Below are 55411 nucleotides of genomic sequence, written 5' to 3'. Positions count from 1 at the left end.
CTTGTTTTTTACATTTTTGAATGCAAAATTTACGATTATCAAGCTGGAACTTCCAGATTTCGACGCATAATTGCATTTTTGCATTCAAACCGTGGAGCAGGTGCCATGCTGCATGAGGAGGTTGTCGGCCGCATCCGCGCCATCCTGCTCGATGGCGAGATCCCGCCGGGCGCGCGGATCCCGGAGCGCGAGCTGTGCGAACGGCTCCAGATCTCGCGCACGCCGCTGCGCGAAGCGCTCAAGGTGCTGGCCGCAGAGGGGCTGGTGCAGCTGCTGCCGCATCGCGGTTCGCGCGCGGCAAAACTGACCGACAAGGACATGCGCGATCTGTTCGAGGTCTGCCAAGGCCTGGAGGCCCTTGCCGGCGAGCTCGCCTGCGAGCGCATCAGCGATGCCGGGATCGGTGAGATCGCTGCCGCGCATGAGGAGATGGTGCGGCATTATCGCGAGGGCGATCTGATCCAGTACTATCGCGGCAACCGGGCCATTCACGAAGCCATCGTCACCGCGGCGGGAAATCCCGCGCTTGCGGCGGTCTATGCCTCCGTGACCGCGCGCATCCGCCGCGCGCGCTACGTCACGCCGACACCGCAGCGCTGGGCGCTGGCGGTGAAGGAGCATGAGGCGATCCTGAACGCGCTGCAGCGGCGCGACGGCGCCGGCCTCGCCCACATCCTGCGCGCCCATCTGCGGCACAAGCGCGAGGAGGTCTTGCAAGCCGGCTTTGCCGAAACCGACGCAAGCGAGCCCACGCTGAAGATCGCGTGAGGCAAAGGCTTGAGCATCAGCCTGACCTGCGCCGAACGCGCCGGCAAACAGCGGTTCAATCAGCCGACGAATGGATCACGACGCCATGCTGCTCGGCGATTGGCGCGACGCTCTGGATCGGCGGCATCCGTCCGTTCTGCTTCGCCAGCTCTGCGAAGGCAGCGAACATGCGATCGAGGCCGGCGCCAGGCATCGCGAACACCAACAGGCGCGCGGTATCGGTGCCGGCATTGCGATAGCCGTGGCGCCGGTGGCGTGGCGCAAAGACAAATGCGCCGGGGCCGAGACGCAGTGGATCGGCCGCGCCTTCGACGTCCATGAGCACTTCGCCACTCAGCACATAGAATGCTTCATCCTCGCGGCTATGCGTGTGCGCCGGTGCGCCGCGCCCCGGCGGCACGATCGATTCCCATATCGAGAATTGTTGACCGGTCTCGCTCGCCATCGCCTTGTAGCTGTGTGTCACGCCGAGCACGTCGAGCGCAGGTCCAGTCCCCGGCGCGCGGAACAGGGGTTGCGCGACATCACTGGTCATATTGCTGGTCATGGCGGTTCCCTCCGCGGATAGGGTTGCGACACATTGACTTGCAGCGGGTGCGAACCCGCCCGATGCCGCAACGTTCCTTCCAGCGCGTGCCAAGGATGCGTGATGATGGAACCACGCTCGTCCCACCACGGCGGCCGCCACTTGCCGCGCCTGTGGGGCTTCCCAAATGAGCGGAAGGCCTGTCTCGGATTCTCCTTTCAGGTTCTCCAGACGCGGAGACCAGCATGCCCTCACCGGCCGCCGCAAACGAGACTGAACGTCTGGCCGCCCTGCACGCGCTCGACATCGTCGATAGCGCGCCGGAATCCGCTTACGACGAGATCACCCAGCTTGCGGCGCAGATATGCGGTTGCCCGGTGTCCTATATCAGCTTCATCGATGATGAGCGGCGTTGGCTCAAGGCAAGATACGGCCTGCCGGCCGAAGTCACCGACGCGCCCCGCGCGAGCGCGGTTTGCACGACGACGATCTGCGGCGCCGAGCTGCTCGTCGTGCCCGACCTGAAATCCGATCCGCGCTTCGAGAACAGCCCGATGGTCATGCTGACGCCGCCCTGCCGCTTCTATTGCGGCATGCCGCTGATCACCGACGAGGGCTATGCGCTCGGCACGCTCTGCGTGATGGACTTCGAGCCGCGGCGGCTGTCATTCGAGCAGACAGAGGCGCTCCGGATGCTGTCCCGTCAGGTGCTGGCGCAACTCGAGCTGCGCCGGAAGCTGATCGAGTACGGCCGGACGATCAGGGATATGGAGCAGGCACGACTGGAGGCCGCCGCAGAGCGGGCGCGCGCCGAGGATCTGCTGCGCAATGTCCTGCCGGCGCCGATCGCCGACGAGCTGAGGCGCAGCGGCAGGGTCCGGCCCAGATACACGCGGTCCGCGACCATCCTGTTCGCGGATATCCAAGGCTTCACGCTGCTCGCCGAACGAACCGAGCCGGCGCGGCTCATCAACCTCCTCGATCGCTGTTTCTCGACCCTGGACGAGATCGGCGCCCGACACGGGCTGGAGAAGGTCAAGACCATGGGCGATGCCTACATGGCGGTCGCCGGCGTCCTTTCGCCCGATCGACGCCACCCGATCGATGTCTGCCTGGCGGCGCTGGAGATGCGCGTCCGGCTGGACCATCTGGAGGCGCAGGGCCAGGCCAGCGGAGACCAGGCCTTGCAATTGCGCATCGGCATCCATACCGGGCCGGTCATTTCTGGTGTCGTCGGCAACCGCAGGATGACCTTCGATATCTGGGGCGACGCGGTCAACACCGCATGGTTCATGGAAGCCTTCGGCGTTGTCGGACGGATCAACGTCTCGGAGACCGTGGCAGGACACGTCAATGGCCTGTTCGAGCTGGAACCGCGAGGCCCGATCGAAGCCAAACACCATCGCGCGCACGAGATGTTCTTTCTCAATGGCTTGAAGAAGGAATGCTCGCGCAACAGCGACGGCCATCTTCCAAACGACTATTTTCTTGCCGAATACAACCGCATCGGCGGTTCGCGATTGGGCCCGAATTGACCAGCGCGCGTATCCCTCAGGCGAGATAGCCGGAGACGCCGTCCCACAACAGCTTGAGCGCAGTGACCACGAGCAATCCGTAGCAGGCGCGAAAAATCTGCTGCTGATCGAGCTTTCCGTGCAGGCGCCAGCCGAGCCAGACGCCGGCCGGAATGGCGAACAGACAGATCGCCATCACGATCCAGACGTTGCCACTGGGGCGCACCAGCAGCAGCCACGGCACGGCCTTGGTGGCGTTGCCGACGGTGAAGAACAGGCTCGTCGTCCCCGCATAGACCTCCTTGCTGAGGCCGAGCGGCAGCAGATACATCGCCAGCGGCGGTCCGCCTGAATGCGCCACCATGGTCGTGACACCAGAGGCGAGGCCGGCGGCGACCGCCTTCGGCTTCGAGCGCGGGCGGATGATCACCTTCGGATCGCTGAAGAACCACAGCCCGACAAAGACCAGGGTGACGACCGCCATCACGATCGCGACGGCGCGATGGTCGAGCACGCGGAACAGGCCATAGCCGAGCCCGATGCCAATCAGCAGCCCGGGCAGCAGCAGCGCGAGGTCCGGCTTCGACCAGGTCGACGGCTTCCAGTAGCGCAGCGCGAACAGGTCCATCGCGATGAACAACGGCGCGAGCAGGCCGCCGGCGGTCACCGGGTCCATCACGAAGGACAACAGCGGAATGCCAACGATGGAGAAGCCGCCGCCGAAGGCGCCCTTCATGAAGCAGATCAGGAACACGCCGGCGAAGGCGATGAGGATGGTGGTGACCGTCAATTCCATATCGGCATCTCCGACACGATTTGGCTGATCCCACCCCTCGCTTTCTCTACGAAGCCCGCCGGCGTGAGGTGTCCTCGCTCCGGAAAAACAGGCCGGGCAGCGCCGAGGGCACGCCAAACACCAAGCCGAGGAATCCGAGAAACAGGTCGAGATAACTGACGGTCATTTTCGTGAGCTCCGTAGTCCCGGGCGAACGCGGTGCAATGTTCTGATTGCCCGGACTATGAGCCGATACATACCTCAGTACAATAAGAACATTGTACTCGGTGCAATTCGGTCGGGCTTTTTGACTAAACGGCGGCTCTTCCGAAACGACCTGAAATGACGTTCCGGCTTTCGATCGCCTGGACGGAGTTCTCGAACGCTCGTTCGAGGACGCCTCTGCCGATGGTGCCGAGCACGAGGCCGAGGATCCAGCCCTTGAGGTTCTTGCCTTCGCGCACGACGACGACGTCGATGTCGGTCATCCCGTCGCGCCGCCGCGTGAAATTGTAGGTGTGGCCCGACGCGCCGCCCCACACATTGGATCGATCGTCGTCAGCACGACGCGGTTGGGGTTGGACCAGTCGTAATGCAACCGCTCCCAGATACCGCGCGAGCCTTCCGTCACGTCGGCGCGCGTCGGGCCGAGATGATGCAGTTCGAGATACTCATCGGCACTGTTGCTGAACACATGGGAGCGATCGGGACCGAAATCGGTGAGCGCGGCGATGTACCTCTCCGGGGTCAAGGTGGTGGTTCGATGCAGACGGATCGTGGACATCGCCGGCTCCCGGGATTCAGTTCGAGATCGCGTTCGGATTGCGGATGGTCAGCCGATCGCCGGTCCGGCTGATCTCCAGCGCGCTTGCCTCCATCGGCGTCGAGAGAAGGACGCGCTGGCCCGACGCCAGCACCGACACGAAGCGGATCGGCGTCCCGGCCTCGCCCTGCGCAAGCGTGGTGACGACGCGGAATCCGGCGGGCTCGACGGTGTAATAGGCAACGCCCGTGAGTTCGCCGAGACGGATGCTGCTGCCCTCGATCGGCTTCAGCCCGGCGGCGTGAGCGGCTCCCAGAGAAGCGATGGTGAAGGCGGCTGCGAGAAGTGTGCTGCGGATCGACATGCGACCCTCCGTTGGTTTGGGCGGCGGGCGCGATGTCCGCCTGCTCCCTTGCGGCAGGACATGGGCAGGCTAAGATCATTGATCAAACAGATGGGGTCGATAATGGGTATCGATGCTGTCAATCTTGGTCGTATCGACCTGAATCTCCTTGTCCATCTCGGCGCGCTGCTCACCGAGCGGAACGTCACGCGGGCTGCAACGCGGGTCGGCATCGGCCAGTCCGCGATGAGCCACAACCTCGCGCGTCTGCGGGAGCTGTTCAGCGACGAGCTGCTGACGCGGGGGCCCGACGGCATGCGCCTCACGCCGCGCGCGGTGACGTTGCTCGAGCCGGTGCAGTCGATGCTGGCCCAGGTCGAAGCGCTGGTGTCGCGCGAGCAGGCCTTCGATCCGGCAACAGCGGTGCGAACGTTCAGGTTCGGCTTGCCTGACAGCATGGAGGTCCTGATCATGCCGGCGCTGCTGGCGCGCATGCGCAACGTCGCGCCCGGCATTCACCTGCGGCTCTACAATTTCGACGCCTCGCGCCTGCTCGACGAGCTCGATGCCGACGAGATGGACCTCGCCATCGGCTTTGACGCATTCCAGCAGGGACAGCTCCACCACAAGCGCCGCAAGCTGTTCAGCGAGAGCTATGTGTGCATGTTCGATGCCGAGAAGACCGGGATCGAGCCTCCGATCTCGCTCGACGACTATGTGCGGCTGCCGCATGTGCTGACCAGCCTGCGGCCCGCGCGCAATCCACGGGGCATTGTCGACGATGCGCTGGAGAAGCTCGGCTTGCGCCGGTCCGTCGCCCTGACCACGCCGCGCTTTCTCACCGTGCCGTCATTGGTGGCGCGCGCGCCGGTCATCGTAACGATACACTCGCGGCTGGCGCGCCGCTTTGCCACCGAGCTGGGGCTCAGCATCAGCCCTCTGCCCATCGAGCTGCGCGACGTCACGGTCTCGCTGCTCTGGCACGCCTCTTACGATCACGATCCGGCTCACACCTGGCTGCGCGAACAGGTCGCGCAGCTCGCGTCCGAGCTTTAAGCGGGCGCCGTCCGGAACCATCGGTCTGGAGCATTTTTCGGCAAGGCTGGCCCGTTCCAGGCAAGAGCCTCAGTCGCATCTGGCGTAAGATACTTTCCAGATGACGCAGACCGGCTTGAGAGCGTCAGGCCGGCTGTCCTAGTCATCTGAAGCTCACGCAGTGCCAAGGAGACATGCCATGAAGATCGTCGTGATCGGTGGGACCGGATTGATCGGATCCAAGCTCGTGGCGAAGCTGCAGCAAAAGGGCCATGAGGCGGTGGCGGCCTCGCCAAAATCGGGCGTGAACGCGGTGACCGGGGAAGGCCTCGCAGCGGTGCTGACCGGTGCCGACGTCGTCGTCGATGTCGCCAACGCGCCGTCCTGGGAGCCTGCGGCCGTGCTCGAATTCTTCGAGCGATCGAGCAAGAACCTCGGGACGACAGAGGCCGCAGCGGGCGTCAAACATCACGTCGCGCTGTCGATCGTCGGCACGGATCGGTCGCCCGACATCGCCTATTTCCGCGCCAAGCTCGCGCAGGAGACCATCGTCAAGGCATCGTCGGTCCCCTACTCGATCGTGCGCGCCACCCAGTTCTTCGAATTCCTCGGCGCCATCGCGGAGTCGGGCGCGGCCGAAGGCCGGATCGTCGTCCCATCGGCGGCGTTCCAGCCGATCGCATCCGACGACGTGGCCGCTGCCCTCGCCGAGGTCGCAACGGGCCGGCCGTTGAACGGCACGATCGATATCGCGGGACCTGAAAAGGCGCCCTTCAACGAGTTCGTTGCGCGCCGTCTGAAAGCGGCCGGCGACAGCCGTCCGGTCGTGGGTGACGCGAAGGCAGGATATTATGGCTCTCCCATCGCGGACACTTCGCTGGTCCCGCTCGGCGAGGCACGTCTCGGGAAAACGTCGCTCGCGACATGGCTGGCGACGGCCTGAGCATCCGCGATCCCGCGGCCACTGCAACCACAATGAAGGACTACCCATGCGCAGATTGCTGATCGCAGCCGCGGTTTATGCCGCGACTTTCATGGCGGCCCATGCAGCCGAGACGGCAGCGTCGCCTGCGAAGATCACGGTCGTTTTCGACCAGACGCTGCCCAACGTCCCGGGCAAGAGCATGAAGGGCGTGCTGGTCGAATATGGTCCTGGCGGCTCCTCGCCGGCCCACATGCACCCGCGCTCCGCGTTCATCTATGCCACCGTGCTGGAAGGCGCGATCCGCAGCCAAGTCAATGACGGCCCCGCCAAGGTCTATCGCAAGGGCGAGAATTTTTCCGAACGGCCCGGCGACCGTCATGCCGTCAGCGCCAATGCCAGTGATAGCGAGCCCGCGAAGCTGCTCGCGGTGTTCGTGCTGGATACAGCCGACACGGAACTGGTGATGCCGATGGCGAAGTAGAGCGCGGGCCGAGGGCCGCCACGCCCGCTCGGCCGCAATTTCGCGTTCGCCCGATTATCCCTAGCCCCCTCTGTCGGCTGAATTGATGGCGCGTTAGCGTGAAGCTCCCCTGCTCCACGCTTCACGCGCACATGCGCTCGCCCTCAAGCAGCCAACGGAGACCATCATGACCAAACCCGGCATCGTTTTCGCACACGGCCTCTGGGCTGACGGATCGTGCTTCGGCAAGCTGATCCCGAAATTGCAGGCCGAAGGTCATGAAGTCATGGCGAGCCAGCACGGCCTCGATTCACTCGCAACCGACGTCGCCGCGGTGACGGCATGTCTTGGCCGCGTTCCAGGGCCAGTGGTCCTCGTCGGCCACTCCTATGGCGGCACGTTGATCACGTACGCCGGAACTGATCCGCGGGTGGCCGCGCTGGTCTACATCGCCGCGCTCGCCCCCGATGCCGATGAAACCTCGCAGAGTCAGCTTGCCAAGTTTCCGACGACTGAGGTGTTCAGCCATCTCGATGCGCCGCAAGGGCGCATCTGGCTGAAGCCAAGCGGCGTCAAGCATTTTGCCGGAGACCTGCCCGAGGCCGAGCAGAAGCTGGTGTATGCGACGCAAGGCGCGCCGGTGGCAGATCTCTTCAACCAGAAGGTCGACGGCACGGCGTGGAAATCCAAGCCGAGCTGGTATGTGCTCGCGACCCAGGACCAGACGGTTCACCCGGAGCTGCAGCGCTCCGTCTCGAAGCGCATGAATGCGACGGTGACCGAAGTCACCTCGTCCCACGTCCCCATGCTGTCGAAGCCGGACGTGGTCCTGGACGTGATCCGCAAGGCTGTGAGCGCGGTCTCCAAAAGCTGATATCGGCGCCGCTGCCGGCCCGATGCGGATGCGATCATAGCTTTCAAGATCAGGCCCGGCGGCGCGTGTCTGCCGGGCCTGTGATCTATTCCGCGGGCGCCGCAACGGCGACGGGATTTTCGGCTGCATCCGTCTGCTTGCCCGGGAAAATCTTGCGGACCAGGACGAACAGCGCGGGCACGAAGAAAATGCCGAGCACGGTTGCCGCGATCATGCCGCCGGCAACGCCGATGCCGACCGCGTTCTGGCTGGCGGAGCCGGCGCCGGTCGCCACCGCCAGCGGCAGCACGCCGAGGATGAAGGCGAGCGAGGTCATCAGGATCGGACGCAGGCGCTGGCGCGCCGCATGCAGCGTGGCCTCGACCAGGCCGCGGCCGGCCGCGATCTGCTCCAGCGCGAATTCGACGATCAGGATCGCGTTCTTCGAAGCGAGGCCGATCGTCGTGAGCAGGCCGACCTGGAAATAGACGTCGTTGGCCTGGTTGAACAACGTCGCTCCGAGCAGCGCACCGAGCACGCCGATCGGCACCGTCAGCATCACCGCGAACGGCACCGACCAGCTCTCATAGAGTGCGGCGAGGCTGAGGAACACGATCAGCAGCGAGATCGAATAGAGGTACAGGGTCTGGCTGCCGGTGAGCCGCTCCTGGAACGACAGGCCGGTCCATTCATGGCCGTAGCCCTTGGGGAGCTTGGCCATCTGCTCCTCCACCGCCTGCATGGCGACGCCCGAGCTGATGCCCTGCCCCGCCTGGCCCTGGAGCTCGACGGCGGCAACGCCGTTGTAGCGTTCGAGGCGCGGTGAGCCAAAGCTCCAGCGATCGGTGGCGAGCGCCGAGAACGGCACCATCGAGCCCGAAGCATTGCGGACATACCAGCGGCCGATGTCGCTGGTGTCCATGCGGAACGGCGCATCGCTCTGCACATAGACCTGCTTGACGCGGCCGCGGTCGATGAAGTCGTTGACATAGGCGCCGCCCCAGGCCGCCGACAGCGTGGTGTTGAGGTCGTTGAGGTTGACGCCGAGCGCAGTGGCCTTGGCCTGATCGACGTCGAGATCGAATTGCGGCGTGTCGTCCTGCCCGTTCGGCCGCGCCTGCACGACCCGCTTGTCTGCGGCGAGCTGGCCGAGCAGCTGGTTACGGGCCTGGATCAGCGCCTCGTGACCGTTGCCGCCGGTGTCCTGGAGGTAGAGGTCGAAGCCGCCGGCATTGCCGAAGCCGGGAATCGACGGCGGCAACACCGCGAACACCATGGCGTCGCGGATCTTCATGAACGCCCCCATGGCACGGCCGACCACGGCCTGCGCCGAGGTGCCTGGACGCTTGCGCTCATCGAACGGTTTCAGGCTGACGAAGGCGAGCCCGACATTCTGGCCCTGGCCCGCGAAGCTGAAGCCACTGACCGCGAACACGCCCTCCACCGCATCCTTCTCGTTGTCGAGGTACTGATGCTCGACCTGCTTGATGACTTCGAGCGTACGCGCCGAGGTCGCGCCGACCGGAAGCTGGATCAGGGTCATGATCGTGCCCTGGTCCTCCTCGGGCAGGAACGAGCTCGGCAGCCGCTGAAACAGGAACACCATGCCGGCGACGATCGCCGCGAAGGCGATGATCACGCCCGCGACGCGCCTGATGGCGCCGCCCGCCGCGCGCTGGTAGCCGTCCGCCATGCGGTCAAAACCGCGGTTGAACAGGCCGAAGAAGCCGCGCTGGCTGCCGTGATGTTTTGGCGGCTTCAGGATGGTGGCGCACAAAGCCGGCGTCAGCACCAGCGCCACCAGCACCGAGAGCAGCATGGCGGTGACGATGGTCAGCGCGAACTGCCGGTAGATGATGCCGACCGAGCCGTTGAAGAACGCCATCGGGATGAACACGGCGGAGAGCACGACGCCGATCCCGACCAGCGCGCCGGTGATCTCGCGCATGGACTTTTCAGTCGCCTCGCGCGGGCCGAGATGCTCTTCGACCATCACGCGCTCGACATTCTCGACCACGACGATGGCGTCGTCGACCAGCAGGCCGATCGCCAGCACCATAGCGAACATCGTCAGCGTGTTGATGGAGTAGCCGGCGAGCGAGAGCACGCCGAAGGTGCCGAGCAGCACCACCGGCACCGCGATGGTCGGGATGATGGTGGCGCGCCAGCTCTGCAGGAACACGAACATCACGACGAAGACGAGCGCGATCGCCTCGAACAGGGTGTGGATCACCTTCTCGATCGACAGCTTGACGAAGGGCGTGGTGTCGTAGGGATAGACCACGCGAAGCCCCTCGGGCATGGTGGCACTGAGCTGGGCGACGCGCGCCTTCACCGCTTCGGAGGTTGCGACCGCATTGGCGCCGGTCGCAAGGCTGATGCCCATGCCCGCCGCCGGCTTGCCGTTGTAGCGCGCCGTGGAATCGTAGGACTTCGAGCCGAGCTCGACGCGCGCGACGTCGCCGATGCGGACCGTCTGGCCCGATGTCGCGGTGCGCAGGATGATGTCCTTGAACTGCTCGACGGTCTGAAGGCGGCTCTGCGAGGTGATGGTGGCATTGAGCTGCTGGCCGCCGACGGACGGAAGTCCGCCGAGCTGGCCGGCCGTGACCTGGGTGTTCTGGGTCTGGATCGCCGCGATCACGTCGCCGGGCATCAGATTGTATTTGGTCAGCTTGTCCGGATCGAGCCAGATGCGCATGGCATATTCGGCGCCGAACAGCGTCACCTGGCCGACGCCGGCGACGCGGCTGATGGGATCGTTGACCGAAGACGCCACGTAATCGGCGATGTCGCTGGCGGCGAGCCGTCCGTCCGCGGAGACGAAGCCCAGCACCATCAAGAAGCTCGCCGACGATTTCACGACCTTGATGCCCTGCTGCTGCACCACCTGCGGCAGCAAGGGGGTCGCGAGCTGGAGCTTGTTCTGGACCTGCACCTGGGCGATGTCGGCATCGGCCTCGTTGGTGAAGGTCAGCGAGATCTGCACGACGCCGGTCGAGGTGCTCGACGAGGACATGTATTGCAGATGGTCGAGGCCGGTCATGTTCTGCTCGATGACCTTGGTCACCGAGTTCTCGGCGGTCTGGGCGTTTGCGCCGGGATAGGTCGCCGTGATCGTGACCACGGTCGGGGCAATCTGCGGATATTGCGCGATCGGCAGGCGCATGATGGCGAGCACGCCGCCCAGCATGATCAGGATGGCGATGACCCAGGCGAAGATCGGCCGCTTGATGAAGAAATGCGACATGATGATTATTGCTCGGTTGTGGTGGGAACGGGCCGCGCATCGGCCTGCTGGGTCGGGTTCACCGTGAGGCCGGTTGCCGGATCGACGACGACCTCCACCGTCTTCACGGGCGAGCCGGGGCGCGCCTTTTGCGTGCCGTCAACGACGAGGCGATCGCCCGCCTTGGCGCCTGATCGCACCAGCCAGTTGCCGCCGACGTCCTCGCCGAGATCGAGCGTGCGCTGCTGGATCTTGCCGTCCTTGTCGACGAACATCGCCACCGCCTGCCCCAGCGGATTGCGCGACACCGCCCGCTGCGGCACCAGGATCGCGGCAGGGTCGACGCCGGCGACGATTCGTGCGCGCACATACATGCCGGGCAGCAGCGCGCGCTCGGGATTGGCGAAGATCGCGCGCGAGGAGACCGAGCCGGTGCTCTCGTTGACGCTGGTATCGGTGAAACCGTATTTGCCCTTGTGGCCATAGGCCTTGCCGCTCTCCATCAGCAATTCGACCTGCACGCCGTCGGCCGGGCGCTTGAGACGGCCGCTCGCAATCTGGTTGCGAAGGCGCTCCATCTCGGAGGTCGACTGGTCGAGATCGATATAGACCGGGTCAAGCTGCTGGATCGTCGTCATCGCGGTGGCCTGGCTCGCGGTGACGAGCGCACCGGGCGTGATGGTCGATTTGCCGATCCGGCCCGAGATCGAGGCGGTGACCTTGGTGCGGTCGAGCGAAATCGCAGCGGTGTCGCGGTTGGCCTCGGCCGCCTTCAGATCGGCCTCGCCCTGCTTGTAGGCAGCGACCGCGTCGTCGACGTCCTGCTGGCTGGCGGCGTTGGTCTGCAAAAGCTGGGTTTTGCGCGCAGCCTTCAGCTTGACGCTGACCAGCGTTGCCTCGGCCCGCTGCACCGCGGCCTCCGCGCTCGCAAGGCCTGCCTTGTACTGAACGGGGTCGATCTCATAGAGCAGGTCGCCCTCCTTCACCTCGGCGCCCTCGACGAAGTCGCGCTTGAGCAGGATGCCGGTGACCTGCGGCCGGACCTCGGAGACCTGATAGGCGACGACGCGTCCCGGCAGGACCGTCGAAATCTTCGCTTCCTGCGGCTTCAAGGTCACGACGCCGACCTCCGGCACCATCTGTGGAGGCCCGGCTTGCTGGCTCTGGTCCCCGCAGGCTGCAAGCAGCAGGGCAATCAACGGAACAGCACGGGCGATCGGGGGGCGCATGATGACGATCCATGGGTGAGGTTGCGGCCCCTTCCGGGCACCGCGCGCGGAAACATCCGGAAACTCCTCAGTTTCCATGTGGAAACTTGGTAGTTTCCTTTCCCAAAGTCAAGTGCTAGGCTGCGCGCATCGTTGCGTTCAAGCAGTCGTGAAGCGGCTCGGATTTGGCGGCAGGTTTTGGATGGCGAAAACATCGGCGAATCGCAGGCACGCCAGCAGCGATGCCGCGCCGGAACGGAGTCCTCCCGCTCCGGATGCGCGCATGGTGCAATTGCTGGCGGCCGCGAAGGACACCTTCACCAGCAAGGGTTTTGCCGCGACCACTATGGACGACATCGCCGGCGCTGCGGGCATGTCGAAGAAGACGCTCTACAAATTGTTCGAGAGCAAGACCGAACTCTTTCGCGCCATGCTGCTGCGCAGCCTGCCCGAAGCCGATTACGCCGACGCGCCTTCGGAAGGCTCGCCAGTGACCCGGCTTCGCAACATGCTCCGAGAGGCCGCCGACGTGGCGCTATCGCCGGGCGAGATCGCGCTGCAGCGTTTGATCATCGGTGAACGTCAGGCCTCGCCGGAGCTGGGGCGCATGTTTGCCGAGGTCATCATGGAGAGCGGCACGCAGCATATCGTCGAGCTGCTGAGGACTATCCGCCTGGAGCCCCGTTTCGAGGACGTGCCGCTGCGCCTGGTCGCCGAAATGCTGTTCGGCATGGTGTTCGGCCATGATCATTTCAGGCTGCTGACCGACACCGGCTTTCGCCTCAACCGCCGCGCGGTGGACCGGCGGATCGACCTGGCGATTGCGACGTTCTGTGCGGCGGAGGATGGCGCTGAAGCTGACCGTCCGCCCGGCAGCGTAACGCCGGCGCGATCCTGAACCGCGACCGCGTCGGCGCTTCTCTTCTCTCCTGTCAGGCGCGATTGCCGAACAGGTCGAGCGTGACCGATCGTAGCCAGCGGTGGGCGGGATCGCGATGGTAGCGCTCATGCCAATATTGCGCGATCTCGATCCGCGGTAGCGCAATCGGTGTCCTGAACACCGTCATTCCGAGCGGCTCGGCGACGATGGCGGCGAGATTGGCGGGCAAGGTCGCGACCCCATCCGTCTGCGAGGCGACGATCGCGCCCGCGATGAAGCTCGGCACCTGCAACAGGATATTTGTGTGCGCGATCGCGCGCGTCAGCACGCGCTGCGTCTCGAGATGGGCCGCATGCCCGGTCTCGGACGCCGTGATCACGATATGCTTCTCTTCGAGAAATCCCCGTCGCGTGCGCGCCTCTGCCGGCCTCGGATGGCCTCGCCTCACGACGCTTGCGTAGCCGTCCGAATAGAGCCGCTGCGAGCGAAGATGCCCCGCCGCGCGCGGCAAGGCGCCGAGCGCAAGGTCCGCCTCCCCCGCCTCCAGCTTGAGCGCGAAGTGCCGGGAATCGAGCGGCATGGCGCGGAGCTGAACCCGCGGAGCGAGTTCGGCGAGGCGCGCCACCAAAGGCGGCAGGAACCGCACCATGCCGACGTCGGTCAAAAGCAGGCTGAAAGTCTTCTCGGATTTCCCGGGATCGAACGGCAACCGCTCCTGCCATAACCGGTCGGCCATCTCGAGCAGGGCGCGGACCTGGGCGGCCATCTCGACGGCGCGTGCCGTCGGCTGCACGCCGGTGCCACGTCGCACGAACAAGGGATCGTCGAAGCGCAGCCGCAATCTTGCCAGGAGCTTGCTGATCGCCGGCTGCGTGGTCTCGAGGCTCGCGGCCGCGCGCGTGATGCTGCCCTCGCGGATCAATGCATCGAGCACGCGCAAGTCGCGGAAGTCGATCCCGGAAGATTCCATTTTCGACATATGAAACATTCCCTTGCGGCCATGGATCGAGCTTCGCCGTTTGCTATCCTGCAGTCAATCGAACGGCCACGCGAACATGGAGGACGCCATGACCAAATTCGTGATCGAGTCTCATTTCCGCCTGCAGGAATGGGTGGCCGAGGAGAAAGGCTATTTTCGCGACGAAGGGCTCGACTACGAATTTCGCGAGCTGATCCGCTCGACCGAGGGCCAGCACCACAACAAGGTCAATGAAGGCGCGTTCCAGAGCATCGAGAAGGGGCGCAAGGCCGACGTCAGCTGCGCCTGCCACTGGACCGTCAATGTCGCGGCCTCGAACGGCCACGCCAAGCTCTACGCCGACGTCTACTCGGTCGCGCCTTCGGGAATCTTCGTTCCGGCCGATTCAAGGATCCGCACACCGTCGGATCTCGCCGGCGTGCCGATCTCGGTCGGCTTCCAGTCAGGCAGCCATTATTCGACGATCCAGGCGCTCGAACCGTATCTGGCGCCCGGCGAGATCAACCTGACCTTCGAGGACGGCATGCTGTTCCGCCGCATGGAGCTGTTGTTCGAGGGCAAGAGCGAGGCGGCCGCGCTGTTCAACGGCCCCTATTATTTCGCCGAGCAGCTCGGCTATCGCAAGGTCATCGACACGACGTTCATGATCGCGTCCATGATCAACGGCGATCCGGCGCCCGAGGACATCAAGCGCTATTTCCGCGCCCTGAAGAAGGCCCAGCGCGACATCGACCTGCGTCCGGAGCTCTACACCCGCTACTACAAGAACGAATTTCCGGAGCGCTTTCACGCGGCCATGGACACCAGACGCTGGGGTCCGGGCGAGCGGATCGTGTTCGAACCCTATTCTCGCGAGATCTACGAGCAGTCGTTCGACTGGATCGCGAAGCACGGCATCTTCAAGGACGGCACGATGGGCGAAGGCACCTACGACAAGGCCACGGTCGCGTTCGGGAGGATTTGAGAGCGGGCGTTCCGCTGTCCTAGCACCCCAGCCTGTCAGCGACCCCGCCAAAATCCCTGGCAACGATGTCCCAGTTGCCGGTCGCTTCGAAATCGACCTTCTGAAGCGGGCCGTACTCGGTCGGCCGCGCCACGAACGCGGTCTTCAGGCCGTTTTTCTGCGCGGCGGCGAGATCGCCGTTGTGGGCGGCGACCATCATCACCTCTTGCGGCTTAAGGCAGAGCAGCTTTGCCGCGCCGAGATAGGTCTCGGGATCGGGCTTGTAGTGCTCGAACAGCTCGGCCGACATGATGAGGTCCCACGGCAGGCCAGCGTACTTCGCCATGTTGGTGAGCAGCGCGACGTTGCCGTTCGACAGCGGCGAGATCACGAACTTGGTCTTCAGACGCGTCAGGCCGGCGACGCTGTCAGGCCAGGGATTGAGGCGGTGCCAGCCCCTGGTGAGATGGTCGAGATCGGCGTCGGTGAGGCCCTTGATCTCGAACTTCTCGACCAACTTCTCCAGCGAGCGGCGGTGCAGGTCATCGAGCATGACATAACCGCGCTCGGGATGCTTGCGCACGTCGTCCATCGAGGCGACGTACATGCCGCGCCAGCCGTCGACCAGAGCGGTCCAGTCGGCGCTGATGCCGCGGCCCTTCGCCCACCACATGAAGTCGGTGATTAGGCTGGTGCGCCAGTCCACGACCGTGCCGAACACGTCGAAGACCAGGGCTTTGACGGCGGTGAGATCGGACATGTGCGCTTCCTCTGTTGTTCTTGTTGTCATTCCGGGGCGCGACGAAGTCGCGAGCCCGGAATCCAGAAGTTGTGGCGCGAGATTCCGGGTTCTCCGGGCCGCGCTTTGCGCGGTCCCGTCGCCCCGGAATGACGTCAGAGGACTTAGTCCAGATGGAACTTCGCGAGCTCGCGGTGTTCGGCCTTGATGTAGCGCACGGTGCCGGTGACGGAGCGCATCACCACCGTCTCGGTCTCGATCACGCCGTCCTTGCGGAACTTGACGCCCGAGAGCAGCGAGCCCGTGGTGACGCCGGTGGCGGCGAACAGGCAGTCGCCGCGCGCCATGTCCTCGATGCCGTAGATCATCTTGGGATCGTTGACGCCCATCTTGGCAGCGCGCTCGCGCTTCTCGTCGGAATCGAGGATCAGGCGGCACTGCATCTGGCCGCCGATGCAGCGCAGCGCCACGGCCGCGAGCACGCCTTCCGGCGCACCGCCGGTGCCGAGATACATGTCGACGCCGGTGTTGTCGGGGTCGGCGCAGTGGATCACGCCGGCGACGTCGCCGTCGGTGATCAGGCGCACCGCAGCGCCGGTCGAGCGCACGCTTTCGATGATGCTGGCATGACGCGGACGGTCGAGCACGAGAACGGTGATGCCTTCGGGCTTGACACCCTTGGCCTTGGCGAGGCGGCGGACGTTGTCGGCGGGCGAGGCATCAATTTCGACAACACCCTTGTCGTAGCCGGGACCGATCGCGAGCTTCTCCATGTAGACGTCGGGCGCATGCAGCAGCGTGCCGCCGTCGGCCATCGCCATGGTGGCGATCGAGCCCGGCATGTTCTTGGCGCACAGCGTGGTGCCCTCGAGCGGGTCGACCGCGATGTCGACCTGCGGGCCGGCCTTGAGGCCGACTTGCTCGCCGATATAGAGCATCGGCGCCTCGTCGCGCTCGCCCTCGCCGATCACGATGGTGCCCTGGATCGGCAGCTTGTTGAGCTCGCGCCGCATCGCGTCCACCGCGGCCTGGTCGGCCGCCTTCTCGTTGCCGTGCCCGCGCAGTCGCGCCGAGGACACCGCCGCCCGCTCCGTCACCCGCACGATCTCCAGCGTGAGAATGCGCTCGAGCAATGCGTGCGGAGGGACTTCAATATGGGTCGACATCGGCTAACTCCTTCGAAACAGTTTTGGACAGGACGCCCTGTCCGCATCAACTCGTAACACCCACAGTTCGTTCGAACCGTGTCATTGTTTGAGCATGACCTTTTCGGAAAACCGCTTCACATCTTTCCGGGTCATGCTCTAGTTCTTCTCAATCCGTATGACCTGCGGCCGTCCGCTGATCACCTTGTCCTTCTGCACGGCGGCGAGCGCGCGGCGCACGGCGTCCTCATGCGTGGCATAGGTGATCAGGATGACGGGCACGGGGACCGCCTTGCCGTCGCTGGGCGCAGCGCCGCCATTGGGATGGCGCTGCACGATCGACTCGATCGAAATCTTCTGCTCCGCGAGCCGGGTCGCGATCGCAGCCGCGGTGCCCGGGAAATCGCGCGCCAGGAGGCGGATGTAATAGCCGCCCTCGTGACGCTCCATCGGCGCCTTCTTGGTGTCGTGGAGCTGCGCGATCGGCCGGCCGAACGGGTTGGCGCGGATGCCGCGCGCGACGTCGGCGATGTCGGCGACGACGGCGGATGCGGTGGCAGCACCGCCCGCACCGGGGCCGACCAGCGTGATCGGCGGAATGCCCTCGCCATCGATCGTGACCGCATTGGTGACACCCATCACCTGCGCGATCGAGGAGGATTTTGGAACCATGGTCGGATGCACGCGCTGCTCGATGCCCTTGGCGGTGCGAACGGCAACGCCGAGCAGCTTGACCCGGTAACCGAGATCGGCGGCGGCACGAAGATCTTCCGGCGCGATGGAGGAGATGCCTTCGACATACACCGCACTTTGAGCAACTTTCGTGCCGAAAGCGAGGCTGGCGAGGATCGCGAGCTTCTGCGCGGTGTCATGGCCGTCGACGTCGAAGGACGGATCGGCCTCGGCATAGCCGAGCCGCTGCGCGTCCTTCAGGCATTCGGCGAAGGACAGGCCTTCCTGCTCCATCCGGGTCAGAATGTAATTGCAGGTGCCGTTGAGGATGCCGTAGACGCGGCTGATGCCGGTTCCGGCAAGACCTTCGCGCAACGTCTTGATGACAGGGATCGCAGCGCCGACCGCTGCCTCGAAATTCAGCGCGCCGCCGTGCGTTTCAGCGGCTTTCGCCAGCTTGATGCCGTGCTTGGCGAGCAGCGCCTTGTTGGCGGTAACGACCGACTTGCCGGCGGCCAGCGCGGCCTCGACCGCGGAGAGCGCGGGATCGCCGGCGCCGCCCATCAACTCGACGAAGCAGTCGACCTCAGGATGGGTGGCGAGTGCCATCGGATCCCTGGCCCATTCGACGCCGCGCAGATCGACGCCGCGCTTCTTCGCCTTCGAGCGCGCGGTGACGGCGACGACGCGAATACCGCGGCCGCTGCGGCCCGCGAGCACACGGGCCTGCGTTTCAATCAAACGGACAACTTCGGCGCCCACGGTGCCGAGCCCCGCTATGCCCACTTTCAGGGGTGCAACCATGATGTCTTAGAAAACCTGCCGAAGAGAAGCTTAGCGCCGATTGGCGAGCGGAACCACGTTGTGCAACGTTTCGATGCCGCTTTCAAGGAAGCGGCGCACGCCGCGCGCGGCCTGCCTGATCCGTTGCTCGTTTTCCACCATGGCGATGCGGACATACCCTTCGCCATGCTCGCCGAAGCCGACGCCGGGCGAGACCGCGACGCCGCTTTTCTCCACCATCAGGGTCGCGAACTGCATGCTACCGACACTGCGGAAGGCCTCCGGCAGCGGCACCCAGGCGAACATCGAGGCTTCCGGCGGCGGGATCTCCCACCCCGCCCGGCCGAACGATTCCACCAGCGCGTCGCGGCGCTTGCGATAGGTGTCGCGCATCTCCTTGATGCAATCATCAGGGCCGTTCAGCGCGGCGGTCGCGGCGACCTGCACCGGCGTGAAGGCGCCGTAGTCGAGGTAGGATTTGACGCGCGCGAGTGCCGCGATCACGCGGTCATTGCCGACCGCAAAGCCCATGCGCCAGCCGGCCATGGAATAGGTCTTCGACATCGAGGTGAACTCGACGGTGACGTCGATCGCGCCGGGCACCTGGAGCACCGAGGGCGGCGGGTTGTTCTCGTCGAAATAGACCTCGGCATAAGCGAGGTCCGACAGGATCAGGATCTCGTGCTTCTTCGCGAAGGCGACGAGGTCCTTGTAGAAGTCGAGGCTCGCGACATAGGCGGTCGGGTTCGACGGATAGCAGACGACGAGCGCCAGCGGCTTGGGGATCGAATGCACGATCGCCCGCTCCACCGCCTCGAAGAATTGCGGCGTCGGCTCGGAGGGTACCGAGCGGATCACGCCGCCCGCCATCAAAAAGCCGAAGGCGTGAATCGGATAGCTCGGGTTCGGACACAGGATGACGTCGCCCGGCGCGGTGATCGCCTGGGCCACATTGGCAAAGCCCTCCTTGGAGCCGAGCGTCGCCACGATCTGGGTGTCGGGGTTGAGCTTCACGCCGAAGCGGCGGGCGTAATAGGCGGCCTGGGCCCGACGCAGGCCGGGGATGCCGCGCGAGGCCGAGTAGCGGTCGGTGCGCGGCTTGCCGAGCGTCTCCTTGAGCTTCTCCAGCACGTGCGGCGGCGCCGGCAGATCCGGATTGCCCATGCCGAGGTCGATGATGTCGGCGCCGGCATTCCGCGCGGCCGCCTTGGCCCGGTTGACCTGCTCGAACACGTAAGGCGGAAGGCGGCGAATGCGGTAAAATTCTTCCATGGCTCTCTGGGCTCCGGGCAACCGGTCAGGACAGAATCGACAGGCCATGGCGGCCGCCTTCGAAAGGCGCCCCGCCCCTCTCGCGCAAATCACTCAAAATCAAATACTTAGAGCAATTTTCGACGATGGTGGCTGAAGTCGTTCGCCCTGACTCTCGGCTGAACTGAGGTCTTTTAGCACGGCACGACGGGGGCGCCAGCGATTACCTTGCGCTGCGCTATTTCGCATCCTTGGCAGCAGTGGCCTGGCGATCGCGGGCGGCGGCGAGTTCGGCCTCGATCTTGGCGCGCTGCTCCGGCGGAATGACCGCCTGGTCGCGATCCGGCGGCAGGTCGTGTACCGGCAGATAGCTGCCGGGCTCCTTGGGATGCGCCTGCGCATCCGCGGGCGTGAGATCGGCAAGCTGGCTCGAGCAGCCGGCAAGCACAAATGCCACGCTCAGCGCGCCACAGATCCGTAGCGACTTTTGCAGGTCCCTAAACGCCAACACTTGGGAAATCCCCTACTCGTCCCAAAGCACGGCCTCGGGCAAGCCTACCCGACACCACGCCCAAGCTCAAACCATTGCTGCCCGAAATGGTGCGAGCGAGAAAACAGCCCGAAACTACCAAGACGAGCGGTGCGGCTCGATTGTGACGGAACCAAGAAAATTTGTCGCACCGCAACACATCTTCGAGAGTGTTTGACGCCAAAGATGCTAGCTTCGCGGTGACGAATACGGAATCAATCGTTACTGTTCTGGTCATGAGTACCGTCACGACCGACACGCCCAAACCCGAGACCAAGTTCGATGCGGAAGCCTTCGCGATGAATGTCGCGCGGGCGATGGAGAGCGGCGGCAAGGCGCTCGCGGCCTACCTCAAGCCGCGCGAGAGCGGCGAGGTGCAGGACCGTCCGCCGGCCGAGCTGACGGAAGTAGTCAAGACCTTCACCTCGGTCGCGGAATACTGGCTGTCGGATACGTCCCGCTCCTCCGATCTCCAGACCAAGCTCGCCAAGGACTATCTCGATCTCTGGGGCACGGCGGCACGCCGCATGGCCGGCCAGGACGCCGCGCCCGCGATCGCGCCCTCGCCGCGCGACAAGCGCTTTGCCGATCCGGAATGGAAGTCGAACCAGTTCTTCGATTTCATGATGCAGCTCTATTTGCTGACGAGCAAATGGGCGCAGGAACTGGTGCGCGATGCGGAAGGGCTCGATCCGCAGACCCGCCGCAAGGCGGAGTTCTACGTCCAGCAGGTCACCAACGCGATCTCGCCGTCGAACTTCGTGCTGACCAATCCGGAAGTGCTGCGCGAGACGGTGGCGAGCAGCGGCGAAAATCTCGCGCGCGGCCTGAAGATGCTCGCCGAGGACATCGCCGCCGGCAAGGGCATGCTGAAGATCCGCCAGTCCAATCCGGACAACCTCGTCGTCGGCGTCAACATGGCGACGACGCCGGGCAAGGTGATCTACCAGAACGAGATGATGCAGCTGATCCAGTATGCGCCGACCACGGAGAAGGTGCTGCGCACCCCGCTCCTGATCGTGCCGCCCTGGATCAACAAGTTCTACATCCTCGATCTCAAGCCGGAGAAATCCTACATCAAGTGGTGCGTCGACCAGGGCATCACCGTGTTCGTGATCTCATGGGTCAATCCCGACAAGCGGCTCGGCAACAAGAGCTGGGAAGACTACATGAAGGAAGGCCCGCTCACGGCGATGGACGTGATCGAGAAGGTCACCGGCGAGATGAAGGTGCACACCGCCGGCTATTGCGTCGGCGGCACCATGCTTGCGACCACGCTGGCCTGGCTCGCCGAGAAGCGCCGCCAGCGGGTGTCGTCCGCGACGTTCTTCGCCGCCCAAGTCGACTTCACCCACGCCGGCGACCTCCTCGTCTTCGTCGACGAGGAGCAGATCGCAGCGCTCGAGCACGACATGAAGGCGGCCGGCGTGCTCGAAGGCTCGAAGATGGCGATGGCCTTCAACATGCTGCGCTCCAACGACCTGATCTGGTCCTACGTCGTCAGCAACTATCTGAAGGGGCAGCAGCCGAGCGCGTTCGACCTGTTGCACTGGAATTCCGACGCGACACGGATGACGCAGGCGAACCATTCCTACTACCTGCGCAATTGCTATCTGGAGAACCGGCTGTCGACCGGCACCATGGTGCTCGACAACACCCTGCTCGATCTCTCCAAGGTCAAGGTGCCCGTCTACAACCTCGCCACCCGCGAGGACCACATCGCACCGGCGGAATCGGTGCTGTATGGCTCGCAGTTCTTCGGCGGACCGGTGAAGTATGTGCTGTCGGGCTCGGGGCACATCGCCGGCGTCGTCAACCCGCCCGCCTCGAACAAGTACCAGTACTGGACCAACGAAAACATCAAGGACGTCACGGTCGCGGACTGGATGAAGGGCGCGGTCGAGCACAAGGGCTCGTGGTGGCCGGACTGGCGCGAATGGCTGGGCAGCCTCGATCCGGAGGAAGTGCCCGCGCGCAGCATCGGCAGCGATGCCCTGCCCCCGATCGAGGACGCGCCCGGCAGCTATGTCAGGGTCCGCGCGTAGCGCATGATCCGGAAAAGTGCGAAGCGGTTTTCCGGAGAGATCATGCGCAAACGAATATGAGGCGCATGGCGCAATCTTTCTCGTTTGTATAAGCTCGCCTCAAGCACAGCGACGACAGAGGGGACCGGGTTATGACGCGCGAATTGTTCTGGCTGACCTGTACGGTGATCCTGACCGGGATCCTCTGGATTCCCTACACCATCAATCGCTGCCAGGTTCGGGGGCTTAGCGGCGCCTTGGCCAACCCCTCGCGCGGCGACAAGCCGCAAGCCGAATGGGCGAACCGCCTAATGTTCGCCCATGACAACGCGGTCGAGAACCTCGTGCTGTTCGCACCCCTGGTGCTGATCCTGAACGCGATCGACTATTCCTCGAAATGGACCGTGCTCGCCTGCGCGGTCTATTTCTGGTCGCGCGTCGCGCATCTGATCGTCTATGCGCTCGGCATCCCGGTGTTCCGCACCCTCGCCTTTACCGTCGGCTTCCTGGCGCAGGCCGTGTTGGTGCTGGCAATCTTCAGGGTATTCTGATCGCGCGCCCCCGACGCGCGGCAACGCTTAGCAATGCATCACGAAGCCAACCGGGACTTTCTCCAGTTCCAGGACCTCGGCGCGGACACGATCAGATCGATCGTCGACCGCGCGCAAGTGCTCGCGGCGGCTTGGCGCGACCGCGTCATGCCGCAGCCGCTCGCCGGCAAGCGCGTCGGGCTCATCGTCGACGATGGCGGATGGCGCAATACCACCGCTTTCGACCTCGGCATCCAGGCGATGGGCGGCATCTGCGTCCATGCGCCGGTCAGGCTCAATGCCGCCGAGACCACCGCCGATCTCGCGAAATATCTCGACAATTGGTTCGACATCCTGGTCGTGCGGACACGAGAGCTGTCGGCCTTGCGAGAGCTCGCGGCCAGCGCCGAAGCGCCGGTCATCAATGCGAGAACGCGCTCGAACCATCCTTGCGAGACGCTCGGCGATCTCGCCTATGTCAGGAGCAAGCGAGGGCATCTCGACGATCTCAAGGTCGTTGGCGTAGCGCCCGATGCCAATATCCTTCGGTCCTGGGGTGAAGCCTCGATCGCGCTGCCGATCAAGGTGACCCAGGCCTATCCGTCGGACTGGCATGTCAGGGATCTCGCCAGCCCGAACTTCACCGCCACGACCGATCTCGACGCCTTGTTCGATGCGGACGTGATCATCACGGACTGCTGGCCTGTCGGAGCACAGGACGATCAACTGGCGAGCTACCGGATATCGGCCGCGACCCTGAACCGGTGCCGCCCCGACGTGATTTTCCTGCCCTGCCCGCCCGTGACCAGAGGTCAGGAGGTCAGCGCCGATGCGACGTCGCATCCGGCCTGCCAGAGCCCGCCGGCAAAGGCCTATCTCCTGCACGCGCAGAATGCGCTGCTCGAATGGACGGTCGCGTAAAGGCGGGGGAAGGCTCGCGACCGGTGCAAGCCGGGTCTTCGGGCGCCGGCGAGCGCCGCCATGTTGCCGAGCGACAACACCGCGGACGAAAACGACAGCCTGCCGGTTTGCTCGCACAGATTGTCACTCATCCACAGTTATATTCACCCATCTCAATTGATTGATTCGGGGCTGACATGAATTGGAAGATTGCATCCGCGCTTGGCGCCCTCTCCCTGGCCGCCTTCGCGACCGAAGCCGGTGCCGCAGATCTCGCCGCCCGGCCCTACACCAAGGCGCCGCCGATGATCGCCGCGATCTACGACTGGAGCGGCTTCTATATCGGCGCCAACGGCGGTTACGGCACGTCACGCAAGTGCTGGGACCAGACGGTCGGCTTCGCCCCCGGCGTATCCGAAGGCTGCCATGATGCGACCGGCGCCGTTGCCGGCGGCCAGGTCGGCTACCGCTGGCAGAGCAGCACCTTCGTGTTCGGCCTCGAAGCCCAGGGCGACTGGGCCGATCTCTCTGGCCGGAATACGAGCACCGTGCTCGGCGTCGCCAACCGCACCCGCGTCGACGCCTTCGGCCTGTTCACCGGCCAGGTCGGCTACGCCTGGAATAACGCGCTGCTCTACGTGAAGGGCGGCGCCGCTGTCACCAGGGATCGTTACCGCGGCATCGGTACGGGCGGTCTGGCCGGAGCGGAGTTCGATGGCGCCGACGAGACCCGTTGGGGCGGCACCGTTGGCGTCGGCCTCGAATACGGCTTCGCCCCGAATTGGTCGGTCGGTGTCGAATACGACCACCTGTTCATGGGCCGCCGCGACGTCACCCTCAGCGCCAACGGAGCGCTGGCGCCTGTCGGCACGTTCTCGCGCACCGAGCGCATCGGCCAGGACGTCGACCTGATCACCGCCCGTATCAACTATCGGTTCGGCGGCCCGGTCATCGCGAAGTACTGAGCGCACCAACCCTCGTAGTCGTCATGCCCGGGCTTGTCCCGCCTGCGCGGCCGAAGCCGCTTCGGCGAGGCGAAGGCCCGGGCATCCACGTTCTTCCTTGATCGCGGCAACGCGTGGATGGCCGGGACAAGCCCGGCCATGACGCGGCAGAAGCGCGCCCTACTCCTCCGGCAATCCCAGCATCAGCCGCATGTTCTGCACGGCGGCACCCGAGGCACCCTTGCCGAGATTGTCGAGCCGGGCGACCAGCACCGCCTGGTGGTACTTGTCGCTGGCGAAGACGTAGAGCTCGAGCATGTTGGTCTCGTTGAGGGCCTCCGGCTCGAGCCGGCCGCCCTTGGTCGCCTCGTTCTGCAGCGGCATCACCTTGACGTATTTCGACCCGGCATAGCGCTTGGCCATCGCGGCTTGGAGGTCGGCACCACCAGGCCTGCCCGGCAGCGTGTCGAGCTGCAGCGGGATCGAGACCAGCATGCCCTGCCGGTAATTGCCGACCGAGGGGATGAAGATCGGCCGCCGCGTCAGGTTCGAATAGAGCTGCAGCTCCGGCAGATGCTTGTGCTCGAAGCCGAGGCCGTAGAGCTCGAACGACGGCGCGCTGCCGTCCTCGAAGCTTGCGATCATCGACTTGCCGCCGCCGGAAAAGCCGCTCACCGCGTTGACGGTGACGGGATAATCGGAAGGCAGCAGACCCGCATCGACGATCGGCCGCAGCAGCGCGATGCCGCCGGTCGGATAGCAGCCGGGATTGGAGACCTTGTTCGCGGCCTTGATCTTGGTGGCCTGGTCCGGCGTCAGCTCGGGGAAGCCATAGGCCCAATCGGGCGCGACCCGGTACGCAGTCGAGGCGTCCAGCACCTTCGGCGCGGAATTGCCCATGCTGTCAACCAGCGCCACAGTTTCCTTGGCGGCATCGTCGGGCAGGCAGAGGATGACGAGGTCCACCTCTTCCATCAGCGCCTTCTTGGCCGCGGGGTCCTTGCGCTTGTCATCGGCAATGGTCTTCACCACGACGTCGCTCTGGAGCTTCAGCCGCTCGTTGATGCCAAGGCCGGTGGTGCCGGAGCCGCCGTCGACGAAGACGGTGGCCGGCTTCTTCGTAGCGCCGGTGATCGGGGCTTTCGTGGTTTCCGTGAGGCTCATGGCGCGCTCCTTTCGAGCATGTTGGTTTCGTTCACGAAGGCCTCCGGCCTCACATCCTGCATCAATTGCGCGATCTCTCTGGCGTCGGCAGCAGGCTGTGCCCCGAGCGCATTGGCGATCGCCGTATAGTCGGCGTCCGACTTGTGCTGGTTGAGCTTGAAGCTGCCTTCAACCTCTTCAACCATCATGACCAGACCCACGATCCCCTTCTTCAGCGCCTCGAGCCGGCCCGCCGTCATCTTGGCCGAGGTCCAGGGCTTCTTCGGCAGCAGCCAGTTCTCGAACTTGTCGCTGAGCGTATCGATCTGCACCGACAGCTCGTCGCCCGACAACAGCCGCACCGGCCCGCTCAGATGCACCGACTGGTACAGCCAGGTCGGGACCTGGTCAGGCGAGACGTACCAGTCCGGCGATACATAGGCATCGGGGCCGTTGACCGCGAGCAGCCACGAGGCATCACCGCCCGCAAGCTTTAGCAGCGGATTGTGACGGGCGACATGAAAGGCGGCCTGCGGCGTGCCGTCGGCGGCATAGGTCAGATAGAACGGCAGCGGCGAGGCCACCGGTTTGTGGCCGTCGAAGGCGCACATGGTGCCGAAGCCGCGCTCCTCGGCGAATTTCAGGCTCGCGGCGCGGTCCTGCTTGAAAAATGGTGGCGTGTACATCGTGGTCTCCTGCTGGGTCTCCTTGGGGGAGCCGCCGGATCAGATCGCGCTGACAGGAGAGAGAATGCCGCGGATCGGATCCAGCGGCAAAGACGATGATCTCAAACGCGATCGACCGCCCAAACCGCACAGCTGCGGCGGCGGCGACGGGCGAACAGGATGGTCGCGGCGTTGATCATGGCGCGCGGCTATAAGGCCGGCGGGTTCCAGGGTCAAGTGCAAATGCGTGGCGCCCGAGGGCGGGATGCCGCAGGCGCGATGGCAGGATGTCATCGGACCGCAGTGGAATTTCCTTTAACCGTAGGGGTTCCGGAGAAAGACCGACGCGCCACAGCCTGCCGGTCCTTAGTCTTTCGAAAACCCAGCCCAGGACATCGCCATGACCGAGATTACCCGTCGCGCAACGCTGGCCGGTGCCGCCGCCTCGGCGCTCCTGCCCTTCGTGAAGACCTCGCCCGCGGGCGCCGCCGCGCCCCCGGCCACCGCGCAGAATGCGAGCTTCTACCGCTAGAATGTCGGCACCCACCAGATCACCGTGGTCTGCGACGGCGTCGCCACCGTCAACCTGACTGACAATTACGCGGCCGGCGCCAGCAAGGACGACATCAACAAGATCTTCGCGGAAAACCATCTGCCGACGGACAAGGTCACGCACACCTTCAATCCGGTCGTCGTCAACACCGGGCCGAAGCTCGTCGTCATCGACACCGGTCTCGGACCCGACCAGTTCACGCAGACGAAAGGCAAGGTCGGCCAGTTCCACAACAACCTCGCGGCCGCCAGCATCGACCGCGCGGCGGTCGACACCGTCATCATCTCCCACTTCCACGGCGACCACATCAACGGCCTGCTCGCGGCCGAGAACAAGCCCGCCTTCCCCAACGCCGAGATCATGGTGCCGGCGACAGAATGGAAGTTCTGGATGGACGACGGCGAGATGAGCAAGGGGACGGGCAATCCGATCCTCGAGGGCAACTTCAAGAACATCCGCCGCGTGTTCGATGCGCTCGGCCGCAAGGTCACGCAATACGAGTCCGGCAAGGAGGTTGCGCCCGGCATCACCTCGGTGGCGAGCCCCGGCCACACGCCCGGCCATAACTCCTTCATCGTCGCCTCCGGCGCGGAGAAGGTGCTGGTGCAGGTCGACATCACCGCTGGCGCGGCGTTCCTGTTCGTGAGGCATCCCGAATGGAACATCGCCTCCGACGTCGACAAGCCGCTGGCGCGGGAGACGCGGCGCAAGCTCTACGACATGGCGATCGCCGAGAAGATGCCAATCCAGGCCTTCCATGCCGCCTTCCCCGGTCTCGTCCGCGTCGAGAAGGAAAAGGACGGCTCGGGCTATCGCTGGATCCCGTCGATCTGGAACGCTTCGCTGTAAGCTACGCCTTGCGCCCTGACCGGGCGGCGTGCCGCCGTCCGGTCAGAACAGGCGCCAGAGCCATTCCATCAGCTTGGCCATCACGTCGCCGAACAGCAGCAGCGCCGCCGCCCAGATCAGTGCAGAGATGAAATTGGCGGCCTGAAAGCTCCAATACGGCATCTCGAAGATGCCGGCCGCGAGCGGCACCGAGGCACGCAAGGGCCCGAAGAAGCGGCCGATGAAGATGCTGGGCACGCCCCAGCTGCGCACGAAGGCCTCGCCCCTTGGCAAGAGTTCCGGATAGCGCGAGAGCGGCCACATCTGCGCGACCTGCTCCTTGTATCGATAACCGAACCAGTAGGAGACCCAGTCGCCGAGCGCCGCCCCGAGGCCGCCGGCGATCCAGACCGGATAGAAGCTGATCCCGCTCGCCCCGATCAGCGCGCCGATCGCCACCAGAGCGCCCCAGGCCGGGATCAGCAGCGAGATGAAAGCCAGCGACTCGCCGAAGGCGAGCAGGAACACGATCGGGGCAGCCCAGGCCTGGTGAGCGCGCACGAAGTCGGCCAGGGCGTGCGCAAACTGCTCCATTCAGAAATAGCCTTCCCGCCCTGCCTCAAGGTGCTGCTCGATGAAAACGACTGGTAAGCCAAGGACTTGTGTGACATCAAGTCACAAAACCGGCGCCAAACCGGACCGGCACGTCAAATTGCCGGGAATTGGCGGGCCTGCGGCGTAAAATCGCCGGGATTGGCTCCCACCCACACCCCCTTGGCCGGCATGCGGTGACCTCTATGGGTGAGCCGTGGCATAGTCGCCCGAACCGATTCGCCGCCTGCGCGACCCTCAAAACACATCAAGATATATGTCCAAGCAATTGAAAACAAAAGGCAAAGACGATTTATTCGGCGGCAACGAGCCGAAAGCGCGTCAGATCGCCGCGAAGCCGGCTCCGCGCGCGAGCGGTGGCGAGGCCGATTACACCGCCGCCGACATCGAGGTGCTCGAGGGCCTGGAGCCAGTGCGGCGTCGGCCCGGCATGTATATCGGCGGCACCGACGAGAAGGCGCTGCATCACCTCTTCGCCGAAGTCATCGACAACTCGATGGACGAGGCGCTGGCCGGACACGCGACCTTCATCGGAGTCGAACTGAGCGCCGACGGGTACCTGACCGTCACCGACAACGGCCGCGGCATCCCCGTCGATCCGCATCCGAAGTTCCCGAAGAAGTCGGCGCTCGAAGTCATCATGTGCACGCTGCATTCGGGCGGCAAGTTCGACTCCAAGGTCTATGAGACATCGGGCGGTCTGCACGGCGTCGGCATCTCCGTGGTGAACGCCCTCTCCTCGCATCTCGAGGTCGAGGTCGCGCGCGGCCAGAAACTCTATCGCATGACGTTCGAGCGCGGGCACCCGAAGGGCAAGCTCGAGGATCTCGGCAAGATCAACAACCGCCGCGGCACGCGCACGCGCTTCAAGCCCGACACCGACATCTTTGGCGCCAAGGCCGCGTTCAAGCCGCAGCGCCTGTTCAAGATGACGCGCTCCAAGGCCTATCTGTTCGGCGGCGTCGAGATCCGCTGGAACTGCGCGCCCGAACTGCTCAAGGGCGTCGAGGACGTTCCGGCCGAAGCCACATTCCACTTCCCCGGCGGCCTCAAGGACTATCTTGCCGCCGCGATCCACGCCGACACGCTGGTGCATCCCGACATCTTCTCCGGCAAGTCGGGCCGCAACGGCTCGCATGGCGCCTGCGAATGGGCCGTGGCCTGGACCGCGGATGCCGACGGCTTCCTGTCGTCTTACACCAACACGGTGCCGACACCGGATGGCGGCACGCACGAATCCGGCCTGCGCAGCGCGCTGCTGCGCGGCCTGAAGGATCACGCCGAGCGCGTCGGCCAGGGCAAGCGCGCCTCGTCCATCACGTCCGAAGACGTGATGGTGGGCGCGGCCGTGATGCTGTCGGTGTTCGTGCGCGAGCCGGAATTCCAGGGCCAGACCAAGGATCGTCTGGCCACCGCCGAGGCGCAGCGCATCGTCGAGCAGGCGATGAAGGATCCGTTCGACCATTGGCTGTCGGGCAATCCGAACATGGCCAACCGGCTGCTCGACTTCGTGATCGACCGCGCCGAGGAGCGGCTGCGCCGGCGACAGGAAAAGGAAACCGCGCGGAAAACCGCAGGCAAGAAGCTGCGCCTGCCCGGCAAGCTCGCCGACTGCACCGATGCCGGCACCGAAGGCTCCGAGCTCTTCATCGTCGAGGGCGACTCGGCGGGCGGCAGCGCAAAGCAGGCCCGCGACCGCAAGACGCAAGCGGTGCTGCCGCTGCGCGGCAAGATCCTCAACGTCGCCTCCGCCGGCAAGGACAAGCTGACGGCGAACGCCCAGCTCTCCGATCTCGTGCAGGCGATCGGCTGCGGCCAGCTCTTGCATTACCGCGAAGAGGATCTGCGATATCAGCGCATCATCATCATGACCGACGCCGACGTCGACGGCGCGCACATTGCTTCGCTGCTGATCACGTTCTTCTACCGGCAGATGCCGCGGCTGATCGACGAGGGCCACCTCTTCCTCGCCGTGCCGCCGCTCTACAAGCTGACGCACGGCTCGAAGTCGGTCTACGCCCGCGATGACGCGCACAAGGAAGCGCTGCTCAAGAGCGAGTTCAACGCCAACGCCAAGGTCGAGGTGAACCGCTTCAAAGGTCTTGGCGAGATGATGCCGGCGCAGCTCAAGGAAACCACCATGGATCCGAGCAAGCGGACGCTGCTGAAGGTGGTGCTGCTCGCCGACGACCGCGACACCACCGCGGATTCGGTGGAGCGCCTGATGGGAACCAAGGCCGAGGCGCGCTTTGCCTTCATCTCCGACAAGGCCGAATTCGCGAGCGAGGAGCTGCTGGACGTCTGAACTAGGCTCCAATGCCTTGCAGAAAGCCCCGGCCGTCGGCCGGGGCTTTTTTGTTGCAGCCAGGCCTCAGCATCGCCGCGAGAGGGCGACTCGGCCAACGACTCAGGGTCGCCAACGGCCGAGGCAGGCCTGCCTCCATTTCGGACAACGGCGATCTGCTAACGAAAACTTACTCAGGGCACGCAGACCAAAACCCGAAACAAAATATTGTAATTACTACGCTTTTTAGGCTTTCGCCGATCACGTATCAAAACCCGACCGAAGGGCGTTTTCCGGCGACTGTGCCTGCGCAGCAACAGCATTTCGGGGAGAACCGTCTATAGTCCGGGCATCAGATGACACGGACTTCAGTGCGCTCGCGCCTGCTACGACAGACAAAGGTTGGGGATTTTAAGATGAAGAAGATTTTGCTCGCTCTGACCGCTGTTGCGGCAATGACCGGTTCGGCCTCGGCGGCCGACCTTGCTGCGCGCCCCTACGTGAAGGCCCCGGTTGCGGCTCCCGTCGCCAACTGGACCGGCTTCTACATCTTCGGCGGCGGCGGCGGCGGCCTCTCGAACTCCGACCAGCGCGTCCAGACCACGGTCGGCGCCGTTCCGCTGACGATCGACCAGCGCCAGGGCGGCTCGGGCTGGTTCGGCACCGTCGGCCTCGGCTATGACTGGCAGTTCAACAGCACCTGGGTCGCCGGCGTGTTCGCCGATGGTCAGTTCGGCAGCATCCGCGCCACCATCCAGGATCCGATCGCTGGCATCACCGGCAGCCAGAAGCTTGAAGACTCCTGGGCCGCTGGTGTGCGCCTCGGCTGGCTGGTTGCTCCGAACGTCCTCACCTACGTCAACGGCGGCTACTCCGGCGCTCACTTCGGCAGCACCAATTTCCTGACGCTGGCGGGCGCTCCGGCTGGCATCCACCTCAACGGCTACAACCGCAACGGTTGGTTCGTCGGTGGCGGCGTCGAGAACAGCCTGAACTTCTTCGGCATTTCTTCGCCCGGCTGGTTCATGAAGACCGAATATCGTTCGGCCTTCTACAACGCCAAGACCCAGAACGAGCTGTTCGACGCCGGCAACGTGCTGGTTGGCCGCGACATCCGCGCCAACAGCTGGAACCAGACGATCTCGACCTCGCTGGTCTACCGCTTCAACTGGACCGGCCCGGTCGTTGCCAAGTACTGAGCGACCAAATACTGATCCGAACGCAAGTTCAGACGTCAAAGCCCCGGCATCGCCCGGGGCTTTTTCGTTGCGCGGTGCATTCCTCGCGCTGATTTTGAATCCGCGCACACGCTCCGATACAGGGCACGGCGGCGGAGCCCAGCCCCGTCGCCGCAGGCGTTGCGCAGATTTCGCGTCGTTGCTGGCCAGCAACAGTCTTCCGCCTGGAACTCGTCTATCCCTTTGGAGCAGATCGAATGGAATCGCATCGCGGTTGCGGCGCGACGATCGGGGCTGAGGGAGCAGGAATGAAGAAGCTGGTGATTGCATTTGCGGCGGCGGCTGCATGCTCGGGAACCGCCACGGCAGCCGATCTCGGCGCCCGGCCCCTCAAGGCCGTCGCCCCAGTGCCGGTCGCAAGCTGGACCGGCTTCTACGTCTTCGGCGGCGCCGGCGGCGGGCTGTGGAATGCGGACAGCAACGTCTTCAGCGACGGGGCCGTTGGCTTCTACGGGCCGGCAGGCACGCGACTCACGCGTGATCAGCGGCTCGGCGGCAACGGTTGGTTCGGCACGGTTGGCCTCGGTTACGACTGGCAGTTCAACAGCAAGTGGGTGACCGGCATCTTCGCCGACGTTCAGTTTGGCGATCTCCGCGGCTCATTCGTGGATGCTGTGTACGGCGCTGAGGGGACCGCAAAGCTTCGAACGAGCTACGCGGCCGGCGCGCGACTTGGCTATCTCGTGGCTCCCAATGTCCTTTCCTATGTGAATGCCGGCTACTCCGGCTCCGAGTGGTCGGGCAGCACCCTGTCGACCCTGACCTTGCCGACCACGACCATCGCAACGACTCCATCCTTCCGCCGCGATGGCTGGTTCATCGGCGGCGGCGTCGAAAACAACCTCGACATCTTCGGCATCGCGGCCCCCGGCTGGTTCATGAAGACCGAGTACCGCTCCGCGTTCTATGACCGCATCACCCTGCCGGAAACCGCCCTTGCCGGCGGATCGACGGGCACGACGACGACGTTCAAGCCCTGGGTGCAGACCATCAGCACCTCGCTGGTCTATCGCTTCAACTCGACTGGATCGGCTGCGGTCGCCGATCCCGCCCCACGGCTCTACGCGAAGGCGCCAGCAGCCATCTCAGCTCCGAGCTGGACCGGCCTCTATGTCTTCGGCGGCGGCGGCGGCGGGCTTTGGAATGCTGACAGCAACGTCATCAGCGATGGGACCTCCGGCGGCTTCTTCGGGCCGGCCGGCACGACACTGTCCCGCGATCAACGGGCCGGCGGCAGCGGCTGGTTCGGCACGGTCGGCATCGGATACGACTGGCAGTTCAGCAAGTGGGTGGCGGGTGTCTTCGCCGACGGTCAATTTGGCGACATCCGCGGGTCCCTGCCCAGCAATGCCTTCGTCAGTTTCGAAGGCCGCGAAAAGCTCCGGACCAGCTACGCCGCTGGCGCACGGCTCGGCTACCTCGTGGCTCCGAGCGTACTGTCCTACGTGAATGCCGGCTACTCCGGCTCCGAGTGGTCAGGCACCACGCTGTCCACGCTCGACCTGCCTGCCACCGACACCTTCACGACGACGTCCTTCCGTCGCGACGGCTGGTTCGTCGGCGGTGGCATCGAGAACAACCTCGACATCTTCGGCATCACGGCCCCCGGCTGGTTCATGAAGTCCGAGTACCGCTCCGCCTACTACGACCGCATCACCCTGCCGGAGACCATCGTGCCCGCCTTCGGCGGCGGACCGAGCGGCAGGGCGACAACGTTCAAGCCGTGGGTGCAGACCATCAGCACCTCGCTGGTCTATCGCTTCAACGCGACCAACGCGGTGGTCGCCAAATATTGACCAGGTACTGACCGAGCCGAGTCTCAAACGTCAAAAGCCCCGGATCCTCCGGGGCTTGTCTCGCTCAGCGGCTGACACTCGCCTTGAGCGACCAGTAGGCCCGCGCGAGCTGCGCCTCGATCTCGCCCCAATCGGAAGCGGTGATGGCCGCACCGCGCGCGTCGCGATAGGCCATGGCTTCCGCCCGTACGATGCCGAATTGCCAGATGCCTGAATCCGGGATCCTGCCATAGGTGAGCTCGGCCACGCGCGCGATGGTCAGGCCGTAGTCGCGCGGATCGACCGCTTCGCGGCGAGCCTGCCACCAGTCGAGCTCGAGACGCGCGGCCTCCTCGACATCGAACGCCGTGGGCGCCGCGGAGGAAAGCTCTCCATAGTAGACGATCAGCGGCGGCAGCGCCGCGTCGGCCTCCTGCCGCGAGCGTGTCGGCTGGAATGTCCTGGCTGCCTCGGCGGCGCTGATCGCGATCCGCAGGCCCTTCAGTGGCGAAAAGCCGAATTGCGTTCGTGTGGATTCGTAGAGGTGATAAAACAGCGCGCCATATCGCTCTTCGTAATAGTCGCGCCACATCGCCGTCTCGAGCCGCGCCATCTCGGCCGGATCGAAGGCGCGCAGATCCGCATGGCGAGGCCAGGCCACGTAGCCGGCCAGCAGCGCCGAGATGATGACGGCCGCGACGAGTAGCCTCTTCAAGTGCATGGCAGCACCTTCCGACGGGGACGGCCATTGTATCAGCACCACAGCTACGGCTAGTCTGTGTCGAAGTTTTCGTGGCGGCGGCCGAATGATGCCAACTTCGTTCATGCCGCGGCGCGACAGAAGCAGAACCGAGGGAGGAGCGCATGCGCAGATTTCTGCTTGTAGCAGGCCTGTTTGCCCTCGCCGTCGGGCTGCTCTGGATCGGACAGGGAACGGGCACCGTTCCCTGGCCGCGATCGAGCTTCATGGTCAACCAGCTGCAATGGGCCGGCTATGGCGCCGCCATGGCCGGCTTCGGGCTGGTGCTGATCTGGCAGAGCAACCAATAGAAGAAACCAGGGAATACAAGCATGACATCCAGCCGGTTCGATCTCCGCGGCAAGGTCGCGATCGTGACGGGAGGCAATGGCGGCATCGGTCTCGGCCTCGCCCACGGACTGGCCGACGCGGGCGCCGACATCGCCGTGGTCGGACGCAACGAAGCCAAATCCGCCGCTGCCGTGGCCGACCTCAAGGCGCGCGGCGTGAAGGCGATCGCGGTCGCCACTGACGTAACCGACAAGGTGGCGGTCGCTGCCATGATCGACCGTGTCGTCAAGGAGTTCGGCCGGATCGACATCCTCATCAACAATGCCGGCATGAGCATCCGCAAGCCGCCGCACGAGCTCGAGCTCGACGAGTGGAACAAGGTGATCGACACCAACCTCACCAGCGCCTTCGTGTGCTCGAAGCTCGCCTATCCGGCGCTGAAGGCGTCCGGCAACGGCAAGGTGATCAACATCGGCTCGATGATGTCGATCTTCGGCGCGAGCTTCGCAACCGCTTATGCGGCGAGCAAAGGCGGCATCGTGCAGTACACGCGCGCCTGCGCCAATGCCTGGGCGCCCGACAACATCCAGGTCAACGCCATCCTGCCGGGCTGGATCGACACCGACCTCACGCGCGGCGCGCGGCAGCAGGTTGCAGGTCTGCACGAACGGGTGCTGGCGCGCACGCCTGCGGGCCGCTGGGGCGACATCGACGACTTCGCCGGCATCGCGGTGTTCCTCGCCTCGCCCGCCTCGAACTTCGTCACGGGCACCGCGATCCCCGTCGACGGTGGATTCTCGGTCATGGCGTGAGGCGCCACGCTCCATGAAAATAGCCCCGGCGCGAAGGCCGGGGCTATCGAATGTCGTGGACGTGGACGAGCGTCAGTATTTCGCGACGACTGGGCTTCCCCAGTTGAAGCGATAGTTGATGCCGGCGCGCACGATGTTGTCGGTGAGATGGGTCGACTGGAAGGTACAGCACCCCGTCGCAGTCGCCTGGAAGAACCCCTTGCTGCCCAAATCCATATAGAGGTATTCGACCTTCGCCGACCAGCTTGGCGCAAAGGCCCATTCGACACCGGCGCCAGCGGTCCAGCCGGCAAACGTCTGTGTCTCCGTGGCTCCGATACCAGCCGGCGAACCGGCGGCAGCCGTCGGATCGAACTCATGGATACGCAAATCCGCGAAAGCGCCACCCGCGGTGCCGTACAGCAGCACAGTCGGTGTGACAGTGAAGCCGACGCGGCCGCGGATCGTCGCGATCCAGCTCTGCGACACGTCTTCCCTGAAGGTCGGCACGAACGGCGGGCTCACCAGGTTGGAGCTACCCGTCTTGCCAGACCACGATCCGTCCCCCTCGATGCCGAACACCCACCGGTCTCGCTGATAGTTACAACCGATCGTTCCACCGAGCAGGCCCCCGTTGACGTCGCCTGAAGTCTTGAGGGCTCCGGCAGTCCCATTGTCCAGGCCATTGTTCGTACCGTTGCTGATCGCGCGATCACGGCCCCAGGACCAGCCACCTTCCACGCCGACATAGCAGCCGGTCCAACTGTACACCGCGACCGGCGGTGGCATGGGCGGAGCCTTGACCGCCATGTCGGCTGCGCAGGCCGCGCCCGTCGCCGCGAACAGAAGTGACATTCCGGCAGCGAAAGCCATTGCCGTTTTCATCGATGTCCCCTTCGGAAAAAAAACTGCGAGAAATGGAATCGTGTCGATGAGGCAGCTTATGCATCGCCAATTTGGACGGCGATGACGAACTAGCGGTTCCCGCTGGTTTCCAGGCGCTATTCGGGAAAACGTGACATTTCCGGTACGCAAAGGTCGGCAACGCTGACCCATGCACGTCCTAGGATCGGAGTCCTGTCGCAGGCAAAGAAGCCTCGGCATCGGAGTTGAGCTTCCGCAATGTCCTGCGGAAAAAAGAAGCCCCGGCAATGCCGGGGCTTTTGAATTTGGGTCGTGATGGTTTTTTGTCGCTTGCTTGGTCGTTTCGTTGACGTCCTCAGTAGCGCGCGATGACCGGCGCGTCGAACTTGTAGCTAGCGCGCACGACGGCCCACTGGATGTCGCGCGGCTTGGCATCGAAGGTGTAGTTCCCCGAGGTGCCGCCGAGCTGATAGGTCTGGCTGCCGAAGGCCGCGTAATTGTATTCGAGGCCGACGATCCAGTTGCGGGTGATGCCGTATTCCCAGCCGGCGCCGACGGTCCAGCCGTTGGCCCAGTGGGTCTGACCGCCCGAGCCCGTCGCCGGGCCAACGGTGTCGCTGACGTTGAGACGGTTGTTCACGCCGGCATAGCCGCCCTTGATGTAGAACAGATTGTTCTGCACGGCGAAGCCGGCACGGCCCACGACCGTCGCGAGCACGTTGGCGCGCCAAGTGAAGATGTCGTCGCCAGCACCGAAGGCGGTGTTCACGACCGTGCCCTTGTTGTCGAGGCCGGAGATCGTGCCTTCCACGCCGAACACGTAGTTGTTGGCCTGCCAGTTGTAGCCGATCTGCGCGCCGCCCATGATGCCCGCGCTGCGCTGACGATAGCCCTGTCCCGGAACGAGGTCGCCGAACGGCGCGCCGGTCCCGTTGTTGATGAACTGCTCGTTGGTCCAGGCGCCACCGATGTGGCCGCCGACATAGAAACCGGTCCAGTTGAACAGCGGCTCGACATAGGCGGGCGCCTTCGTGTAGCGCGCACCGAGATCGGCGGCGGAGGCAGCGCCGGTCGAAACCAGAGCGGTCGTGCAGGCGAAGGCGGCAATCAATTTGTTACGCATGGTACACCCCGTGTCCTTTGATGGGCGCACGCTCACACGCAGGTCTTACTCAAATTTGAATCAAGAAAGTTAAGACGCCGGATTGCCACATAGTGCGCCGTGAATCCCTTTGCGCTGTTGCACGCGCGCAACGCGCCGCGCGCGATTTAACGCGGCATTATCCCTACCACCTGCTTGCATTACAGTGCCGGCGCGGCCTTCGACTGCACATGCTCGGGCCGCACACCGATGGCCAGGAAGCGCGCGGGGATGCCTTGCAACCACGGCACGGCGGTGAGGAGGCGCAGCACCAGCGGCACCTTCAGCGGCCGATCGCCGCCCTGCAAGGCGCCGCTGATGATGTTGTTCTGCACGATCACCTGCATCGCTTGGGTCATCCGCACCGGAAACGCACGCCGGCGCCGCACCGCATCGAGCTCATCCTCGGAGGGGCAGCCGCGCTGAAGCTTGTCCGTAAGCAGGTTTGCGGTCGCGACTGCGTCCTGCACGGCGAGATTGACGCCGACGCCGCCGACCGGCGACATCGCATGCGCGGCATCGCCGATGCACAGCAATCCTGGCCGCGTCCAGCGGCTCAGGCGATTGATCGCGACGGTAAGCAGCTTGACGTCGTCAAAACTCTTCACGTCGGCGATGCCGGATCTGAGGATCGGCGCCATGCGCACGACGTCGTCGAGCAGCGCCTGCAATCCCCTCGCCTTCACCGCCTCGTATTGCCCCTTGGCGATGACATAGGCGCATTGCCAATAGTCGCCGCGGTCGAAGGTGACCATCATCTTGCCGGGCTCGATGCGCGCGAACAGGTTCTCGGTCTCGTCCGCCCTGCGGCCGACGCGGAACCACAGCACGTCCATCGGCGCGCCGATCTCCTCGACCGCAAGACCCGCGCGCTCGCGCACGGTCGAATGCCGGCCATCACAGGCGATGGTGAGATCGGCCTCGATGTCGACCGGGCCATCCGGCGTGTTCGCGCGCACGCCAGCAATGGCGTCACCGCGGCGGATCAGGTCGACGGCTTCCGTATTCATCATCACCTTGAGCGATGCGAACCGCTTGCCGGCCTCCCGCAGGAAATTGAGGAAGTCCCATTGCGGCATGAAGGCGATGAAAGGATATTTCGTGTCAAGCCGGCTGAGATCGGCGATGCGCACCTTTGCGCCGCCGAACAGGCCGTCCATCTTCTGCAAGCGCTGATGCGGCAGCTTCAGGAAGTCGTCGATCAGGCCGAGCTCGTCCATCACCTGGAGCGTCGAGGGATGCACCGTGTCGCCGCGAAAGTCGCGGAAGAAATCCGCATGCTTCTCCAGCACCACGACGTCGATGCCGGCGCGTCCGAGCAGATAGCCCAGCATCATGCCGGCCGGCCCGCCGCCAACGATGCAGCATCGGACGTTTGTCAGCCGGTTCGGTGCTTGATCGGTTGTCATTGTGGCGCGCTGCCGATTGGAGGATGGGGAGAAGCTTAGCCCGAGTTCCACACGACCGCAGCGGTCATTTGAGATCCCTCGGAGGCCCGCGGTACCCGTCGGTGGCCGCCGAGACAGGAATATCTGACCTCTCTCAAACGATTGAATGCAGCGGAGAAACCATCCGCATTCGTCGATCCGCGAGCAGAAGGTTCCGGTTCCACCAGCTCTAGCGCTCCGCCCGGTCCACAAGGAACCCTCTTCGAACCGTAGCGATACGGATTTTCCTGCCGTCCGGCGTTGCCTAAGATTCGACCTAAATCATAGGCGAGATTGTAAGTTGTATCGCCGAAGAAGATCGCGTCGCTCAATGAACGCGGCACTCGAGGGAACCAGGTGGGGAAATGGCAATGGCCGAGGCGTTGCAGATCAATTTCGCGTTGTGGGGTATGATCGTCTGCGCGGCGATCAAGATCAGTCAGTTTCTGGCGGCAGGTTAGCCGAACACCATCCAGCTGATCGCGGCAAGCGCAGCGCGGGTGATGACATAGAGCCAGCAGATCATCGCGACGCCGACAGCGGTTAGATAGGCGCCGGCAAAGGCACGCTCGCGGAGCGGCGTCTTGTTGCCAGCGAATTTCTCGGCGTCCGCGCGCAAGCTGGCCTGATTAGCTATATCCGACATGTCTCACCTCCGGCGACGGAGTATGGCGCAGGAATGTTGCGTCCAGCCGACAGCAACGTGGAAAGCGCGGGGGCAGTAGCCTGGCAAAAGCAAAAAGCCCTAAAATATCTGGCGCACATTCCGCTGCCGGAACCTGCAAAAAAACGTAGCCTTGCAGGTTTTTCCCAACCCCGCCACCATTCTAAGGTTGCGCATTGTCCGAGCAGCATGCGCCCGACGGGCCGCGGGCGCTGCGTAGATCGTGGTGCACGATCGCAGGGGCTAGGCGCTCCCGAGCGTCACGACGCGGCTGATGATCGAGCGGCGTCAATTGTTGCTGCGGTTCGCCGTGCGGAAACTCTTGATCTCCGAGACACTGCCGTCACGATAAGTCAGCTCCACCGAAACGAATTGCGTGGCGGGGCCGAGCTTCATGTAGAGCGGCATGCCGGCAGTGATCGCGCTGGGATCGCGCATGTCGCAATTCGGCATCTTCAGCACTTGATTGGGCACGGCAGTGTCGATGCCGATCCGCACCTCGCGGATGGCGCAGCGGTAGGACACGAGGTGCGTGTAATAGACCAGCAGCCCGTTGAACTCGCGAAATGACAGCCAGCTCGTCGCGGTCATGTCGAGGATCTTGCGCTGGTCGCGGATCAGCGCGGCCTCGGGATCGAACCTGATCGGGAACGGCCCCTGCATATCGCCGGACTGGTCAACATAGCGGACCTCGATGGTGCCGGCCTGCGCATCCGGCGGGAGCTCGATCGAGGGGTTTGGCATCCGCTTGCGGGTGCGCGGATCGAGCGTGTCGATGAAACCGGTCTCGCGGAACTCGCCCTTGCCGGCCATGCGCCAGGATATGCCGAGCGTCGGATCGGCGAAGGAGAACACCACGCTCCAGCCGCCATTGTGGCGCGAGAAGCTCGCGATCGGCGCGTTGGTGGTGTCCTCCTTCGGCACGCGCGGCACCGACACCGGCGGCAGCGCGGCGACCTTCTGCGGCGGTGGCTCGGCCGGCCGCACCGCGGCGTCCTTGGCGATGCCGCTGAGGAAGACGTCGTCGACCATCTGGTCGAAATAGACCGGCACCTGCTTGTGCCGGACGGTGTCGGCCATCTCGCTGACCATACGGCGGGTGCGCTGCGCCACCTGCACGAGGTTCTCGCCGGGCTGGAGCAGCTCCTTGGCGAAGGTGCGCGTGAACACCGAATTGGGATTGGCGTCGTCATTGGACAGACGGTCGAGCGCGGTCTGGCGGGGACCTGCCGAAAACACCGAGAACACGCCTTCGGGCAGCTGCGTCATCGGCGCGAGCCCGCCGCCGCCGGCAACCGCACGCGTGCCGGCGCGTTCGAACGGATTATTGCGACAGGCATCGAACACCAGGATCGAGGTCCGCGCCTTCTTGTTCTGGAGCCGCTCGACGATCCGGTCGGCGAGGATGGAGGCGTCGCGCACCAGCTCTTCCTGACCTTCGGTCGCTGCCGGCACGTCGGTCGGCAGCAGATAGTTCTGGCCCGCGATCTCGAAGCCGTGGCCGGCGTAGAAGAAGAACGCGGTGTCGCCGGGCTCGATCGCCCGGTCGAAAGCGAGCAGCGTCTCGGAGAATTGCTGACGGTTCTGGTTCTCGGCGACCATCACCTGGAAGCCGAGCTGCTTCAGCGTATCGCCCATGGTGCGGGCATCGTTGACGGCCTTGAGCAGCTTCGGGACGTTGCGGTAGTCGTTGTTGCCGACGACGAGCGCGACGCGCTTCTCGGCATGTGCGGGCAGCGCGACGCCGCCAAGGCTCATCGCCAGACCAAGGGCCGCCAGAATTCTGAAAAGCCGACGCGTCATCGAATAAATCCCATTGCAGAACGGCCGGTCCCCGGCTCCCTCGAACGGTCGTTCATTGAAGCCTCCGCCGCTGATGTGATAGTCGGCCGAGCCATATCGGCGGTTCAAGGGCTCCCCGCTTCGAGCGCCCCGGTTCCGTCATCTGGCCTATGGCAGATTCGGCCGGAATCTGCTTTTTCTAGGGCGTCGCGCTGCAAGCGGGGGCTGCCGTGTATCGCTGGTGTACTGACGAAGTCGAACCGCATGACCGCTTCGACTATTGGCGCGAGGTGCGGGCCAAGGGATTGTTCGGCGTCACCGCCGAGCTCCAGCGCGAACGGCGCGCGGACTTCTTCGGCGAATTCTCGCTGCGCCAGCTCGGCGGCGCCGGCCTCGTCGAGCTGAAGGCCTCGCCCTATACGGTCGAGCGCAGCGCATCCGACATCGCCTACGCCCCTGGCGATTCCATCTGCGTCTACCAGCAGCTCGGCAGCGGCGGCTGGTTCGGCGGCATGCGCGCAAGCGAGTTCGCGATTGCCAATGGCAGCTTCGCCACCAGCCATACCGACCTGCCCTACCGCACCGCGCCGCTCGCCGCCGGGGGCTTCCACCTGCGAATCGTGAAGATCCCGATGAGCAGCATCCCGGCCCAGGACAAGCGGATGCGCGAGCTCGCGCCGAAGACCTTCAACGACCACGCTTTGGCGCCCTTGCTCGCGGCCTGCTTCACCGATCTCGGCGAGGGCGCCGCGGATGAGAGCGCGACCGACGCGACCTCCCTCGTCCAGGCCCTCGCCCATCTGGCGCTGATCGAGCGCGGCATCGTGCGGCCGGGCAGCCGCCGCGGACAGGCCGCGCTGCGGACCGCCCGCCTCTCGCAGGCGCGGCACCTGATCGTGCGCCACCTGCAAAACCCAGATCTGGCGCCGGCCATGGTGTCCGACCAGCTCGGCGTGTCCGTGCGCCACCTCCACATGCTGTTCGAGGCCGCCGAGAAGAGCTTCTCGCAGACCGTGACCGACGAGCGTCTGAAACAGAGCCGCCGCCTGATGCGCGAGGCGCCGGAACGGCTGATCGCCGACATCGCGACCTCGTGCGGCTTCGAGAGCCTTGCGACCTATTACCGGGTCTTCAACGCCGCCTATGGCATGGCTCCAGGCGATTTCCGCGCCCAGGGGCCGGAGGGGCGCTAGGCGCGCCCCTTGCGGTTCCAGCCCGGCGGAAAAGCCCTGACGCACCCGGTATTTGGCTAAAAACCTCAGGTTTTTTAGGGTCTTCCCGCGCCCGCTCCATTGACTTTGGCCAATTCCTGCCTATGTTCCGGGGCGACGCGGCTCAGGTCGAAGACCGATTCCTGAGCCTGGCGCTTTGTCCGCGTGAGTCAGCACCCCCAGCTTCTTTGAGAGCGCGCCGTTTCGGGGTGGAACGCGACAGCCTTATTACCCTCGATTCCGAACGGCGGTTTCGACCAGAGGCTCAATGTCCTTTTCAAATCTCGGACTGTCCGAAAAAGTCCTCGCCGCAGTGGCGGCCACCGGTTACACCAATCCCACCCCCATTCAGGAACAGGCGATCCCCCACGTCCTCGCACGCAAGGACGTGCTCGGCATCGCCCAGACCGGCACCGGCAAGACCGCGGCCTTCGTGCTGCCGATGCTCACCATCCTCGAAAAGGGTCGTGCCCGGGCGCGCATGCCACGCACGCTGATCCTGGAGCCGACCCGCGAGCTCGCGGCGCAGGTCAAGGAAAACTTCGACCGCTACGGCGCCGGCCAGAAACTCAACGTTGCGCTACTGATCGGCGGCGTCTCGTTCGGCGACCAGGATGCCAAGCTGATGCGCGGCGTCGACGTGCTGATCGCCACCCCGGGCCGCCTGCTCGACCACACCGAGCGCGGCGGCCTGCTGCTCACCGGCGTCGAGCTGCTCGTCATCGACGAAGCCGACCGCATGCTGGACATGGGCTTCATTCCCGACATCGAGCGCATCTGCAAGCTGGTCCCCTTCACGCGACAGACCCTGTTCTTCACCGCGACCATGCCGCCGGAGATCCGGCGCATCACCGAGGCCTTCCTGCACAACCCGCAGAAGGTCGAAGTCTCCCGCCCCGCCACCACCGCCGTGACCGTGACGCAGGCCCAGGTGCCCGCCGGGCGCGAGGCGCACGAGAAGCGCGAGCTGCTCCGCCGCCTGCTGCGCGAGGCCAAGGACCTCAAGAACGCGATCATCTTCTGCAATCGCAAGCGCGAGGTCGCGATCGTTCACAAATCGCTCCAGAAGCACGGCTTCAGCGTCGGCGCGCTGCACGGCGACATGGACCAGCCGGCCCGCATGGCCGCGCTCGATCAGTTCCGCAAGGGCGAGCTGCCCCTGCTCGTCGCCTCTGACGTCGCCGCGCGCGGCCTCGACATCCCCGAGGTCAGCCACGTCTTCAATTTCGACGTCCCCCATCACGCCGACGACTATGTCCACCGCATCGGCCGTACCGGCCGCGCCGGCCGCACCGGCACCGCGATCTCGATCGTGACGCCGCTCGACCAGAAGTCGATGGTGGCGATCGAGAAGCTGATCGGCCAGAGCATTCCGCGCGCCGAGGGCGACTACGAAGTCCATGCGGACTCGGGCGAGCAGAGCGAGCGTCCGCGCGGACGGGAACGCGAGCGCTCACGCGGCGGCCGCGGCAAGCCGCAGCGCGGTCGCGACCGCGAACGCAGCCATGAGCCGCGCGAGCCGCGTGGTGAGGCACGACACGCTTCTGAAAGGCCTTCAGCCGAAGCACGGCCCGCCGCTGAGGCGAGGCCCGCACGCGAGGCAAGGCCTCCGCGCGAAGCCAGGCAATCATCCGAGCCGCGTCACGGCTCGCGCCAGCAGGCCAGCAATTCGCATGTGCCGTCGATCGGCCGTCCCGAGCCACGCCGGCAGCGCGAGGCCGACACCGAGCCGGGCGATCATTCGCACCTGCCGGCGTTCCTGCTCCGGCCAGTGCGCTCTTCGCCCGCCGGCGCTTGAAGCGCGATGCTTCAGGTTGGTTGAGACAGACGTCCACACACTTTTTCAGATGCATTCGTGAACGTATATTTACGGGTCGTTCACGATCGTCCGTTAGCCTACGAACATAATTTAAGCATTGCAGTGATCGGCCGCGTACCGATCGCCGTGGGGTATGTTCTGTGGTCAAGGTGCTCGACGAACACGAACGCACGATGGCGTTCGCCGAGGTAGCGCTCGGTCAGATCCGATCGCTTCGGCAGACGGCAATTCCCCGCAATTACGAGATCTGGTACGTGTACGCCACCGGCTACAACGCGCCGCTCAACAAGATCATCAACGAGACGCTGGCGCGCAACGGCAAGCTGACCGAAGCCGATCTCGAGCAGATCTACGAGACCTATCTCTCCCACATCAAGACCACCGACCGCATCGACAAGGTCGGCGCGCGCGTCATCGGCGAGATCGACGACGTGATGAAGGTCCTCGGCGAAGCGCTCGGAATGACCGGTTCCTACGATGCCAGCCTGTCGGGCGCGACCGCGAAGCTGGCCTCGGCCAAGAACCGCGACCAGATCAAGGCGATCGTCGAGACGCTGCTACGCTCGACCAGCGAGATGCGCGAGACCAACAAGGCGCTGGAAGACCGGCTGACGCTGTCGAAGAACGAGATCAGCAACCTCCAGCAGAGTCTGGAAGCGATCCGCGCCGAGAGCCTGACCGATCCGCTCACCGGCCTTGGCAACCGCAAATATTTCGACCGCATGATCGGCATGGCCGTGCAGAGCGCGCTGGCGAGCGGCGAGCCGCTGTCGCTGCTGCTGTTCGACATCGACCACTTCAAATCGTTCAACGATTCCTACGGCCATCTCACCGGCGACCAGGTGCTGCGGCTCGTCGGCCTGTCGCTGAAGCAGACCATCAAGGGCCAGGACATCACCGCACGCTATGGCGGCGAGGAATTCGCGGTCGTGCTGCCCAACACGGCGCTGCGCCAGGCTCTCACCGTGGCCGATCACATCCGCCGTGCGGTGATGGCGAAGGAATTGAAGAAGAAGTCCACCGGCGAGATCCTCGGCCGCGTCACCATCTCCGTCGGCGTCTCCATGCTCAAGGAAGGCGACGACACCGATGCGCTGATCGAGCGCGCTGATGCCTGCCTCTACGCCGCCAAGCGCAATGGCCGCAATCGCGTGATCTGCGAAGCCGATCCGGAGTTCGCCGTCGAGAGCCACAGCCGCGTGGCCTGAGGCGGCTCGTCGCGCGCTTGACTTTCCAATCTGCCGAACGACATCTTCCTCGCTGCCCGAGCATCGAGGATTTGTCGTCGTGCCCAACAATCCGCATGACTTTCACACGCCGCAGCCGTCCTACACCAGGGACGAGCTGCTGAGATCGAGCGAAGGCGGCTATTTCGGCCCGGGCAACGCGCAATTGCCGGCGCCGCCGATGCTGATGATGGACCGCATCACCGAGATCAGCCTGGACGGCGGCACATACGGCAAGGGCCACATTGTCGGCGAGCTCGACATTGTCCCGGGCCACTGGTTCTTCGACTGCCACTATCGCGGTGACGCGATGATGCCAGGAAGTCTCGGCCTGGACGCGATGTGGCAGATGATCGGCTATTGGCTCGGTTGGTCGGGCTCACCGGGCAAGGGCCGCGCCATCGGTGTCGGCGAAGTCGAGGTCACGGGCGCCATCACGCCGCAGACGCGCTCCGTGCGCTACGAGGTCGCCATGCGCATGGTCCGGCGCGGCAAGTTGGTGCTCGGCATTGCCGATGGCCGTGTGGTTGCGGATGGCGTCAGCGTGTTCGTAGCGAAGGATATGCGGGTTGGTTTGACGAAAGCCGCGGACTAATTCTCAGGTCTCGTAGGGTGGGCAAAGGCGCATCGCGCCGTGCCTACGACTTCTCGCGATGACAATCCTAATCGTGGGCACGCTCCGCTTTGCCCACCCTACCGCACCGTCTTCTTGGCTGCCTTGTGGGCCGACCGCTTCTTCGCCGGGGCTTTCTTCGGCGCGGCCTTCTTCGCAGTCTTCTTCGCCGCCGCCTTCTTCCGCTTCGGCCGCTTCTTCACCTTGGCGCGCTGGGCCGCGGCGAGCGCCGCCCTTGCCCATTGCGCAAGCTCGGCGGAATCGTCGAACAGCCGCGCCGGCAGCTCCCAGTAGGAATTGACCGTCACGGTCTTGGCGCGGGTCGAGTACTGGAACGGCTTTGACCCCTCGGCCTCAAATTCCGGAATGGTCACCTCGTCGGCGCGGAAGAACAGGCCGGCCCGCAAGGACAGCGCGAAGTTGGTGCCGTCGGCGGAGATGCCGTAGCCAGAGAACATTTTTCGGATGGTGACCGGACCGAAATCGGCGAACAGGTCGATCAGGAATTCGCGGTCCATTGGACTCCCCCGCCGTCGTCCCCGCGAACGCGCGGACCCATAATCACAGGGAGGAGTTTAGCGAAGACTGGCAGCTAAGAAAGCGTGGTACTGGTACCGCACGTCACCGCTAGATCACGCGGTATGGGTCCTGGCGTTCGCCAGGACGACGGCGGAGCGAGAGGAGAGAGCTGGGCTTACCCGTCGATCTTCGCCGGCCGCAGCTCGACCGACTCGCCGCAGCCGCAGGCGGAGATCTGGTTGGGGTTGTTGAAGACGAACTGGGCCTGCATCTTGTCGGCCTTGTAGTCCATCTCGGTGCCGAGCAGGAACAGCACGGCCTTGGGGTCGACCAGGATCTTGACGCCCTTGTCCTCGACGACCTCGTCGGTCGGGCGGATCTCGTGGGCGTATTCGACCGTGTAGGACTGGCCGGCACAGCCGCCGTTCTTCACGCCGACACGCAGGCCGACGATCTCGGAATCGGCGCGCTGGGTCAGCTCGGTGATGCGCTGGGCAGCGGCATCGGTCAGCCGCATCACCTGCGGGCGGGGCCGCCGGGGCTTTGGTGTCGAAGCTGATGTTGCCTGGGTCATGTTATCTATGTGGTCCGTTGCGGAGCGAATTCAATGCGGGCCGAGACCGTCACCACATGTTGAGCACGAGGCGGGCCTCGTCGCTCATGCGTTCCGGCGACCATGCGGGCTCCCAGACCACCTTGACGTCGACCACGCCGACGCCGGGGACGCTGGCAACCGCGTTCTCGACCATGGTCGGCAGCTCGCCGGCGGCCGGACAGTTCGGCGTCGTCAGGGTCATCAGCACGTCGACCGAGCGATCATCCTTGATCTCGACCTTGTAGATCAGGCCAAGCTCATAGATGTCGGCCGGGATTTCCGGATCGAACACGGTCTTGAGGCCGGCGATGATCTCGGTGGTCAGGCGCTCGGTCTCCTCCGGCGGCAGCGCCGAGAGAGTCTCCATCGGATTGGCTTTGATTTCGGCCGTGTCACTCATGCGAACAAATCCCGCGCCTTGAGCAGCGCCTGTGCCAGATGATCGACTTCTTCCCGCGTATTATACATGCCGAACGAGGCCCGGCAGGTGGCGGTCACGTTGAACCGCTCTAAAAGCGGCATCACGCAATGGGTGCCGGCGCGCACCGCGATGCCCTGGCGGTCGATCACGGTGGCGACGTCATGGGCGTGCGCGCCCTTGAGCTCGAACGAGATCACCGGCCCCTTGCCGCGGGCCGTGCCGATCAGCCGCAGCGAATTGATCTCGCGCAGCTTCTCCTGGGCGTAGGCAGTCAGATCGGCTTCGTGCGCGGCGATGCGCTCCTTGCCGATCGAATTGACGTAGTCGATGGCAGCGCCAAGCCCGACGGCCTCGACGATCGCGGGCGTGCCCGCCTCGAACTTGTGCGGGGGATCGCCATAGGTGACGATCTCGCGCGAGACCTCGCGGATCATCTCGCCGCCGCCGTTGTAGGGGCGCATCGCGACGAGGTGGTCGTACTTGGCCCAGAGCACGCCGATGCCGGTCGGACCGTACACCTTGTGTCCGGTGAAGACATAGAAGTCGCAACCGAGATCCTGGACGTCGACGGGCAAGTGCACCGCGCCCTGGCTGCCGTCGACCAGCACCGGGATGCCGCGGGCGTGGGCAATTCTGACGACGTCCTTGACCGGCACGATGGTGCCGAGCGCGTTCGACATCTGCGTGATCGCGACCAGCTTGGTCTTCGCGGTCAGCAGCTTCTCGAACTCGTCGATGAGGAAATTGCCCTCGTCGTCGACCGGCGCCCACTTGATCACGGCACCCTGGCGCTCCCTGAGGAAATGCCAGGGCACGATGTTGGAGTGATGCTCCATGATCGAGAGGACGATCTCGTCACCGTACTTGATGTTCGGGCTACCCCACGAAGACGCAACCAGATTGATCGCCTCGGTCGCGTTGCGGGTGAAGATCACTTCCTCGGTCCGCGCAGCATTGATGAACTGCGCCACCTTGGCGCGGCCGCCCTCATAGGCCTCCGTCGCGGCATTGGCGAGGTAATGCAGGCCGCGATGCACGTTGGCGTATTCGGACTGATAAGCCTGCGTCATCCGGTCGAGCACGGACTTCGGCTTCTGCGCCGAGGCGGCGTTGTCGAGATAGACCAGCTTCTTGCCGTAGACTTCCAGGGCGAGCGCCGGAAAGTCCTCGCGCACGCGCGCGACGTCATAGGCGCCGTTCTTGACTGCGGGATGGGTGCTCATGACCGCCGCTCCAGCCAGCGCTCGGCGATGCCGATCACGTGCTCGCGCAATCCGTCATCAGCGATCTGCTCAATCGCCTCACCGACGAAAGCCTGGATCAGCAGCGCCTGAGCCTGCTTCTCCGGCAGACCGCGCGCCTTCAGATAGAACAGCAGGCTGTCGTCCAGCGCGCCGGCGGTAGCGCCGTGGCCGCAGGAGACGTCGTCGGCAAAGATCTCGAGCTCGGGCTTGTTGTCGGCCTCGGCCTCGTCCGAGAGCAGCAGCGCCCGGGTCATCATCTTGCCGTCGGTCTTCTGCGCATCGGGACGGACGATGATGCGGCCCTGGAACACCGAATGGGCGCGATCGTCGATCACGGCACGGAAGACCTCGCGGCTGACGCAGTTCGGCACGGCATGATCGACCACCAGCGTGGTGTCGCCATGCTCGGTCTTCTGCAACAGGTTGACGCCATTGGCGGAGAGTTCGCTGCCCTCGCCTGCCAGCGTGATGAAGCCCTGCAGGCGGCTGACGGCTGCGCCGGTGGTCATGTTGAAGAAGTTCAGCTTGGTGTTGGCGCCGACGGTGACGAATTGCGAGGTGACGTTCACCGCGTCAGGCGCGTCGTCCATCAAACGGATATGGGCGATGTCAGCGTCATCGCCAATCCAGAGGATCACCGCATCGTTGACCTGGTAGCCGCTCGCCTTCCCGGCCGCGACGAAGCTCTCGACGATTGTGGCGCGCACGCCTTTGCCAATCCGCAGATGCGAGCGAGTGAACGCGGACGCGCCAGCCGCGGTCGCAATGTGGATGACCTGGATCGGCGCAGACAGCTGCGTGCCGTCGGCCACCGAGACCACCACGCCATCCGTCGCCATCGCCGCATTGAGCGAGATCACCGCATCGGTCGCGGCGGTCTGGAGCAGATCGCCGGCGGCGGGATTTGCCTCGTTCGCCAGCACCTCGCGCAGCGTCCTGAGGCTCGCTTCGGACGAGAGTGCCTTGACGTCGGAGAGATCGGCCACGAACGCACCGTCGACCAGCACCAGCTTGCGGGCGCCTGCGATCGCATGCGCCTTCACGGCCTCCGCGGCAGCTTTGAGCGCAGCCGCATCGGGGCTCGCCGCCAGCGGCAGCACCTCGCCGACCAGCGCGCGCAGATCGGTATATTTCCATTCCTCGACCCGGCGATGCGGCAGGCCGAGACGCTCATAGGTCTCGAACGCCTCGCGGCGGCCGGCGATCACGGACGGCGAACCCGGCAGGCGGCCTTCGGCGCTGGCGAAGAGATCGCTCACCGCGCGGCCGTTCCCGGTCTTTGCCACAGCAACGTTCATCGCAAAAATCCTTACGCGTCCTCGAACTGGGCGTAGCCGGACGCCTCCAGCTCCAGCGCCAGATCCTTGGCACCGCTCTTCACGACCCGACCGCGCGACATCACATGCACAAAATCAGGCACGATGTAGTTCAGCAGCCGCTGATAGTGGGTGATCACGACCATCGCGCGCCCAGGCGAGCGCAGCGCGTTGACGCCGTCGGCGGCGATGCGCAGCGCGTCGATGTCGAGGCCGGAATCCATCTCGTCGAGGATGCACAGGCTCGGCTCGAACAGCGCCATCTGAAGCACCTCGTTGCGCTTCTTCTCGCCGCCCGAGAAGCCGACATTGACGCCGCGCTTGAGCATGTCCTGCGGGATGTTCAGCGACTTCGAGACCTCGCGGACCTTCTTCAGGAAGTCCGGGGTGGAATATTCGCTCTCGCCGCGCGCCTTGCGCTGCGCGTTCAGCGCGGTGCGCAGGAACGTCATGGTGGCGACGCCGGGAATCTCGACCGGGTACTGGAAAGCCAGGAACACGCCCTTCGCGGCACGTTCGTCCGGGTCCATCTCCAGGAGATCCTCGCCCTTGAACAGGATCTGGCCGTCGGTGACCTCGTAGCCGGGCTTGCCCGCGATGACGTGCGAGAGCGTCGACTTGCCGGAGCCGTTCGGCCCCATGATCGCGTGCACCTCGCCCTCGTTCACGGTCAGCGTCAGCCCGTGGAGGATCTCACGCTCCTCGACACGAACCTTGAGGTCTTTCACTTCAAGCAAAGCCATTTTGTTTCCTTCTGGCCTAAATCGACCGCAAGATAATCGGAAGAAAGAGCCAGCCAAAAAATCCGAGAGCTCCTCCACCGGCAGCTAGTTTGCCGAAGTCGGTTACCCCATCCCACCCTGCAAAGCCGCCAATCAGGGCGACGACCGCTCCAGCAATCGCAACGAACAAAGTGATCGCAAGCGGACCAAACTGGACGGCGGCAAGGAAGTTGCGGATCATCTGACCTACCCGACGCTTCCCTCCAGGGAAATCGAGATCAGCTTCTGCGCTTCCACCGCGAATTCCATCGGCAGTTGCTGCAGCACGTCCTTGACGAAGCCGTTGACGACGAGGCCGACAGCCTCTTCCTGCGAAAGGCCGCGCTGGATGCAGTAGAACAGCACGTCCTCGGAGATTTTCGAGGTCGTCGCTTCGTGCTCGAACGTTGCCGACGAGTTCTTGGCTTCGATGTACGGCACGGTGTGCGCGCCGCATTTGTCGCCGATCAGCAGCGAGTCGCAGGCCGTGAAGTTACGCGCGCCGGTCGCTTTCCGGTGCGCGGTGACGAGACCGCGATAGGTGTTCTGCGACTTGCCGGCCGCGATGCCCTTGGAGATGATGCGGCTCGACGTGTTCTTGCCGAGATGGATCATCTTGGTGCCCGAATCGACCTGCTGGAAGCCGTTCGAGATCGCGATCGAGTAGAACTCGCCGCTCGAATTGTCGCCACGCAGGATGCAGCTCGGGTACTTCCAGGTGATCGCCGAGCCGGTTTCGACCTGGGTCCAGGAGATCTTGGAACGATCACCGCGGCAGTCGCCACGCTTGGTGACGAAATTGTAGATGCCGCCCTTGCCTTCCGAATTGCCGGGATACCAGTTCTGCACAGTCGAATATTTGATCTCGGCGTCATCGAGCGCGACGAGTTCGACCACGGCCGCATGCAGCTGATTCTCGTCGCGCTGCGGCGCGGTGCAGCCTTCGAGATAGGAGACGTAGGAGCCCTTGTCCGCGATGATCAGCGTGCGCTCGAACTGGCCGGTGTTGCGCTCGTTGATGCGGAAATAGGTCGACAGCTCCATCGGGCAGCGCACGCCCGGCGGCACGTAGACGAACGAGCCGTCGGAGAACACCGCCGAGTTCAGCGTCGCATAGAAATTGTCCGAGGTCGGAACCACGGAGCCGAGATATTTCTGCACCAGCTCAGGATGCTCGCGGATCGCCTCCGAGATCGGCATAAAGATCACGCCGGCCTTCTTGAGCTCCGCCTTGAAGGTGGTCGCAACCGAGACCGAATCGAACACCGCGTCGACCGCGATCTTGCGGCGGGCGGGATCTTCCTCGCCCACCTTGGGCTCGACGCCTTCGAGCATGGCGACTTCCCGCAAGGGAATGCCGAGCTTCTCGTAGGTCTTCAGGATCTCCGGATCGATCTCGTCGAGCGAGGTGACCGTCTTCTTCGGCTTCGGCGCCGCGTAATAGTAGATGTCCTGGAAGTCGATCTTGGGATACTCGACGCGCGCCCAGGTCGGCTCGGTCATGGTCAGCCAGCGCCGATAGGCCTCCAGCCGCCACTGGAGCATCCAGGCGGGCTCGTTCTTCTTCTGCGAGATGAATTTTACGATCTCTTCCGACAGCCCCTTGGGGGCCTTCTCGGAGTCGATCAGGGTTTCAAACCCATAACGATACTGGTCGACGTCGATGCGCTTCACGCGCTCGACCGTCTCTTGTACGGCTGGCATTCCATCCTCCGCTCGCGGTTTCAAGGACCGCGGTGGATCAAACTCGGACGAGTATTACGATGTTTTCTGGCCGAAAGCACGTGCTTAGAACCGTTCAAGCCGTGTTTCGTCGCTTACGCTCTAAGTAGGGTATTACCCAGCTTTCGCCAAGCCTCTAACGCCCTATTGATGTCATTTGGCTCCGTGGACCAGCCCAGACTGAGACGCACCGCTCCCTGGGCCACGGTGGCATCATACCCCATGGCTGACAGTACGTGGGACGGCTGGACCTTGCCGGACGAGCAGGCGGAGCCAGAGGAGACAGCGACTCCTTCGAGGTCGAAGCCGATCACGGCAGTCTCGGCCTTCAGGCCGGGTGCGGTGAAAAGGACCGTGTTTGGCAGCCGCTCCACGTCGTCGGCAAAGATGGTGCCTCCGGCGACGCCGCGAAGTCCATTTTCCAAGCGATTCCTGAGGGTTGTCATCCGCTCCACATCTTCCGGGAGAGTCTGAAGCGCCGCCCTCACCGCCGCACCGAACCCGGCGATGCCTGCGACGTTCTCGGTTCCCGCGCGGCGGTTCAGCTCCTGCCCGCCGCCGCGCAGCACCGGCTCCAGTCCGGCGATTCCCTCGGCGACGACCAGCGCGCCGACGCCCTTTGGGCCGCCGATCTTGTGCCCAGAAAAGGTCGCAAGGTCCGCGCCTACCGCGTTAATATTGAAAGCAATTTTGCCGAGCGCCTGGATCGCGTCGACATGCAGGAGGCCGCCGGCCTCGTGGACGATCCGCGCCGCTTCAGCGACCGGCTGAACCGCGCCGGTCTCGTTGTTGGCCGCCATGATCGAGACCAGCGCCAGCGGACCGTCGCCCAGCTGTTCCTTCAGATGATCGAGGTCGATCACGCCCGAGCGCGTGACCCGGATTTGACCGATTCTATTGGCCTGGAATCGGCCGCCTGCCAGCACCGAGGCATGCTCGATCGCCGAGACCAGCAGCCGTTCGACAGGACCGCCAGACGGACTCTTCAGGCCCGGCGCGAGCGCCAGCGCGTTGGCTTCGGTTCCAGCGGAGGTGAAGACGACGTTCCGCGGCAGCGCACCGGTGGCCGCTGCAAGCGCGCTCCGTGCCTCCTCGACCAGCCGTCGCGCCTCGCGCCCCTCGGCATGAACCGACGACGGATTGCCGATCAGGTCCCAGGCAGCGAGCATCGCGGCCCGCGCTTCAGTGCGGAGCGGCGTGGTCGCATTCCAGTCGAGATAAACGCGGCGCGGCATTGAGTATTATGTTACCTTGTTTTCCGAGGCCTGGTCGGCTCGCCTCGCCGCCCCGACATGGGCCGCCGCCACGCTCTTGGCAACCGTGATTCCGAAACCGCGGTCGGCGATGACGCCGCCATGACGCGCTAACGTCTTGAGCGCATTGACTGATGTTGAAGATGCTTGCTTTTTGCCCCGCAGCCTATGTTAGAACGCGGCCGTCAAGTCACCGCGCGCCAATCGCGCATCACCGCGAGGCGCACGCCTTCTCATCCTTCATTCGCTTCGTCGGCATCAAAGTCGATGAAGCCACAATCGGTTGATTGCCGAGGAACCTCGCTCCAGCACATCAATCAAGAGATCATCGATGCCTGAAGTCATTTTCGCCGGCCCTGCTGGCCGTCTCGAAGGCCGCTATCACCCGGCCAAGCAGAAGAACGCGCCGATCGCGATGATCCTGCATCCGCATCCGCAGTTTCACGGCACGATGAATCATCAGATCGTGTACCAGTGCTACTACGCCTTCGCGCACCGCGGCTTCTCGGTGCTGCGCTTCAACTTTCGCGGCGTCGGCCGCAGCCAGGGCTCGTTCGACCACGGCACCGGCGAATTGTCGGATGCGGCCGCCGCGCTCGACTGGGCGCAGACCATCAATCCCGAGGCACGCGCCTGCTGGGTCGCCGGCTTCTCCTTCGGCGCCTGGATCGGCATGCAGCTCCTGATGCGCCGTCCCGAGGTCGAGGGTTTCATCTCGATCGCGCCGCCGGCCAATCTCTACGACTTCTCGTTCCTCGCACCCTGCCCCTCGTCCGGCCTGATCGTGCATGGCGAGAAGGACGCAGTGGTGCCGCCGAAGGACGTCAACACGCTGGTCGAGAAGCTGAAGACGCAGAAGGGCATCGTGATCGACCAGCAGATCATCCCCGGCGCCAACCACTTCTTCGACGCCAAGCTCGAGCCGCTGATGGAGACCATCACGGCGTATCTCGACATGCGCCTCGCCAACGTCCGATAAGAACGATATGGCCGCGTTCGTAGCCCTGCTGCGCGCGGTCAATGTCGGAGGCACCGGCAAGCTGCCGATGACCGAGCTCAAGGCGATGTGCGAAGAGCTCGGTTTTGGAGCCGTGCGCACCTACATCGCCAGCGGCAATGTGGTCTTCACCAGCCGCAAATCGGAATCCGCAATCAAGGCCGCACTGGAAAAGCGCTTGCACGCCTTCGCCGGCGCG

At 64.6% G+C, this 55411-nt stretch carries 55 protein-coding genes and 1 pseudogene (1 of these 56 only partly in view); 25 read left to right on the top strand and 31 right to left on the bottom strand.

Annotation, left to right across the window (positions count from 1 at the left end; genetic code table 11):
- Positions 1 to 105: 105 nt before the first annotated feature.
- A complete protein-coding gene (locus tag WN72_RS23480; protein WP_092216270.1) occupies positions 106 to 768 on the top strand; it encodes a GntR family transcriptional regulator in 663 nt (220 codons plus the stop codon).
- A gap of 55 nt (positions 769 to 823) precedes the next feature.
- On the opposite strand, the gene WN72_RS23475 is transcribed toward WN72_RS23480, so the two are convergent.
- Positions 824 to 1315, bottom strand: a complete 492-nt coding sequence (locus tag WN72_RS23475; protein ID WP_092216269.1) for a cupin domain-containing protein — start codon at positions 1313 to 1315, stop codon at positions 824 to 826.
- A 224-nt stretch (positions 1316 to 1539) separates the two neighbouring features.
- On the opposite strand from WN72_RS23475, the gene WN72_RS23470 reads away from it, so the two are divergent.
- A complete protein-coding gene (locus WN72_RS23470; RefSeq protein ID WP_092216268.1) occupies positions 1540 to 2829 on the top strand; it encodes an adenylate/guanylate cyclase domain-containing protein in 1290 nt (429 codons plus the stop codon).
- A gap of 16 nt (positions 2830 to 2845) precedes the next feature.
- On the opposite strand, the gene WN72_RS23465 is transcribed toward WN72_RS23470, so the two are convergent.
- The 4 genes from WN72_RS23465 to WN72_RS23455 form a co-directional block, all read right to left on the bottom strand.
- Positions 2846 to 3604: a sulfite exporter TauE/SafE family protein gene (locus WN72_RS23465; RefSeq protein WP_027557898.1), complete on the bottom strand. Its 759-nt coding sequence runs from the start codon at positions 3602 to 3604 to the stop codon at positions 2846 to 2848.
- A 290-nt stretch (positions 3605 to 3894) separates the two neighbouring features.
- The gene (locus tag WN72_RS46980; protein ID WP_244553748.1) at positions 3895 to 4071 is read right to left on the bottom strand and encodes a hypothetical protein; all 177 of its coding nucleotides are present in this window, start codon (positions 4069 to 4071) and stop codon (positions 3895 to 3897) included.
- On the bottom strand, positions 4068 to 4367 hold the full coding sequence (locus tag WN72_RS46975) for a hypothetical protein (RefSeq protein ID WP_244553747.1): 300 nt from the start codon (positions 4365 to 4367) through the stop codon (positions 4068 to 4070). The genes WN72_RS46980 and WN72_RS46975 overlap by 4 nt, the downstream gene beginning before the upstream one ends.
- Before the next feature lie 16 nt (positions 4368 to 4383).
- A complete protein-coding gene (locus tag WN72_RS23455) occupies positions 4384 to 4710 on the bottom strand; it encodes a hypothetical protein (RefSeq protein ID WP_092216267.1) in 327 nt (108 codons plus the stop codon).
- A 102-nt stretch (positions 4711 to 4812) separates the two neighbouring features.
- Here WN72_RS23455 and WN72_RS23450 point away from each other — a divergent pair, with 102 nt between their 5' ends.
- The 4 genes from WN72_RS23450 (at position 4813) to WN72_RS23435 (ending at position 7983) form a co-directional block, all read left to right on the top strand.
- Positions 4813 to 5745: a LysR family transcriptional regulator gene (locus WN72_RS23450; protein WP_027557895.1), complete on the top strand. Its 933-nt coding sequence runs from the start codon at positions 4813 to 4815 to the stop codon at positions 5743 to 5745.
- A 178-nt stretch (positions 5746 to 5923) separates the two neighbouring features.
- A complete protein-coding gene (locus tag WN72_RS23445) occupies positions 5924 to 6667 on the top strand; it encodes an SDR family oxidoreductase (protein ID WP_092216266.1) in 744 nt (247 codons plus the stop codon).
- Positions 6668 to 6713: 46 nt separating this feature from the next.
- Positions 6714 to 7130: a cupin domain-containing protein gene (locus tag WN72_RS23440; protein WP_092216265.1), complete on the top strand. Its 417-nt coding sequence runs from the start codon at positions 6714 to 6716 to the stop codon at positions 7128 to 7130.
- Positions 7131 to 7296: 166 nt separating this feature from the next.
- Positions 7297 to 7983, top strand: a complete 687-nt coding sequence (locus tag WN72_RS23435) for an alpha/beta fold hydrolase (RefSeq protein ID WP_027557892.1) — start codon at positions 7297 to 7299, stop codon at positions 7981 to 7983.
- Between the two features lie 85 nt (positions 7984 to 8068).
- On the opposite strand, the gene WN72_RS23430 is transcribed toward WN72_RS23435, so the two are convergent.
- Both WN72_RS23430 and WN72_RS23425 read right to left on the bottom strand, forming a co-directional pair.
- A complete protein-coding gene (locus WN72_RS23430; RefSeq protein ID WP_092216264.1) occupies positions 8069 to 11212 on the bottom strand; it encodes an efflux RND transporter permease subunit in 3144 nt (1047 codons plus the stop codon).
- A 5-nt stretch (positions 11213 to 11217) separates the two neighbouring features.
- Positions 11218 to 12420, bottom strand: a complete 1203-nt coding sequence (locus WN72_RS23425) for an efflux RND transporter periplasmic adaptor subunit (protein WP_092216263.1) — start codon at positions 12418 to 12420, stop codon at positions 11218 to 11220.
- A gap of 262 nt (positions 12421 to 12682) precedes the next feature.
- On the opposite strand from WN72_RS23425, the gene WN72_RS23420 reads away from it, so the two are divergent.
- Positions 12683 to 13297, top strand: coding sequence for a TetR/AcrR family transcriptional regulator (locus WN72_RS23420; protein ID WP_092216367.1), 615 nt, complete (start codon positions 12683 to 12685; stop codon positions 13295 to 13297).
- Between the two features lie 34 nt (positions 13298 to 13331).
- On the opposite strand, the gene WN72_RS23415 is transcribed toward WN72_RS23420, so the two are convergent.
- The gene (locus WN72_RS23415) at positions 13332 to 14258 is read right to left on the bottom strand and encodes a LysR family transcriptional regulator (RefSeq protein ID WP_167380825.1); all 927 of its coding nucleotides are present in this window, start codon (positions 14256 to 14258) and stop codon (positions 13332 to 13334) included.
- An 88-nt stretch (positions 14259 to 14346) separates the two neighbouring features.
- Here WN72_RS23415 and WN72_RS23410 point away from each other — a divergent pair, with 88 nt between their 5' ends.
- Positions 14347 to 15222 carry an ABC transporter substrate-binding protein gene (locus WN72_RS23410; protein ID WP_167380824.1) on the top strand — a complete coding sequence of 292 codons (876 nt, stop codon included), beginning with the start codon at positions 14347 to 14349 and terminating at the stop codon, positions 15220 to 15222.
- A gap of 19 nt (positions 15223 to 15241) precedes the next feature.
- Here WN72_RS23410 and WN72_RS23405 read toward each other — a convergent pair whose 3' ends face one another.
- From WN72_RS23405 to WN72_RS23385, 5 genes are all read right to left on the bottom strand, one after another.
- A complete protein-coding gene (locus tag WN72_RS23405) occupies positions 15242 to 15961 on the bottom strand; it encodes a haloacid dehalogenase type II (RefSeq protein ID WP_092216260.1) in 720 nt (239 codons plus the stop codon).
- A gap of 143 nt (positions 15962 to 16104) precedes the next feature.
- Complete coding sequence (gene glpX, locus WN72_RS23400) at positions 16105 to 17106, bottom strand: class II fructose-bisphosphatase (protein WP_027557886.1); 1002 nt, start codon at positions 17104 to 17106, stop codon at positions 16105 to 16107.
- 138 nt (positions 17107 to 17244) lie between these two features.
- Positions 17245 to 18561: a homoserine dehydrogenase gene (locus WN72_RS23395; protein WP_027557885.1), complete on the bottom strand. Its 1317-nt coding sequence runs from the start codon at positions 18559 to 18561 to the stop codon at positions 17245 to 17247.
- 30 nt (positions 18562 to 18591) lie between these two features.
- A complete protein-coding gene (locus WN72_RS23390) occupies positions 18592 to 19812 on the bottom strand; it encodes an LL-diaminopimelate aminotransferase (RefSeq protein WP_027557884.1) in 1221 nt (406 codons plus the stop codon).
- Between the two features lie 217 nt (positions 19813 to 20029).
- Entirely contained in the window at positions 20030 to 20302 is a 273-nt protein-coding gene (locus WN72_RS23385; RefSeq protein ID WP_027557883.1) for a hypothetical protein, read from the bottom strand.
- A 254-nt stretch (positions 20303 to 20556) separates the two neighbouring features.
- Between WN72_RS23385 and WN72_RS23380 the strand changes: the two genes are divergently transcribed.
- The 4 genes from WN72_RS23380 (at position 20557) to WN72_RS23365 (ending at position 24739) form a co-directional block, all read left to right on the top strand.
- Positions 20557 to 22365 carry a PHA/PHB synthase family protein gene (locus WN72_RS23380; RefSeq protein WP_092216259.1) on the top strand — a complete coding sequence of 603 codons (1809 nt, stop codon included), beginning with the start codon at positions 20557 to 20559 and terminating at the stop codon, positions 22363 to 22365.
- Between the two features lie 131 nt (positions 22366 to 22496).
- Positions 22497 to 22895 carry an MAPEG family protein gene (locus tag WN72_RS23375; protein ID WP_027557881.1) on the top strand — a complete coding sequence of 133 codons (399 nt, stop codon included), beginning with the start codon at positions 22497 to 22499 and terminating at the stop codon, positions 22893 to 22895.
- 33 nt (positions 22896 to 22928) lie between these two features.
- Complete coding sequence (locus WN72_RS23370; protein WP_092216258.1) at positions 22929 to 23795, top strand: ornithine carbamoyltransferase; 867 nt, start codon at positions 22929 to 22931, stop codon at positions 23793 to 23795.
- 176 nt (positions 23796 to 23971) lie between these two features.
- Positions 23972 to 24739, top strand: coding sequence for an outer membrane protein (locus WN72_RS23365; RefSeq protein ID WP_092216257.1), 768 nt, complete (start codon positions 23972 to 23974; stop codon positions 24737 to 24739).
- Positions 24740 to 24898: 159 nt separating this feature from the next.
- Here WN72_RS23365 and argC read toward each other — a convergent pair whose 3' ends face one another.
- Both argC and WN72_RS23355 read right to left on the bottom strand, forming a co-directional pair.
- Positions 24899 to 25882, bottom strand: coding sequence for an N-acetyl-gamma-glutamyl-phosphate reductase (argC, locus tag WN72_RS23360; protein WP_092216256.1), 984 nt, complete (start codon positions 25880 to 25882; stop codon positions 24899 to 24901).
- Complete coding sequence (locus WN72_RS23355) at positions 25879 to 26547, bottom strand: FMN-binding negative transcriptional regulator (RefSeq protein ID WP_092216255.1); 669 nt, start codon at positions 26545 to 26547, stop codon at positions 25879 to 25881. Before WN72_RS23355 ends, argC begins: the two co-directional genes overlap by 4 nt.
- A 379-nt stretch (positions 26548 to 26926) precedes the next feature.
- On the opposite strand from WN72_RS23355, the gene WN72_RS47635 reads away from it, so the two are divergent.
- Entirely contained in the window at positions 26927 to 27058 is a 132-nt protein-coding gene (locus tag WN72_RS47635) for a hypothetical protein (RefSeq protein WP_347337476.1), read from the top strand.
- Positions 27059 to 27082: 24 nt separating this feature from the next.
- Positions 27083 to 27928 carry an MBL fold metallo-hydrolase gene (locus tag WN72_RS23350; RefSeq protein ID WP_347337475.1) on the top strand — a complete coding sequence of 282 codons (846 nt, stop codon included), beginning with the start codon at positions 27083 to 27085 and terminating at the stop codon, positions 27926 to 27928.
- A gap of 42 nt (positions 27929 to 27970) precedes the next feature.
- Here the strand turns inward: WN72_RS23350 and WN72_RS23345 are convergent, their stop codons facing one another.
- Positions 27971 to 28501, bottom strand: coding sequence for a DedA family protein (locus WN72_RS23345; protein ID WP_027557875.1), 531 nt, complete (start codon positions 28499 to 28501; stop codon positions 27971 to 27973).
- Between the two features lie 274 nt (positions 28502 to 28775).
- Between WN72_RS23345 and parE the strand changes: the two genes are divergently transcribed.
- The 3 genes from parE (at position 28776) to WN72_RS23330 (ending at position 33837) form a co-directional block, all read left to right on the top strand.
- Positions 28776 to 30824, top strand: coding sequence for a DNA topoisomerase IV subunit B (gene parE / locus WN72_RS23340; RefSeq protein ID WP_092216254.1), 2049 nt, complete (start codon positions 28776 to 28778; stop codon positions 30822 to 30824).
- Positions 30825 to 31219: 395 nt separating this feature from the next.
- On the top strand, positions 31220 to 32002 hold the full coding sequence (locus tag WN72_RS23335) for an outer membrane protein (protein WP_167380823.1): 783 nt from the start codon (positions 31220 to 31222) through the stop codon (positions 32000 to 32002).
- A gap of 287 nt (positions 32003 to 32289) precedes the next feature.
- Positions 32290 to 33837 (top strand): outer membrane protein, encoded by a 1548-nt coding sequence (locus tag WN72_RS23330; RefSeq protein WP_027557872.1) that lies wholly within the window; start codon positions 32290 to 32292, stop codon positions 33835 to 33837.
- Between the two features lie 64 nt (positions 33838 to 33901).
- Here WN72_RS23330 and WN72_RS23325 read toward each other — a convergent pair whose 3' ends face one another.
- Complete coding sequence (locus WN72_RS23325; RefSeq protein WP_092216252.1) at positions 33902 to 34537, bottom strand: hypothetical protein; 636 nt, start codon at positions 34535 to 34537, stop codon at positions 33902 to 33904.
- 143 nt (positions 34538 to 34680) lie between these two features.
- Between WN72_RS23325 and WN72_RS23320 the strand changes: the two genes are divergently transcribed.
- Together WN72_RS23320 and WN72_RS23315 are read left to right on the top strand one after the other, a co-directional pair.
- Positions 34681 to 34866, top strand: a complete 186-nt coding sequence (locus tag WN72_RS23320; RefSeq protein ID WP_027557870.1) for a hypothetical protein — start codon at positions 34681 to 34683, stop codon at positions 34864 to 34866.
- A 21-nt stretch (positions 34867 to 34887) separates the two neighbouring features.
- Positions 34888 to 35658, top strand: a complete 771-nt coding sequence (locus WN72_RS23315) for an SDR family NAD(P)-dependent oxidoreductase (protein ID WP_027557869.1) — start codon at positions 34888 to 34890, stop codon at positions 35656 to 35658.
- 72 nt (positions 35659 to 35730) lie between these two features.
- Here the strand turns inward: WN72_RS23315 and WN72_RS23310 are convergent, their stop codons facing one another.
- The 5 genes from WN72_RS23310 to WN72_RS23290 all read right to left on the bottom strand — a co-directional run bounded on the left by WN72_RS23310 (position 35731) and on the right by WN72_RS23290 (position 41536).
- A complete protein-coding gene (locus WN72_RS23310) occupies positions 35731 to 36522 on the bottom strand; it encodes an outer membrane protein (RefSeq protein WP_244553746.1) in 792 nt (263 codons plus the stop codon).
- Between the two features lie 334 nt (positions 36523 to 36856).
- Positions 36857 to 37624 carry an outer membrane protein gene (locus WN72_RS23305; RefSeq protein WP_092216251.1) on the bottom strand — a complete coding sequence of 256 codons (768 nt, stop codon included), beginning with the start codon at positions 37622 to 37624 and terminating at the stop codon, positions 36857 to 36859.
- Positions 37625 to 37803: 179 nt separating this feature from the next.
- Entirely contained in the window at positions 37804 to 39051 is a 1248-nt protein-coding gene (locus WN72_RS23300) for an FAD-dependent oxidoreductase (protein ID WP_194482921.1), read from the bottom strand.
- Positions 39052 to 39526: 475 nt separating this feature from the next.
- On the bottom strand, positions 39527 to 39715 hold the full coding sequence (locus WN72_RS23295; RefSeq protein WP_027557865.1) for a hypothetical protein: 189 nt from the start codon (positions 39713 to 39715) through the stop codon (positions 39527 to 39529).
- 306 nt (positions 39716 to 40021) lie between these two features.
- Positions 40022 to 41536, bottom strand: a complete 1515-nt coding sequence (locus WN72_RS23290) for a caspase family protein (RefSeq protein ID WP_027557864.1) — start codon at positions 41534 to 41536, stop codon at positions 40022 to 40024.
- A 209-nt stretch (positions 41537 to 41745) separates the two neighbouring features.
- Here WN72_RS23290 and WN72_RS23285 point away from each other — a divergent pair, with 209 nt between their 5' ends.
- The 4 genes from WN72_RS23285 to fabA all read left to right on the top strand — a co-directional run bounded on the left by WN72_RS23285 (position 41746) and on the right by fabA (position 46366).
- On the top strand, positions 41746 to 42708 hold the full coding sequence (locus WN72_RS23285) for a helix-turn-helix domain-containing protein (protein WP_092216250.1): 963 nt from the start codon (positions 41746 to 41748) through the stop codon (positions 42706 to 42708).
- Positions 42709 to 42994: 286 nt separating this feature from the next.
- Positions 42995 to 44524 (top strand): DEAD/DEAH box helicase, encoded by a 1530-nt coding sequence (locus tag WN72_RS23280; protein WP_092216249.1) that lies wholly within the window; start codon positions 42995 to 42997, stop codon positions 44522 to 44524.
- 161 nt (positions 44525 to 44685) lie between these two features.
- A complete protein-coding gene (locus tag WN72_RS23275; protein ID WP_092216248.1) occupies positions 44686 to 45753 on the top strand; it encodes a GGDEF domain-containing protein in 1068 nt (355 codons plus the stop codon).
- A gap of 79 nt (positions 45754 to 45832) precedes the next feature.
- Positions 45833 to 46366, top strand: coding sequence for a bifunctional 3-hydroxydecanoyl-ACP dehydratase/trans-2-decenoyl-ACP isomerase (gene fabA, locus WN72_RS23270; RefSeq protein ID WP_092216247.1), 534 nt, complete (start codon positions 45833 to 45835; stop codon positions 46364 to 46366).
- Between the two features lie 98 nt (positions 46367 to 46464).
- Here fabA and WN72_RS23265 read toward each other — a convergent pair whose 3' ends face one another.
- From WN72_RS23265 to WN72_RS23225, 9 genes are all read right to left on the bottom strand, one after another.
- Positions 46465 to 46902, bottom strand: a complete 438-nt coding sequence (locus WN72_RS23265; protein ID WP_167380822.1) for a TfoX/Sxy family protein — start codon at positions 46900 to 46902, stop codon at positions 46465 to 46467.
- Between the two features lie 176 nt (positions 46903 to 47078).
- Entirely contained in the window at positions 47079 to 47477 is a 399-nt protein-coding gene (locus WN72_RS23260) for a HesB/IscA family protein (protein ID WP_027557858.1), read from the bottom strand.
- 49 nt (positions 47478 to 47526) lie between these two features.
- The gene (locus WN72_RS23255) at positions 47527 to 47898 is read right to left on the bottom strand and encodes an SUF system Fe-S cluster assembly protein (RefSeq protein ID WP_027557857.1); all 372 of its coding nucleotides are present in this window, start codon (positions 47896 to 47898) and stop codon (positions 47527 to 47529) included.
- Positions 47895 to 49142: a cysteine desulfurase gene (locus WN72_RS23250; RefSeq protein ID WP_092216246.1), complete on the bottom strand. Its 1248-nt coding sequence runs from the start codon at positions 49140 to 49142 to the stop codon at positions 47895 to 47897. The genes WN72_RS23255 and WN72_RS23250 overlap by 4 nt, the downstream gene beginning before the upstream one ends.
- Entirely contained in the window at positions 49139 to 50461 is a 1323-nt protein-coding gene (gene sufD / locus WN72_RS23245; protein WP_092216245.1) for a Fe-S cluster assembly protein SufD, read from the bottom strand. Before sufD ends, WN72_RS23250 begins: the two co-directional genes overlap by 4 nt.
- Before the next feature lie 11 nt (positions 50462 to 50472).
- Complete coding sequence (gene sufC / locus WN72_RS23240) at positions 50473 to 51222, bottom strand: Fe-S cluster assembly ATPase SufC (protein ID WP_027557854.1); 750 nt, start codon at positions 51220 to 51222, stop codon at positions 50473 to 50475.
- A gap of 16 nt (positions 51223 to 51238) precedes the next feature.
- The gene (locus tag WN72_RS23235) at positions 51239 to 51442 is read right to left on the bottom strand and encodes a hypothetical protein (RefSeq protein ID WP_092216244.1); all 204 of its coding nucleotides are present in this window, start codon (positions 51440 to 51442) and stop codon (positions 51239 to 51241) included.
- Positions 51443 to 51447: 5 nt separating this feature from the next.
- A complete protein-coding gene (gene sufB / locus WN72_RS23230; protein WP_028146302.1) occupies positions 51448 to 52944 on the bottom strand; it encodes a Fe-S cluster assembly protein SufB in 1497 nt (498 codons plus the stop codon).
- A 113-nt stretch (positions 52945 to 53057) separates the two neighbouring features.
- Positions 53058 to 54197: a cysteine desulfurase family protein gene (locus tag WN72_RS23225; protein WP_092216226.1), complete on the bottom strand. Its 1140-nt coding sequence runs from the start codon at positions 54195 to 54197 to the stop codon at positions 53058 to 53060.
- A gap of 349 nt (positions 54198 to 54546) precedes the next feature.
- Between WN72_RS23225 and WN72_RS23220 the strand changes: the two genes are divergently transcribed.
- Complete coding sequence (locus WN72_RS23220; protein WP_018641706.1) at positions 54547 to 55194, top strand: alpha/beta hydrolase; 648 nt, start codon at positions 54547 to 54549, stop codon at positions 55192 to 55194.
- A 7-nt stretch (positions 55195 to 55201) separates the two neighbouring features.
- Positions 55202 to 55411, top strand: a pseudogene (locus tag WN72_RS23215) (DUF1697 domain-containing protein); it runs 302 nt beyond the window's last position.

Origin of the sequence: Bradyrhizobium arachidis, from assembly GCF_015291705.1 — a bacterium.
GTDB lineage: Bacteria > Pseudomonadota > Alphaproteobacteria > Rhizobiales > Xanthobacteraceae > Bradyrhizobium > Bradyrhizobium arachidis.
This window is presented reverse-complemented; position numbering and strand designations above follow the sequence as displayed.

What these genes read in the sequence shown, in the direction of transcription:
- WN72_RS23480 (WP_092216270.1), top strand. Translation starts at nt 106, where the DNA reads ATGCTGCATGAGGAGGTTGTCGGCCGCATCCGCGCCATCCTGCTCGAT.
- WN72_RS23475 (WP_092216269.1), bottom strand. Translation starts at nt 1,315, where the DNA reads ATGACCAGCAATATGACCAGTGATGTCGCGCAACCCCTGTTCCGCGCG.
- WN72_RS23470 (WP_092216268.1), top strand. Translation starts at nt 1,540, where the DNA reads ATGCCCTCACCGGCCGCCGCAAACGAGACTGAACGTCTGGCCGCCCTG.
- WN72_RS23465 (WP_027557898.1), bottom strand. Translation starts at nt 3,604, where the DNA reads ATGGAATTGACGGTCACCACCATCCTCATCGCCTTCGCCGGCGTGTTC.
- WN72_RS46980 (WP_244553748.1), bottom strand. Translation starts at nt 4,071, where the DNA reads ATGACCGACATCGACGTCGTCGTCGTGCGCGAAGGCAAGAACCTCAAG.
- WN72_RS46975 (WP_244553747.1), bottom strand. Translation starts at nt 4,367, where the DNA reads ATGTCCACGATCCGTCTGCATCGAACCACCACCTTGACCCCGGAGAGG.
- WN72_RS23455 (WP_092216267.1), bottom strand. Translation starts at nt 4,710, where the DNA reads ATGTCGATCCGCAGCACACTTCTCGCAGCCGCCTTCACCATCGCTTCT.
- WN72_RS23450 (WP_027557895.1), top strand. Translation starts at nt 4,813, where the DNA reads ATGGGTATCGATGCTGTCAATCTTGGTCGTATCGACCTGAATCTCCTT.
- WN72_RS23445 (WP_092216266.1), top strand. Translation starts at nt 5,924, where the DNA reads ATGAAGATCGTCGTGATCGGTGGGACCGGATTGATCGGATCCAAGCTC.
- WN72_RS23440 (WP_092216265.1), top strand. Translation starts at nt 6,714, where the DNA reads ATGCGCAGATTGCTGATCGCAGCCGCGGTTTATGCCGCGACTTTCATG.
- WN72_RS23435 (WP_027557892.1), top strand. Translation starts at nt 7,297, where the DNA reads ATGACCAAACCCGGCATCGTTTTCGCACACGGCCTCTGGGCTGACGGA.
- WN72_RS23430 (WP_092216264.1), bottom strand. Translation starts at nt 11,212, where the DNA reads ATGTCGCATTTCTTCATCAAGCGGCCGATCTTCGCCTGGGTCATCGCC.
- WN72_RS23425 (WP_092216263.1), bottom strand. Translation starts at nt 12,420, where the DNA reads ATGCGCCCCCCGATCGCCCGTGCTGTTCCGTTGATTGCCCTGCTGCTT.
- WN72_RS23420 (WP_092216367.1), top strand. Translation starts at nt 12,683, where the DNA reads ATGGTGCAATTGCTGGCGGCCGCGAAGGACACCTTCACCAGCAAGGGT.
- WN72_RS23415 (WP_167380825.1), bottom strand. Translation starts at nt 14,258, where the DNA reads ATGTCGAAAATGGAATCTTCCGGGATCGACTTCCGCGACTTGCGCGTG.
- WN72_RS23410 (WP_167380824.1), top strand. Translation starts at nt 14,347, where the DNA reads ATGACCAAATTCGTGATCGAGTCTCATTTCCGCCTGCAGGAATGGGTG.
- WN72_RS23405 (WP_092216260.1), bottom strand. Translation starts at nt 15,961, where the DNA reads ATGTCCGATCTCACCGCCGTCAAAGCCCTGGTCTTCGACGTGTTCGGC.
- glpX (WP_027557886.1), bottom strand. Translation starts at nt 17,106, where the DNA reads ATGTCGACCCATATTGAAGTCCCTCCGCACGCATTGCTCGAGCGCATT.
- WN72_RS23395 (WP_027557885.1), bottom strand. Translation starts at nt 18,561, where the DNA reads ATGGTTGCACCCCTGAAAGTGGGCATAGCGGGGCTCGGCACCGTGGGC.
- WN72_RS23390 (WP_027557884.1), bottom strand. Translation starts at nt 19,812, where the DNA reads ATGGAAGAATTTTACCGCATTCGCCGCCTTCCGCCTTACGTGTTCGAG.
- WN72_RS23380 (WP_092216259.1), top strand. Translation starts at nt 20,557, where the DNA reads ATGAGTACCGTCACGACCGACACGCCCAAACCCGAGACCAAGTTCGAT.
- WN72_RS23375 (WP_027557881.1), top strand. Translation starts at nt 22,497, where the DNA reads ATGACGCGCGAATTGTTCTGGCTGACCTGTACGGTGATCCTGACCGGG.
- WN72_RS23370 (WP_092216258.1), top strand. Translation starts at nt 22,929, where the DNA reads ATGCATCACGAAGCCAACCGGGACTTTCTCCAGTTCCAGGACCTCGGC.
- WN72_RS23365 (WP_092216257.1), top strand. Translation starts at nt 23,972, where the DNA reads ATGAATTGGAAGATTGCATCCGCGCTTGGCGCCCTCTCCCTGGCCGCC.
- argC (WP_092216256.1), bottom strand. Translation starts at nt 25,882, where the DNA reads ATGAGCCTCACGGAAACCACGAAAGCCCCGATCACCGGCGCTACGAAG.
- WN72_RS23355 (WP_092216255.1), bottom strand. Translation starts at nt 26,547, where the DNA reads ATGTACACGCCACCATTTTTCAAGCAGGACCGCGCCGCGAGCCTGAAA.
- WN72_RS47635 (WP_347337476.1), top strand. Translation starts at nt 26,927, where the DNA reads ATGACCGAGATTACCCGTCGCGCAACGCTGGCCGGTGCCGCCGCCTCG.
- WN72_RS23345 (WP_027557875.1), bottom strand. Translation starts at nt 28,501, where the DNA reads ATGGAGCAGTTTGCGCACGCCCTGGCCGACTTCGTGCGCGCTCACCAG.
- parE (WP_092216254.1), top strand. Translation starts at nt 28,776, where the DNA reads ATGTCCAAGCAATTGAAAACAAAAGGCAAAGACGATTTATTCGGCGGC.
- WN72_RS23335 (WP_167380823.1), top strand. Translation starts at nt 31,220, where the DNA reads ATGAAGAAGATTTTGCTCGCTCTGACCGCTGTTGCGGCAATGACCGGT.
- WN72_RS23330 (WP_027557872.1), top strand. Translation starts at nt 32,290, where the DNA reads ATGAAGAAGCTGGTGATTGCATTTGCGGCGGCGGCTGCATGCTCGGGA.
- WN72_RS23325 (WP_092216252.1), bottom strand. Translation starts at nt 34,537, where the DNA reads ATGCACTTGAAGAGGCTACTCGTCGCGGCCGTCATCATCTCGGCGCTG.
- WN72_RS23320 (WP_027557870.1), top strand. Translation starts at nt 34,681, where the DNA reads ATGCGCAGATTTCTGCTTGTAGCAGGCCTGTTTGCCCTCGCCGTCGGG.
- WN72_RS23315 (WP_027557869.1), top strand. Translation starts at nt 34,888, where the DNA reads ATGACATCCAGCCGGTTCGATCTCCGCGGCAAGGTCGCGATCGTGACG.
- WN72_RS23310 (WP_244553746.1), bottom strand. Translation starts at nt 36,522, where the DNA reads ATGAAAACGGCAATGGCTTTCGCTGCCGGAATGTCACTTCTGTTCGCG.
- WN72_RS23305 (WP_092216251.1), bottom strand. Translation starts at nt 37,624, where the DNA reads ATGCGTAACAAATTGATTGCCGCCTTCGCCTGCACGACCGCTCTGGTT.
- WN72_RS23300 (WP_194482921.1), bottom strand. Translation starts at nt 39,051, where the DNA reads ATGACAACCGATCAAGCACCGAACCGGCTGACAAACGTCCGATGCTGC.
- WN72_RS23295 (WP_027557865.1), bottom strand. Translation starts at nt 39,715, where the DNA reads ATGTCGGATATAGCTAATCAGGCCAGCTTGCGCGCGGACGCCGAGAAA.
- WN72_RS23290 (WP_027557864.1), bottom strand. Translation starts at nt 41,536, where the DNA reads ATGACGCGTCGGCTTTTCAGAATTCTGGCGGCCCTTGGTCTGGCGATG.
- WN72_RS23280 (WP_092216249.1), top strand. Translation starts at nt 42,995, where the DNA reads ATGTCCTTTTCAAATCTCGGACTGTCCGAAAAAGTCCTCGCCGCAGTG.
- WN72_RS23265 (WP_167380822.1), bottom strand. Translation starts at nt 46,902, where the DNA reads ATGGACCGCGAATTCCTGATCGACCTGTTCGCCGATTTCGGTCCGGTC.
- WN72_RS23260 (WP_027557858.1), bottom strand. Translation starts at nt 47,477, where the DNA reads ATGACCCAGGCAACATCAGCTTCGACACCAAAGCCCCGGCGGCCCCGC.
- WN72_RS23255 (WP_027557857.1), bottom strand. Translation starts at nt 47,898, where the DNA reads ATGAGTGACACGGCCGAAATCAAAGCCAATCCGATGGAGACTCTCTCG.
- WN72_RS23250 (WP_092216246.1), bottom strand. Translation starts at nt 49,142, where the DNA reads ATGAGCACCCATCCCGCAGTCAAGAACGGCGCCTATGACGTCGCGCGC.
- sufD (WP_092216245.1), bottom strand. Translation starts at nt 50,461, where the DNA reads ATGAACGTTGCTGTGGCAAAGACCGGGAACGGCCGCGCGGTGAGCGAT.
- sufC (WP_027557854.1), bottom strand. Translation starts at nt 51,222, where the DNA reads ATGGCTTTGCTTGAAGTGAAAGACCTCAAGGTTCGTGTCGAGGAGCGT.
- WN72_RS23235 (WP_092216244.1), bottom strand. Translation starts at nt 51,442, where the DNA reads ATGATCCGCAACTTCCTTGCCGCCGTCCAGTTTGGTCCGCTTGCGATC.
- sufB (WP_028146302.1), bottom strand. Translation starts at nt 52,944, where the DNA reads ATGCCAGCCGTACAAGAGACGGTCGAGCGCGTGAAGCGCATCGACGTC.
- WN72_RS23225 (WP_092216226.1), bottom strand. Translation starts at nt 54,197, where the DNA reads ATGCCGCGCCGCGTTTATCTCGACTGGAATGCGACCACGCCGCTCCGC.
- WN72_RS23220 (WP_018641706.1), top strand. Translation starts at nt 54,547, where the DNA reads ATGCCTGAAGTCATTTTCGCCGGCCCTGCTGGCCGTCTCGAAGGCCGC.